The 52,985-nt window shown below is 71.3% G+C and carries 46 protein-coding genes; 31 read left to right on the top strand and 15 right to left on the bottom strand.

The window, feature by feature from the left end; translation table 11 throughout:
• Nucleotides 1-28 precede the first annotated feature (28 nt).
• The gene (locus D7W81_RS05345) at nt 29-1,360 is read right to left on the bottom strand and encodes a bifunctional glycosyltransferase/class I SAM-dependent methyltransferase (protein WP_120554224.1); all 1,332 of its coding nucleotides are present in this window, start codon (nt 1,358-1,360) and stop codon (nt 29-31) included.
• 219 nt (nt 1,361-1,579) lie between these two features.
• Here D7W81_RS05345 and D7W81_RS05340 point away from each other — a divergent pair, with 219 nt between their 5' ends.
• The 5 genes from D7W81_RS05340 to D7W81_RS05320 all read left to right on the top strand — a co-directional run bounded on the left by D7W81_RS05340 (nt 1,580) and on the right by D7W81_RS05320 (nt 8,920).
• Nucleotides 1,580-3,772 carry a GumC family protein gene (locus D7W81_RS05340; RefSeq protein ID WP_120554223.1) on the top strand — a complete coding sequence of 731 codons (2,193 nt, stop codon included), beginning with the start codon at nt 1,580-1,582 and terminating at the stop codon, nt 3,770-3,772.
• On the top strand, nt 3,769-5,013 hold the full coding sequence (locus D7W81_RS05335) for a glycosyltransferase (protein ID WP_120554222.1): 1,245 nt from the start codon (nt 3,769-3,771) through the stop codon (nt 5,011-5,013). The genes D7W81_RS05340 and D7W81_RS05335 overlap by 4 nt, the downstream gene beginning before the upstream one ends.
• Nucleotides 5,014-5,245: 232 nt before the next feature.
• Nucleotides 5,246-6,370 carry a glycosyltransferase family 4 protein gene (locus tag D7W81_RS05330; protein WP_244226977.1) on the top strand — a complete coding sequence of 375 codons (1,125 nt, stop codon included), beginning with the start codon at nt 5,246-5,248 and terminating at the stop codon, nt 6,368-6,370.
• Entirely contained in the window at nt 6,367-7,815 is a 1,449-nt protein-coding gene (locus D7W81_RS05325) for an O-antigen ligase family protein (RefSeq protein ID WP_120554221.1), read from the top strand. Before D7W81_RS05330 ends, D7W81_RS05325 begins: the two co-directional genes overlap by 4 nt.
• 19 nt (nt 7,816-7,834) lie before the next feature.
• Nucleotides 7,835-8,920, top strand: coding sequence for a glycosyltransferase (locus tag D7W81_RS05320; RefSeq protein WP_120554228.1), 1,086 nt, complete (start codon nt 7,835-7,837; stop codon nt 8,918-8,920).
• A gap of 4 nt (nt 8,921-8,924) precedes the next feature.
• Here D7W81_RS05320 and D7W81_RS05315 read toward each other — a convergent pair whose 3' ends face one another.
• From D7W81_RS05315 to D7W81_RS05290, 6 genes are read right to left on the bottom strand one after another with little or no spacing between them, the layout of a single operon-like run.
• Nucleotides 8,925-10,076, bottom strand: a complete 1,152-nt coding sequence (locus D7W81_RS05315; protein ID WP_120554220.1) for a glycosyltransferase family 4 protein — start codon at nt 10,074-10,076, stop codon at nt 8,925-8,927.
• Nucleotides 10,073-11,308, bottom strand: a complete 1,236-nt coding sequence (locus D7W81_RS05310; RefSeq protein WP_120554219.1) for a glycosyltransferase family 4 protein — start codon at nt 11,306-11,308, stop codon at nt 10,073-10,075. The genes D7W81_RS05315 and D7W81_RS05310 overlap by 4 nt, the downstream gene beginning before the upstream one ends.
• A gap of 15 nt (nt 11,309-11,323) precedes the next feature.
• Nucleotides 11,324-12,448 (bottom strand): glycosyltransferase family 4 protein, encoded by a 1,125-nt coding sequence (locus D7W81_RS05305; protein WP_208721176.1) that lies wholly within the window; start codon nt 12,446-12,448, stop codon nt 11,324-11,326.
• 28 nt (nt 12,449-12,476) lie between these two features.
• Nucleotides 12,477-13,043, bottom strand: a complete 567-nt coding sequence (locus D7W81_RS05300; protein ID WP_208721174.1) for a HEAT repeat domain-containing protein — start codon at nt 13,041-13,043, stop codon at nt 12,477-12,479.
• Nucleotides 13,040-14,179: a glycosyltransferase family protein gene (locus D7W81_RS05295; RefSeq protein ID WP_120554217.1), complete on the bottom strand. Its 1,140-nt coding sequence runs from the start codon at nt 14,177-14,179 to the stop codon at nt 13,040-13,042. Before D7W81_RS05295 ends, D7W81_RS05300 begins: the two co-directional genes overlap by 4 nt.
• Nucleotides 14,176-15,696 (bottom strand): oligosaccharide flippase family protein, encoded by a 1,521-nt coding sequence (locus tag D7W81_RS05290; RefSeq protein ID WP_120554216.1) that lies wholly within the window; start codon nt 15,694-15,696, stop codon nt 14,176-14,178. The genes D7W81_RS05295 and D7W81_RS05290 overlap by 4 nt, the downstream gene beginning before the upstream one ends.
• A 241-nt stretch (nt 15,697-15,937) precedes the next feature.
• Between D7W81_RS05290 and D7W81_RS05285 the strand changes: the two genes are divergently transcribed.
• The 7 genes from D7W81_RS05285 to D7W81_RS05255 all read left to right on the top strand — a co-directional run bounded on the left by D7W81_RS05285 (nt 15,938) and on the right by D7W81_RS05255 (nt 24,387).
• Nucleotides 15,938-16,966, top strand: coding sequence for an ROK family protein (locus tag D7W81_RS05285; RefSeq protein ID WP_120554215.1), 1,029 nt, complete (start codon nt 15,938-15,940; stop codon nt 16,964-16,966).
• 16 nt (nt 16,967-16,982) lie between these two features.
• Complete coding sequence (locus D7W81_RS05280) at nt 16,983-18,128, top strand: glycosyltransferase family 4 protein (RefSeq protein WP_120554214.1); 1,146 nt, start codon at nt 16,983-16,985, stop codon at nt 18,126-18,128.
• Between the two features lie 88 nt (nt 18,129-18,216).
• Complete coding sequence (locus D7W81_RS05275) at nt 18,217-19,704, top strand: MraY family glycosyltransferase (protein WP_120554213.1); 1,488 nt, start codon at nt 18,217-18,219, stop codon at nt 19,702-19,704.
• A 4-nt stretch (nt 19,705-19,708) separates the two neighbouring features.
• Nucleotides 19,709-20,785 carry a nucleotidyltransferase domain-containing protein gene (locus D7W81_RS05270; protein ID WP_120554212.1) on the top strand — a complete coding sequence of 359 codons (1,077 nt, stop codon included), beginning with the start codon at nt 19,709-19,711 and terminating at the stop codon, nt 20,783-20,785.
• A gap of 39 nt (nt 20,786-20,824) precedes the next feature.
• Nucleotides 20,825-21,796, top strand: a complete 972-nt coding sequence (locus D7W81_RS05265) for a nucleotidyltransferase domain-containing protein (RefSeq protein WP_120554211.1) — start codon at nt 20,825-20,827, stop codon at nt 21,794-21,796.
• A gap of 104 nt (nt 21,797-21,900) precedes the next feature.
• Nucleotides 21,901-23,199 carry a UDP-glucose dehydrogenase family protein gene (locus tag D7W81_RS05260; RefSeq protein WP_120554210.1) on the top strand — a complete coding sequence of 433 codons (1,299 nt, stop codon included), beginning with the start codon at nt 21,901-21,903 and terminating at the stop codon, nt 23,197-23,199.
• On the top strand, nt 23,200-24,387 hold the full coding sequence (locus tag D7W81_RS05255) for an acyltransferase family protein (RefSeq protein ID WP_120554209.1): 1,188 nt from the start codon (nt 23,200-23,202) through the stop codon (nt 24,385-24,387).
• A gap of 33 nt (nt 24,388-24,420) precedes the next feature.
• Here the strand turns inward: D7W81_RS05255 and D7W81_RS05250 are convergent, their stop codons facing one another.
• Complete coding sequence (locus tag D7W81_RS05250; protein WP_120554208.1) at nt 24,421-24,696, bottom strand: hypothetical protein; 276 nt, start codon at nt 24,694-24,696, stop codon at nt 24,421-24,423.
• Between the two features lie 177 nt (nt 24,697-24,873).
• Here D7W81_RS05250 and D7W81_RS05245 point away from each other — a divergent pair, with 177 nt between their 5' ends.
• The gene (locus tag D7W81_RS05245; protein WP_120554207.1) at nt 24,874-27,474 is read left to right on the top strand and encodes an O-antigen ligase family protein; all 2,601 of its coding nucleotides are present in this window, start codon (nt 24,874-24,876) and stop codon (nt 27,472-27,474) included.
• 5 nt (nt 27,475-27,479) lie between these two features.
• Here the strand turns inward: D7W81_RS05245 and D7W81_RS05240 are convergent, their stop codons facing one another.
• On the bottom strand, nt 27,480-28,013 hold the full coding sequence (locus D7W81_RS05240) for an aminoacyl-tRNA deacylase (protein ID WP_208721172.1): 534 nt from the start codon (nt 28,011-28,013) through the stop codon (nt 27,480-27,482).
• A 132-nt stretch (nt 28,014-28,145) separates the two neighbouring features.
• Nucleotides 28,146-29,468 (bottom strand): N-succinylarginine dihydrolase, encoded by a 1,323-nt coding sequence (astB, locus tag D7W81_RS05235; protein WP_120554206.1) that lies wholly within the window; start codon nt 29,466-29,468, stop codon nt 28,146-28,148.
• A gap of 18 nt (nt 29,469-29,486) precedes the next feature.
• Here astB and D7W81_RS05230 point away from each other — a divergent pair, with 18 nt between their 5' ends.
• From D7W81_RS05230 to D7W81_RS05175, 12 genes are all read left to right on the top strand, one after another.
• On the top strand, nt 29,487-30,440 hold the full coding sequence (locus D7W81_RS05230; RefSeq protein ID WP_120554205.1) for a lysophospholipid acyltransferase family protein: 954 nt from the start codon (nt 29,487-29,489) through the stop codon (nt 30,438-30,440).
• Between the two features lie 13 nt (nt 30,441-30,453).
• Nucleotides 30,454-31,005 carry an LptA/OstA family protein gene (locus D7W81_RS05225; protein WP_120554204.1) on the top strand — a complete coding sequence of 184 codons (552 nt, stop codon included), beginning with the start codon at nt 30,454-30,456 and terminating at the stop codon, nt 31,003-31,005.
• Nucleotides 31,002-31,652: an LptA/OstA family protein gene (locus D7W81_RS05220; RefSeq protein ID WP_120554203.1), complete on the top strand. Its 651-nt coding sequence runs from the start codon at nt 31,002-31,004 to the stop codon at nt 31,650-31,652. The genes D7W81_RS05225 and D7W81_RS05220 overlap by 4 nt, the downstream gene beginning before the upstream one ends.
• On the top strand, nt 31,649-32,389 hold the full coding sequence (gene lptB, locus D7W81_RS05215; RefSeq protein ID WP_120554202.1) for an LPS export ABC transporter ATP-binding protein: 741 nt from the start codon (nt 31,649-31,651) through the stop codon (nt 32,387-32,389). The genes D7W81_RS05220 and lptB overlap by 4 nt, the downstream gene beginning before the upstream one ends.
• A 252-nt stretch (nt 32,390-32,641) precedes the next feature.
• Nucleotides 32,642-34,162, top strand: a complete 1,521-nt coding sequence (gene rpoN, locus D7W81_RS05210) for an RNA polymerase factor sigma-54 (RefSeq protein WP_120554201.1) — start codon at nt 32,642-32,644, stop codon at nt 34,160-34,162.
• Nucleotides 34,163-34,222: 60 nt separating this feature from the next.
• Nucleotides 34,223-34,861, top strand: coding sequence for a GNAT family N-acetyltransferase (locus D7W81_RS05205; RefSeq protein WP_120554200.1), 639 nt, complete (start codon nt 34,223-34,225; stop codon nt 34,859-34,861).
• A gap of 49 nt (nt 34,862-34,910) precedes the next feature.
• Nucleotides 34,911-35,666: a hypothetical protein gene (locus D7W81_RS05200; RefSeq protein ID WP_244226976.1), complete on the top strand. Its 756-nt coding sequence runs from the start codon at nt 34,911-34,913 to the stop codon at nt 35,664-35,666.
• Between the two features lie 107 nt (nt 35,667-35,773).
• Nucleotides 35,774-36,655, top strand: coding sequence for an SDR family oxidoreductase (locus D7W81_RS05195; protein ID WP_120554198.1), 882 nt, complete (start codon nt 35,774-35,776; stop codon nt 36,653-36,655).
• A gap of 226 nt (nt 36,656-36,881) precedes the next feature.
• Nucleotides 36,882-37,544 carry a ribosome hibernation-promoting factor, HPF/YfiA family gene (hpf, locus tag D7W81_RS05190; protein WP_120554197.1) on the top strand — a complete coding sequence of 221 codons (663 nt, stop codon included), beginning with the start codon at nt 36,882-36,884 and terminating at the stop codon, nt 37,542-37,544.
• A gap of 182 nt (nt 37,545-37,726) precedes the next feature.
• Complete coding sequence (locus D7W81_RS05185) at nt 37,727-38,188, top strand: PTS sugar transporter subunit IIA (RefSeq protein WP_120554196.1); 462 nt, start codon at nt 37,727-37,729, stop codon at nt 38,186-38,188.
• Nucleotides 38,189-38,213: 25 nt separating this feature from the next.
• The gene (locus tag D7W81_RS05180) at nt 38,214-39,059 is read left to right on the top strand and encodes a hypothetical protein (RefSeq protein ID WP_120554195.1); all 846 of its coding nucleotides are present in this window, start codon (nt 38,214-38,216) and stop codon (nt 39,057-39,059) included.
• An 80-nt stretch (nt 39,060-39,139) separates the two neighbouring features.
• Nucleotides 39,140-40,207: an alpha/beta hydrolase family protein gene (locus D7W81_RS05175; protein ID WP_244226975.1), complete on the top strand. Its 1,068-nt coding sequence runs from the start codon at nt 39,140-39,142 to the stop codon at nt 40,205-40,207.
• Here D7W81_RS05175 and dtd read toward each other — a convergent pair.
• From dtd to D7W81_RS05155, 4 genes are read right to left on the bottom strand one after another with little or no spacing between them, the layout of a single operon-like run.
• Nucleotides 40,204-40,665: a D-aminoacyl-tRNA deacylase gene (gene dtd, locus D7W81_RS05170; RefSeq protein WP_120554193.1), complete on the bottom strand. Its 462-nt coding sequence runs from the start codon at nt 40,663-40,665 to the stop codon at nt 40,204-40,206. The genes D7W81_RS05175 and dtd overlap by 4 nt on opposite strands.
• A 49-nt stretch (nt 40,666-40,714) precedes the next feature.
• Nucleotides 40,715-41,548: an ABC transporter permease gene (locus tag D7W81_RS05165; RefSeq protein ID WP_120554192.1), complete on the bottom strand. Its 834-nt coding sequence runs from the start codon at nt 41,546-41,548 to the stop codon at nt 40,715-40,717.
• Nucleotides 41,545-42,459 carry an ABC transporter permease gene (locus D7W81_RS05160; RefSeq protein ID WP_208721170.1) on the bottom strand — a complete coding sequence of 305 codons (915 nt, stop codon included), beginning with the start codon at nt 42,457-42,459 and terminating at the stop codon, nt 41,545-41,547. The genes D7W81_RS05165 and D7W81_RS05160 overlap by 4 nt, the downstream gene beginning before the upstream one ends.
• Nucleotides 42,456-44,072 (bottom strand): ABC transporter substrate-binding protein, encoded by a 1,617-nt coding sequence (locus D7W81_RS05155; RefSeq protein ID WP_120554191.1) that lies wholly within the window; start codon nt 44,070-44,072, stop codon nt 42,456-42,458. Before D7W81_RS05155 ends, D7W81_RS05160 begins: the two co-directional genes overlap by 4 nt.
• A gap of 134 nt (nt 44,073-44,206) precedes the next feature.
• Here D7W81_RS05155 and dacB point away from each other — a divergent pair, with 134 nt between their 5' ends.
• Nucleotides 44,207-46,444, top strand: a complete 2,238-nt coding sequence (dacB, locus tag D7W81_RS05150) for a D-alanyl-D-alanine carboxypeptidase/D-alanyl-D-alanine endopeptidase (protein WP_120554190.1) — start codon at nt 44,207-44,209, stop codon at nt 46,442-46,444.
• A 263-nt stretch (nt 46,445-46,707) separates the two neighbouring features.
• Nucleotides 46,708-47,226, top strand: a complete 519-nt coding sequence (locus D7W81_RS05145) for a single-stranded DNA-binding protein (protein WP_120554189.1) — start codon at nt 46,708-46,710, stop codon at nt 47,224-47,226.
• A 113-nt stretch (nt 47,227-47,339) separates the two neighbouring features.
• Here D7W81_RS05145 and D7W81_RS05140 read toward each other — a convergent pair whose 3' ends face one another.
• On the bottom strand, nt 47,340-48,023 hold the full coding sequence (locus D7W81_RS05140; RefSeq protein ID WP_120554188.1) for a succinate dehydrogenase/fumarate reductase transmembrane subunit: 684 nt from the start codon (nt 48,021-48,023) through the stop codon (nt 47,340-47,342).
• A gap of 273 nt (nt 48,024-48,296) precedes the next feature.
• Between D7W81_RS05140 and D7W81_RS05135 the strand changes: the two genes are divergently transcribed.
• The 4 genes from D7W81_RS05135 to D7W81_RS05120 form a co-directional block, all read left to right on the top strand.
• Complete coding sequence (locus D7W81_RS05135) at nt 48,297-49,190, top strand: Hsp33 family molecular chaperone HslO (RefSeq protein ID WP_120554187.1); 894 nt, start codon at nt 48,297-48,299, stop codon at nt 49,188-49,190.
• Between the two features lie 177 nt (nt 49,191-49,367).
• Nucleotides 49,368-50,063, top strand: coding sequence for a phosphoribosyltransferase (locus D7W81_RS05130; RefSeq protein ID WP_120554186.1), 696 nt, complete (start codon nt 49,368-49,370; stop codon nt 50,061-50,063).
• 28 nt (nt 50,064-50,091) lie between these two features.
• Complete coding sequence (selB, locus tag D7W81_RS05125) at nt 50,092-52,020, top strand: selenocysteine-specific translation elongation factor (RefSeq protein WP_120554185.1); 1,929 nt, start codon at nt 50,092-50,094, stop codon at nt 52,018-52,020.
• A partial coding sequence (locus tag D7W81_RS05120) for a PAS domain-containing protein (RefSeq protein WP_120554184.1) occupies nt 52,017-52,985 on the top strand: 969 nt, incomplete at its 3' end. The genes selB and D7W81_RS05120, both read left to right, overlap by 4 nt.

Below are 52,985 nucleotides of genomic sequence, written 5' to 3'. Positions count from 1 at the left end.
GGGGTGGGGCGCGGCGCTCACGCGGGCATCAGACGGCGCGAGCGACGGCGAAGAGGCTCATGCCCACGGGCAGCTTCACCTGACGCTCGGCCTGGGCGATGAGGGGCGCCAGCGTGTCGTAGAGCTTGAGCTGAAGCCTGGGCACTGCGCGGCGGCGCAGGATGCGGCTGTTGACGAACCAGCCTGGCATGCCGACGAGGTTCATCCACTCCAGCGTGTCCACGCGGAAGCCGTTCTCCTGCAGCACCGCTCGCAGGGACTCCGGGGTGTAGCGGCGGTGGTGGCCCACGGCCTCGTCGATGGCGCCGAACAGCTGCGGCAGCGCCGGCACGAGGATGAGCACGCGGCCGTCCGGCTGGAGGATTTGACGGAAGCGGCGCACCGCGGACGCGTCATCCGGGATGTGCTCCAGCACGTTGGACAGCACGATGGTGTCCAGGTCTTCCGCCTTCAGCGCCTCCCAGTCCGCGAGCGCCACGTCGGACAGGTAGGGGCGCACGTGGGGCTTGCCGCGGAAGAGGTTCTTCAAGCGGTCCACGTAGAAGCGCTCCACCTCCAGCGCGACCAGGTGCTCCGCGCCCGCCTCCAGCTCGCGGGTGATGGTGCCGATACCGGCGCCAATCTCCAGCACGCGGCGGCCCATGTGCTCGCGGAAGCGGCGGCCCAGCCACTGGTTGTAGTGGGTGGCGCCGTCCATGCGCTCCAGGGTGGAGTAGCCCTCGTGCTGGTTGTCCGCGTCGTCGCGCACGGTGGCGTAGCGCACCAGCGTGCGCAGGCGGGCCAGGTGCGCGGAGGCCGGGCGGCGCGGCACGGCCTGCAACGGAGGCAGGGACACCTCCGTGAGGCGGAAGAGCTGCGCGGCCAGCTTCACCACCAGCTCCGCGTCCACCGCGTCGTCGTCGCTGGTGAGCTGGATGGAGCGCAGCGCCTCCGTGCGGAAGGCGCGCAGGCCGGTGAGCGGATCCGCCAGGGCCACGTCGGTGACGAAGCGGGTGATGCCGCCCAGCGCGCGCTCGGCCACCAGCTCCGGAGACATGCCGGGACGCCGGCCGAAGACGCCGTCGGCGGTGTCGTCGCGCAGGGGCTGCACCAGGGCGTCGTAGGTGTCCGGCGAATAGGCGGCGTCCGGGTCCTGGAGCACCGTGTGCTTCCCGGTGACGTGGGGCAGCGCGGCGCGGATGGCCGCCCCCTTGCCGCCCTGGGCCGCGAGGACGTGGACGTTGGGCCCGGGCGTGACGTCCACCGGGCCCTCCCCCGCGAGGACGACCTGGGCCTGCCCGGACAGCGCGTTGGCGAACCGGGCGGCGGCCGCCGCGGTCGCGGGGCTGAAGGGCAGGACGACGGAGAGCGCGGGAACCATGGCGCCGCTCCCTATCACAGGGCCTTCCAGGGCGCGCGTTCACGGAGCGGACCGGATGGACGAGGGGCATCCAGGCGGCGTTCGTCGGATGGACAACCTGCCCCGCCCGTTGCACGCTCCGGCCGTTATTCCCCCAGCGCGATGTGGGTGCAGGTCGGGTCCGGAGGCTTTCGGGCCGGTGGAGACCGCCCGCGGCAGCCACTTCCGGAGAGACGCGACGTGGAAGGTACGGTGTTGGACCCGGCCGGTGGGGCTCCCGGCGCGACGTCCGCGAGCGTGATGCACCGGCTGCGAGGCGTGTGGCGCCGGCGGTGGGTGATGCTCGGGGTGGCGTTGGGGATCACCGCGCTCACGGCGGCCTGGACGCTGCGGCAGCCGCGCATCTACGCGGCCAGCACCTCGCTCATCATCGACGTCACCGCGCCGCGCATCCTCGACGGCGAGGTGAAGGAGGTGATGGGGGAGGAGCGCAGCAACTACTGGTTCAACAAGGAGTACTACGCCACGCAGAGCGAGATCATCACCTCGCGCGCGGTGGCCAGCCGCGTGGTGGACCGGCTGGGGCTGGCGAAGGACGCGTCCTTCCTGGGCCTGCCGGCGAACCAGGACCCCGCGGAGCGCGCGAAGGCGCTGGAGGAGGCGGATCCAGTCGGGCTCTTGCGCTCGCGCATCCAGGTGCTGCCCGGCAAGGACTCGCGGGTGATGAACATCGGGGTGGAGGACGTGGACCCCGTGCGCGCGGCGCTGCTCTCCAACGAGGTGGCCGCCGCGTACATGGCGGAGAACCTGGCGCTCAAGCTGCGCACCACCGAGGAGGCGCGCACGTGGCTGGAGGGACGCCTGGGGGAGCTGGGCCGCCAGTCCAAGGCCGGCGAGATGGCCGTCTACGACCTGAAGAAGGACGCGGACATGCTGTCCACGTCGCTGGAGTCGCGGCTGTCCATCGTCAGCGAGCGGATCAACTCCTACAACCTGAAGCTCACCGAGGTGCGCACGCGCATCGCGGCGCAGCAGGCGCGCGTGGATGCCATCCACCGGCTGCGCAAGGCCGCCGGCAACGACGAGACGTGGGCGGAGGCCGTGCCCGGCGCGAAGGACGGCCCCATCCAGGACTTGAAGTCGCGCTACGGCGAGCAGAAGGCCGCGTGCGCGGAGCTGTCCGAGCGCTACCTGCCGGAGCACCCGAAGCTCCTGGAGTGCAACCGCAAGCTGGAGGTCGTGCGCGACGACCTGCTCAAGAGCCTGACCAACGTGGTGCGCTCGGCGGAGACGCAGCTGGCGGAGGCGCAGGGCGAGGAGAAGAACCTCAACAAGCTCTTGGACGATACGAAGGCCGAGGCCTTCCAGGTGAACAAGAAGGCCATCGAGTACGGACGGCTCCAGCGCGAGTCGGACAACAACCAGCGCCTGTACGAGCTGGTGCTCAAGCGGCTGAAGGACATCGAGCTGTCGGGGTTGCTCCGCACGAGCAACGTGCGCGTGCTGGACGCCGCGCAGCCGGTGCTGGTGCCGGTGCGGCCGCACACGCGGCGCAACCTGCTGGTGGGTTGGGTGATGGGGCTGCTGCTGGGGCTGGGCGTGGCGCTGTTCCTGGAGATGCTGGAGAACACCGTCGGCTCCCAGGCGGACGTGGAGGACGTGCTGGGCCTGGCGTTCCTGGGCGTGGTGCCGCGCATGGAGGCGACGAAGGCGCCGGGTGACCGCGACCTGTACGTGCACCGCGCGCCGCGCTCGGCGGTGGCGGAGTGCTGCCGCGCGGTGCGCACCAACCTCCTGTTCATGTCGCCGGACCACCCCTGCAAGACGCTGGTGGTGACGTCCAGCGGCCCGCAGGAGGGCAAGTCCACCACGTGCATCAACCTGGGCGTGGCCATGGCCCAGAGCGGCAACCGCGTGCTCCTGCTGGACACGGACATGCGCCGGCCGCGGCTGCACCGCGCGTTCGGCGTGCCCAACGACCTGGGCATCAGCTCGCTGGTGGTGGGCGAGGGTTCGCTGGACAAGGCGGTGAAGAGCACGGAGGTGCCCAACCTCTTCGTGCTGCCGTGTGGCCCGCTGCCGCCGAACCCCGCGGAGCTGCTGCACACGCGCGCCTTCAAGGAACTGCTGCGGCAGGCGGGTGAGAAGTTCGACCGCATCATCCTGGACAGCCCTCCGCTCAATGCCGTCGTGGACGCGGCGGTGCTGGCCACGCAGGCGGATGGCGTGGTGATGGTGCTCAAGGCGGGCCGGACGGACCGGAGCGCCGCGAAGCGCGCGCTGCGCTCGCTGGCGGACGTGCAGGCGCGGATGTTCGGCGCCATCCTCAACGACGTGGACCTGCGGCAGCCGCGCTACGGCGACACGTACCTGGGCTACCAGGGCTACGGCCCGACGCAGGACGAGCCCAAGGGCGGAGTGGCGCCGTCGTGAAGGGCGCGGGCCTGCGGGTGCTGCACCTGGGGAAGTTCTACCCTCCGGCCTCCGGCGGCATGGAGGCGCACGTGCGCACGCTGGCGCGCGCTCAGGCGTCGCTGGGCGCGCAGGTGGAGGTGCTGTGCGCGAACCATTCCGTGGATGGCACGGGCACGAGCCACGAGTTCCACGGGCGCAGCCCCACCCGTGAGGAGTGGGACGGGCCGGTGCGCGTGGTGCGCCTGGGACGGCTTGCGTCCGTGGCGCGCATGGACGTGATGCCGTCGCTGCCGTTCGTGCTCCGGCGCGCGCTGGCGCGGGGCGTGGACGTGGTGCACCTGCACGTGCCCAACCCGAGCATGGTGCTGGCGCTGGACGCGGTGCCGCGCCTGCCCGCGGTGGTGGTGACGCACCAGAGCGACATCATCCGGCAGAAGGTCGCGGGCGCGCTGTTCCGTCCCTTCGAGTGGATGCTGTACTCGCGCGCGGCGCGGCTCCTGGCCACGAGCGACGCGTACGTGCGCGGTTCGTCGCTGCTGTCGACGTTCAAGTCGAAGGTGCGGGTGCTGCCGCTGGGCATCGAGCTGGAGTCGTACCTGCGGCCTCCTTCCGCGGAAGCGCGCGAGGCCCAGGCGAGGTGGACGGCGGAGGCGGCGGGCGGGCCGCTGTGGCTGATGGTGGGGCGGCTCGTCTACTACAAGGGGCTGTTCACGGCGCTGGAGGCGCTGGTGCACGCGCCGGGGCGGCTGGTCATCGTGGGCGAGGGGCCGCTGGCGGATGAAGGCCGCGCGCGGGCCCGGGCGCTGGGCATCGAGGACCGCGTGACGTGGGCGGGCTACCTGTCGCCGGAGGCGCTCGCGGGGGCGTACCGGGCCGCGACGGCGCTGTGGTTCCCGAGCAACGCGCGCAGCGAGGCGTATGGCCTGTCGCAGGTGGAGGCGCTGGCGAGCGGCCTGCCCGTGCTCAACACCGCCGTGCCGGACTCCGGCGTGGCGTGGGTGAGCCTGCACGAGCGCACCGGGCTCACCGTGCCGGTGGGCGATGCGCGGGCACTGGCGGCGGCGGCGCGGCGGTTGGTGGAGGAGCCGGGCCTGAGGGAGCGGCTGTCGCGTGGGGCGCAGGAGCGTGCGCGGGCGGAGTTCGCCCATGACGTGATGGCGTCGCGCAGCCTGGAGCTGTACGCGGAGGCGCTCGGACGGCAGTCCGTGACGGAGGAGCGGAGCGATGCCTCCGTCCGGCACGTCGCGGGCGGGCGCTGAAGGTCCGCGCATGCACGGGTCGCGCGCGTCCAGGGGCAAGCGTGGTGGTGATGCGGCGGGTGGGAACACCTCCTTGCGCGAACCGCGTGCGTCTGGCGGCGAATTGGACGACGGCGCGAAGATGAGCAGCACGGCCTCGCGCGAACCGCGTGTGTCGGGTGGCGCGCCGGCCGGCGAGACGGATGTTCGCATTCCTGCCTCGCGTGAGCCGCGTGCGTCTGGCGGCGCGCCGTTGCGCTTGCTGCATGTGTCCAGCGGCAACCTGTATGGCGGCGTGGAGACACTGCTGCGCACGCTGGCGCTCGCTCGAACGGAGCAGGACGACGGCGCGGTGCATGCGTTCGCGCTCTGCTTCGAGGGCCGCATCGCGGAGGAGCTTCGCGCGGCGGGCGCACCGTTGACGCTGCTGGGGCCGGCGAAGGTGAGCCGTCCCTGGCTTGTCTGGGAGGCGCGCCGTTCGCTGATGGCGCTGCTCCAGCGGGAGGCGTTCGACGCGGTGGTGTGTCACGCGGCGTGGCCTCAGGCCCTCTTCGGCCCCGTGGTTCGCACGGCTGGCGTTCCTCTGATCTTCTTCCAGCATGACGCGCTCTCGGGCGCGCACTGGGTGGAGCGGTGGGCTCGCGTCACCTTGCCGGACCTGGCGCTGTGCAACAGCCGCTACACCGCGGGCACGCTTTCGAGCGTGTACCCGCGCACGCCGTGGCGCGTGCTCCATCCTCCCGTCCGGGACGGTGGCGCTGGCCTCACCGCTTCCGAGCGGGCTTCGCTCCGAGGCGAGCTGGGCGCGGACGCGGCGGACGTCGTCATCGTCCATGCCAGCCGCATGCAGGAGTGGAAGGGGCAGCGGCTGCTCCTCGAAGCGCTGGGCCGGCTGCGACAGGTGCCGCGCTGGAAGGCGTGGTTCGCTGGCGGCTCGCAGCGCCCGGAGGAAACGGCCTACGAAGAGGGATTGAAGGCCCAGGCCCTCGCCCTGGGACTTGGCGACCGCGTGCGCTTCTTGGGACAGCGCTCGGATGTGCCTCGCCTGCTGCGCGCCGCGGAGGTGCACTGCCAGCCCAACACCGGGCCGGAGCCCTTCGGCCTGGCCTTCGTGGAGGCGCTCTACGCCGGGCTCCCCGTGGTCACCACCGCGCTGGGCGGACCGCTGGAGATCATCGATGCGTCCTGCGGCGTGCTCGTGCCGCCGAAGCCGGAGGCCCTGGCGCTGGCGCTTCGCGGGCTCATCGAGAATGAATCGGCTCGGCGGACGCTGGGCGGCGGCGGTCCCTCCCGCGCGAAGGCGCTGAGCTCGCCGGCCGTGTTCCTGGGGGCGCTGGAGGACGCGGTGCGCTCCGTGGCACGGGAGCCCGCCGCATGAGGGGCGCCAGTCCTCGTCCCCAGCTCCAGGGCCCTGGTGTGCTGCACCAGCGTTACGTGCGGCGCGCGCCACAGCACATGACGGCGCAGACCGTGCCGGGCCCTACGCCCGCGTCCCCGGGACTGCTCGGTTCGGGCCACGTGGTGGTGGCGTTCATCGCGCTGCTCTTCGTCTGCCAGCTGGCGCTGCTGGTGGAGGCGTTGGCGCCTGCGCGCGTGGTGTTCCGCATCTTGTCGTTCGGCACGAGCCTGGCGCTGCTGTTGCTGGTGAAGGGCCCACGTCTCAAGCACCCGGCGATGCCCTTCCTGCTCGCGTCGGCGGGGCTCACCGCGCTGAACTTCTTCCATCCCGGCACCAACACCCCGCTGGCCGCGGCCGCGCAGCTGGGCATCCAGGTGTCCGTGTTCGCGCCCCTCTTCTGGGCGAGCCGCCTGCGCATCGACGCGAAGATGTTCGGGCGCGTCGTCCTGCTGCTCTTCCTGTTCAACGTCGCGAGCGCCTCGCTGGGCATCCTGCAGGTGGTCTTCCCCGGCCGCTTCCAGCCCGCGCTGTCCGCCATGGTCGAAAGCCAGGGCGAGGGCTACGTGCGCAGCCTCCAGTTCGAGACCGCGAGCGGCGCGCGCGTGTTCCGTCCCATGGGGCTGACGGACGTCCCGGGCGGGGCCGCCACCGGCGCCTTCTATTCGGTGCTGCTGGGCGGAGCGTTCCTGCTCAGCCGTCAGGGGATGTCCCGGAAGGTGCTGGGCGCGGCGGGCATCGGCATCGGGCTCATCTGCTTGTACCTGGGACAGGTGCGCGTCGCGGCGGTGACGCTGCTCGTCTGCATGGCGGCCATGGGGTTGGTGCTCACCGTGAGTGGCCGGTGGGTGCGGCTCATCACGCTGGCTTCGGTCGTGGGCGGCTTCGCGGTGGTGGCCTTCGGCTGGGCCGTCGCGGTCGGTGGAGACGCGGTGCTCTCCCGGTGGAGCACGCTCACGGCGTCCGACCCCTCGCAGGTGTATCAGTCCAACCGGGGCCGCTTCCTCGACGAGACCTTCGACGACGTGCTCCCGGAGTTCCCCCTGGGCGCGGGCCTGGGCCGCTACGGCATGGCCAACGCCTACTTCGGCGACAACCTCGATCGCGAGAGCCCGCCCCTCTGGGCCGAAATCCAGTGGACGGCCTGGGCCTACGACGGCGGCTGGCTGGGGCTGGTCTGCTATCCGCTCGCGCTGCTGGTGACGCTGTGGTGGGGCTTCCAGGTGGCGCGGCGCCGCGATGACGCGAAGGGCGAGTTCTGGCTCTGGGGCAGCCTCCTCTTCGCATATGACCTGGGCGCGCTGGCGCAGACCTTCAGCTATCAGTTCTTCATGAGCCAGATGGGCATGGAGTTCTGGCTGCTCAACGCGGCCTTCTTCAGCGCGTATTGGAACCGGAATGCGGCCGTACACCCTCATCGCCGGTGACTTCGTCTCCACCGGGGGCATGGACCGCGCGAACCTCGCGCTGGCGGACTGGCTCGCGCGCCAGGGTGGGCCCGTGCGGTTGGTGGCGTACCGCGTGGAGGACTCGCTCTTGCGCTACCCCAACGTGCGCTTCATCCGCGTGCCCAAGCCCGCGAATGCGTACCTGCTGGGCGAGCCGTTGCTCGATGCGGTGGGGCGCTTCTGGGCCGCGCGCACGCTGGCGCAAGGCGGACAGGTGGTGGCCAACGGCGGCAACTGCGAGGTGTCCGCCGCCAACTGGGTCCACTACGTCCATGCCGCGCATGCGCCCGAGCCCGTTGGAAGTCCGCTGCGACGGCTCAAGGGCGCAGTGAGCCACCGCGTGTACCTGCGCCGTGAGCAGCGCGCACTGCGCCGGGCGAGCATCATCCTGGCGAACTCGGAGCGCACGCGGCAGGACGTGCTGGCCGCCACGGGCGTGGAGGAATCCCGCGTCCACGTCGTGTACCTGGGCGGTGACCCGACGCGCTTTCCCTCCACGTCTCCCTCGCTCCGGCACGAAGCCCGGGCGTCCCTGGGCTGGCCGCAAGAACGGCGGGTGGCGCTGTTCGTGGGCGCGCTGGGCGACCGGCGCAAGGGCTTCGACACGCTCTTCCACGCGTGGGTGCAGCTGTGCGCGCGGCGCGAATGGGACGTGGACCTGGGCGTGGTGGGGACGGGCGCGGAGCGGGAGACCTGGGAGCGCGCGGCGCGTGAGCAGGGATTGGGCGAGCGGATCCGCTTCCTGGGCTTCCGCGACGACGTGCCCCGCCTGATGGCCGCCGCGGACCTGCTGGTGTCCCCCACGCGCTACGAGTCCTATGGCCTGGGCGTGCACGAAGCGCTGTGCGTGGGCATCCCCGCGCTGGTGAGCCGCTCGGCGGGCGTGGCGGAGCGCTACCCGTCCTCACTCCAGGGGCTGCTGCTGGATGACCCCGAGGACTCGGGCGAGCTGGTGCGGCGTCTGGAAGAGTGGCGGTCGCGGGGCGGGGACTGGATGCCCGCCGTGGCCGCGCTGTCCTCGGAGCTGCGGGCCTGGACGTGGGACGCGATGGCGGCGGCGGTGGTGGCGCGGCTGGAGGCCTGAGTCTTCAGGCGCCGCGTTCGAGCACCTGCTCGAAGAAGTCCAGGTGCGCCTTCGCGACCACCGGCCAGGCGAAGCGGGACATGGCCCGCTCACGGCCTCGCGCGGCCAGGTCCTGACGTTGCGCGGGACTCTCCAGCAGCTCCTCGAGCGCGGTGGTCCAGGCCGGAGAAAAGCCTTCCCGCAGGATGCGCCCGGCATCGCCCACGGTGTGCGGAATCTCTCCGGAGTCACTGGCGAACACGGGCACGCCGCACGCGAAGGCCTCCACGAGCATGCGGCCGAACTGCTCCTTCCACGCGGGCGTCGTCTCGCTGGGCGCGCAGAGCACGTCCATGGCGTTGAGCGCGTGAGGCACCTGCGCGTGCTTCACGCCGGTGACGACGCGCACGCGGTCTCCGTGGTGCTCCGCCCAGGCGCGCAGGTCGACCTCCAAAGGGCCTCCTCCGACGAAGAGGGCGCGCCAGGGTGTGCGCAGTCTGGGGAGCGCATCCATGAGGAGCCGCAGGCCCTTCTCCGGCACGAAGCGGCCCAGGAAGCCCACCACGGGGGGCCCTTCGGCCTTCCAGCCCAGGCGCTCGCGGAAGGCGCGGCCCGCCTCCAAATCCGGGCGGAAGTGCTCCACGTCCACACCCACGGGGATGAAGCGCGAGGGGCGCTGCTCATAGCCGGGCCGGGCGAGGAGGTTGTCATGCACCGTCTGGCCCCAGGCGATCCACCCCGCGGCCCGGCGCACGACGAAGCGCTCGGCCTGCGCGAAGGGCGGGGGATAGCGCTTGGCCAGGTTCTGGAACGTGGAGAAGACGAGCGGCACGTGGGGGGGCGTCATCAGTGCCACCTCCAGGCCGGAGAGCACGTAGGGCTCCTCCCACAGGTGCACCAGGTCCACGCCGCGCGACAGGTGCGCGTGCACCTCCGGCCCGTACACGAAGCCGTGCAGCGAGCGGCTGAAGAAGGCGGGAACGGCCTCCAGGTTCACGGCCTCGTTGGGGTCGCGCTGGAGCTTCAGCGGACCCAGGTCTCCGTGGAAGGTGCTCGGGGCCACGGCGGTGACGTCCCAGCGGCCCGCGCCCACGCGGGCCATCTCGTTGGCCAGGCGGCGGTTGAGCGTGACGACGTACGAGTGCGAGACGGTGACGAGCTTCCGGGGACGCATCATGAATGCCCTCGTGCGGGGACGAGGCTCCGGTACACGGCGAGGATGTCCCGGGCGTAACGCTCACGGGAGAAGCGGCGCACGGCGGTGTCGCGGGCCGCGCGGGCCAGGGTGTCTCGCAAGGCTTCATCCCCCAGGAGCCGGCGCAGGGCCGTCGCGAGCGTGTTCGCGTTGCCAGGGTCGATGGCCAGGACATCCTCGCCATCCCGCAGCGCTTCGGCCGCGCCGCTCGACTTCGAGATGACAGCGGCCCGGCCGCAGGCGAGCGCCTCCGCGATGGTGAGGCCGAAGGGCTCGCGGCGGGTGCTCGCGTGCACGAAGACGTCCAGGGCGCGGTAGACGCGGGCGGGTTCGGGCTGGAAGGGCACGAAGCCCACGCGGCCCGTGAGGCCGTGGCGCTCCACCTGTCCGCGCAGCTCCGCGTCGGTGAACTGCGAGCCAGCCGTGCGGTAGAGCGGCGCGCCCACGAGGTAGAAGCGCACGGGCAGGGCCGGTGCCTGACGCGTCAGCAGGGCCGCGGCCTCCAGGAAGACGTCGTGTCCCTTCCAGCGTGCGTACGTGGCCACGAGCCCCACGCGCAGCGTGCCCGCGGGCGCGGGAGGCAGTCCGGCCAGCGCATCCAGGTGCGCGCCGTCACCCGCGGCTGGGGAGAAGCGCTCCACGTCCACGCCGTTGGGCACGACGTGCACGGGCACCTTCCCGAGCACCGTGCGCGCGTCGTCGCCCACGGCCTGCGAGTTCGCGATGGCGGCCGAGGCCAGCGGATGCAGACCGGAGAGCGCGCGACGCACGAGCGGACGCTCGCCGAGGAAGTCATGCACGTGCCACACGCGCGGCACCGGAAGCCCGGCGGTGGCCGCGCTCAGCAGGTGGGTCTTGATGCCATTGGAGTGCAGCAGGTCCGGCGCCGCGTCGCGCACCGCGCGCCTCAGGTCCAGGCCGTAGCGGGCCAGCAGCAAGGGCGTAGGGGCGACTTCACGTGTGAAGCGCCAGAGACCGGCGCGGCCCTGTTCGCGCAGGCCGCTGTCCCCGAGCGCGGAGAGGCGGTCAGGCAGGGCGAGCACCCGGGCCTCCACACCGAGGCCTCGGGCCGTCTCCACGAGGGGCCCGTCCGTGCCCGCGATGAGGTGCAGCGACAGGCCAGGCTCCAGCGTGCGCAGGCACGCGAGGAGATCCACGAGTGCGCGCTCGGCACCGCCCAGGATTCCCACGGGGTTGAGGAACAGGATGCGCACGCGGGAGCGACCGAATCAGACCCGCCTGGAGCGGTCAAGACGATGCAGGTACGCGTTCAGCACCGTGCGCGCGTGGGCACTCCAGGTGAAGCGCGCGGCCCGGGTGCGCCGCGTCTCCGGTGATGGCGCGGGCACGCGGCCGGTGAGCAGCGCGTCCACGGCTTCCGCCCATGCGGCCACGTCACCCACCGGGCAGTACGTGCAGGCGTCGGCGCCCACTTCGCGCAGCACCGGGAGGTCGCTGGCCACCACGGGGACACCACACGCCAGCGCTTCGATGACGGGCAGGCCGAAGCCCTCCGCGTCACTGGGTACCAGCACCGCGCGAGCTCGCCGGTACAGGCCCGCGAGCGTGGCCCGTTCCTGACGGGGCGGTTGCAGCAGCGCGTCCTTCAATCCGAGCCGCGCCACTTGGGCCTGCAGGACCGCGTCCAGCTCTCCGCCCTGCTGCACCAGCATGAGGTCCGGGTGCCGGGCTCGCAGCGCCGCGAAGGTGTCGAAGAGCACGTCCAGGCGCTTGCGGCGGATGGCGCTGCCCACGTGGAGCAGGTACGGCTGGCCCTTCAGCGGCGCGAGCACCGCGTCGCTGGCGTCTCCGGGAACAGGTTCGAGCTGGTACTCCGGCGAGACACCGTAGGGCGCCCACACCAGCCGCTCGGGAGGCACCACGCTGTGCATGAGCAGCTCGTCGCGCACCTGCTGCGTGCTGTGGAAGACGAGGGCCGCGCGCTCCAGCCCCTTGAGCGTGGCGCGCGCCATCAGGCGGAACCACGTGGGGCGCGGTTCGCGGTGGGGCTCCAGCACGGAGCGGAAGGCATCCAGGTCATGACAGAAGACGCCGGTGCGCTCCGCGGGCAGCGCATGGACGAGCTGCGCGTAGGTGTGGTCCACGACGTGGAACGCATCGGGGCCGGTGCGCTCACGCAGCAGTCGCGCGGGGTAGAGGCCGAAGCGGGTGAGCAGCCGGTCCGCGTTGAAGGCGGCCTTGCGGTTGCCCACGCGGGGCAGGGCGCGCACGGCGTGGGGAATGGATGGCCGCACGCGGGTGACGGCGGCCTCGGAGGGAAATGCCGCAAGTCCCTCCACGAGCGCTTCGCCCACCAGGTCCATGCTGGGCCAGCCCTCCTCGCGCGGATCCATCAGGACCTTCAACCGCAAGGGGCTCACCTCAGGATCCATTCTTGAGGCGGTTCTCGTGCATGCGCTCGAGCCATTCCATCGACTCCGAGGCCTGGGAACTCACGGTGCCCGCCCATCCCGGAACCGGGGTCGGGTCCTGGCGCATCTCCTGGAGTACCGGCAGCAACGGTGGATGCCCCGTATTGCCGAGGGCGTGGACCGCGCAGTAGCGCACCTCGGGCGAAGGGTCCTTCAGCGCTTCGAGCAGGGCGTCGACCGCGACCTTGAACTCCGTGGAGTCCGTCCTCACGCCCAGGAAGTTGTACGCCAGGTACTCCGCGGCCTGGCCACGGACCAGGGGCGCCTCCTGGACGTTCTTGAGGATGCCGACCATGAGGTCCCACTGCGCGAGATGGCCGTGCCAGGTCAGCGCGTAGAGGAGGGCGTGCCGCGTCTCGACGCGCGTCTCCGCTTCAAGGAACCGGAGCAGCGTGGACGTGGTCGACTTGTCGTAACACAGCAGCTTCGACGCCTTGACCATCGCGATCGGATCGCCGGCCAGGATGTCCTTCAGCGCGGCGTCGCGCTCTTCTGGCGTCGGCTGTGTGTCACTCATGAAGGGGTCCCCGTACGACTCAGCAGGTGCGCCACCGTGTGCTCCAACGCGAAGTGCTCACGGTACACGCGCGCCGCGCGCTCACCCAGGGCCTGGCGCTCATCGCCGTGCTCCAACAGGTGCTCCGCGAGCGCCAGCAGCGCGGTGGGTGACGCCTCGTCCGCGAGCGCTACCGGCCGCAGCTCGCGCCACAGCGGTTCGCTCAGGTGTCCGGTGTGGGTGACGATGGGGAGGCCCAGGCCCAGTCCGCCCATCGCGCTGCTTCGCCGGGCGCTGACGCCATCGGGGTACGGCTGCAACAGCAGCTCCGCGGCGCGCAGGTGCGCGGCCACGGCCTCCGGTGCCAGCCCGTCCCTCGCATGGAGCCTGCGGGCCAGCGCGGGATGCTTCCGTCCGAGCGATTCGCTCCAGGCCTGGCTGCCCCGGCCCAGGAGCAGTGCCTGCCGTTGTTCATCCCGCTGCAACAACGGCACGAGCACGGCCTCCAGCGGACCCGCGATGGACGCGCCATACGTGCCGAAGTGCGCCACCGTGGGGCCACCACCCAGCGCTTCACGCACCGCACGCACGGCGTGCTCCGGCACGTGGAGGGGCAGGGGACTGGGGATGGGACACCACCGGGCCTGACTCCGCAGCGGTTCGGGAAGATGCTCCGCCCAGGTGGGAATGGACACGTATGCGCGCCCCACTCCGAGCGCCAGCGTGCGCAGCATCAGCCGTGTGACTCCCGCGAGCACCTGATGCTTCCACTGCGCGCCGGGGCTCCACGGGTACACCGCCTCATGGAGGAACAGCTCGCGTTCATCCTGCCGCCTCGCGGCGAACCAGGCGCAGAACGGCACGTTCATCGCCTTCAAGCCGAACGCGTGGGGCACGTACTGGAGCAGCAGCCTCCGGGGGCCGGGCGTCGCATCCAGCTCGCGGGTCAGGCGCACCAGTCCCGGCGGTGTGAAGAGGCCGGGCCAACGGTGCACCGTCACGCCCTGATCCTCCGTGACGCCCTCCGCGCCGGGGGTCCAGACATGCACCGTCTCCCCCGCCTTCAACAGCGCGTGGGCGATGCTCCGGGTGTGGTCGGAGACGCCGCCGGGCGCCGGCGGATACTCCCCCGTCAACAGGTGCCACGGGCGGCTCACGGAGGCGCCCGCCTCGCGCGCAGCTGCTGGACCAGGGCGCGCAGCTCTCCCAGCAACGACAGTCCACGCCGCGAGGCCTCACGCGCGAGCACCAGCGCGGTGAGTACGCCCGCCGCCACCAGTGCCTGCACGAGCAGCCCGCCCTGTCCCATCGCGAGCCGCGAGAGGCCCAGCGCCAGCGCGAGCAGCGCGCCCACGGTGAGGAACGGTTCCATGACCTCGAACTCGAGCCGCGACAGCCGCGGGTTCCGGCGCGATACCAGCCTCGCGGTGACCCACAGCTCGGTCAGCGTGACGGCCGTCGCGCTCACGCCGACGCCGACGATTCCCCAGTGCATCACCGCCAGGGCGCCCAGACCGAAGCGCAGGACGCTCGCGGTGATGGCCACGTACATCCGTTCCTTCGCGTGGCCGCTCGCGTGCTGCTGGGAGTGCAGCAGGCCCTGTACCGCCTGCATCGACGCCTCGATGGTGAACCACTGCACCAGCGCGGACGCGAGGCTCCAGCGCTCACCGAAGACCACTGGGATGAAGGGCGGCAGTGCGATGACGCCGAACGGGATGGCCAGACACAGGAGCGCGCTCACGCGCCGGATGGACGTGCGCAGGTACTCCGACAACGCCTCCGTGTCCTGCTGCATGCGGCTGTAGGCCGGATACGCGACGCGGGTGAGGACGCTGCTCAGCGCGAGCGGCACTGAGGCCAGGGCGCTCGCCCAGTTCACCAGGCCCACCGCGTCCTTGCCCTCCATGCGTCCCACCACCAGCGGAATCCAACCCTGGAGCGCGGCCGGGATGATGCCCGTGAGCTGGAACCAGATGCCGAAGGACAGCAGCCGCTTGACGATGTCCCACCGGAACGCGCCCCGGGGCCGCCAGCCCGCCGCCGCCCAGAACATCACCATGCCCAGCCCGCCCCGTACGAGTCCGCCGCCGATGAGCGACCACGCTCCACAATGCATCCAGGCCAGGAAGATGGTGGTCGCCGTCTGCGCGATGCCTTCGATGAGTTCGATGCGCGCGAGCGCCGGGAAGCGCAGCTGGCGCTCCAGCACCATGATGGGGATGACGCGCAGCGAGTGGAAGAACAGCCCCAGCGCCATCACGCTCACCATGGCCGCGCCCGAAGGGCCCAGCTCGTAGGAGCGCGACAGCCACGGCGCGAGCAGCAGGATGACGCCCACGATGAGGACCGTGAACGCCTGGTGGCTCCAGAAGGCGGTGCTGATCTCGTCCTGCGTGGGTTCGTGCTGCTGGCGCACCAGCGACGCACTGAGGCCCAGGTCGCCCAGGAACGCGCCCATCGCGGCGGTGAAGGCCACGATGGCGAACGCGCCGTAGTCCCCCGGGAACAGCAGGTGCGACAGGGCGAGCGAGCTCACCACTCGCAGCCCCAGCGAGCCGAGGGTGCGCAGGCCCAGGGCGATGATGGAGCGCTGCGCGCGGTCCTTCACGTCCGACGTGCCCAGCGGAGGGGCGTCGGCGGCGTCCGGCGCGGAAGGGGAACGGCTGCTCATGGGGGAAACGGGGTGCTCCACGAAAGGAACTCCGACGGAGCCTATATGCGCGCCTGCTTCCGGCGAACAGGGACCGGAGGAGGAGGGCGCGCCCTGGCTCGCGGAAGGAGGGCCCGCATGCAGCCCCGTGGAGCGGACGGGCGGGCACGGGGGCGTCTGGCGTGGCGGCTCCAGACGGAAAAGCGCTGCGCAGATTATGCCGCGTGCGGCCGCAGGATGCCGCGAACCACGGAGTCGAGACATGGCCGAGGCTTCAGCGAAGAACGGGCACGGTGCGGGGAACGGGACGCCGACCGACAAGGCCCGCATCTGGGGAGGCATCGACCTGGGGGGCACCAAGATTGAAGCCGTCGTCGTGGACGCGCGCGGCGAGGTGCTGGGCCGGGCCCGCCACCCGACGCCCGCGGCCGGCGGTCCGGGCGAGGTGGTGAAGGAGCTCTACGGCACGCTGGGCGAGGCGGCGCAGGCCGCGGGCGTCGAGCCCGCGAAGCTCGCGGGCGTGGGCGTGGGCGCGCCGGGGTCGGTGGACGCGAACAGCGGCACGCTCGCGCACACGAGCAACGTCGCGGGCGGCTGGGACGCGCCGTATCCCCTGGCGTCGGACCTGCGTGACCTGGTGGGCGGCGGCAAGGTGGCGCTGGGCAACGACGTCCAGGTGGCGGTCGCGGCCGAGTACAAGCTGGGCGCGGGCCGCAACTACCGCTCGGTGCTGGGCGTGTGGTGGGGCACCGGCGTGGGCGGCGGCCTGGTGCTCAACGGCGTGCCATGGCGCGGGCAGGGCTCCGCCGGAGAGATTGGCCACATGGTGGTGAAGCCCGACGGTGCGCGCTGTGGCTGCGGCCGGCGCGGCTGCCTGGAGGCCTACGCCGGGCGCGCGTGCATGGAGCGCAAGGCGCGCGCGGAGGCGAAGCGGGGGGAGAAGACCCTCCTCTTCGACATCATGCGAGAGAAGAAGCGCACGCGCCTGTCCAGCAGCGTCTGGGCGCGGGCGTTGAAGGAGAAGGATCCGCTGGCGACATGGCTCATTGAACGGGCCATCGGGATGATGGGCGTGGCCATCGCCTCCGTCATCAACCTGCTGGACGTGGAGGCCGTCGTCATCGGGGGCGGGCTGGGATCGCGGCTGGCGCCCATGTACCTGGGCGCCATCGAGGACGCCATGCGCCCACACCTGTTCACGACGGAGCGCAAACCCGCCATGCACATCGCGGAGCTGGGCGACCTGTCCGGCGCCATCGGGGCGGCGCTGCTCGCGGGCCCGCCGATGTGAGCTATGAAGCGCGCGCATGCGCGTGCTCCTGGCCATCCATCACCCGCTGTCCCAGGACCTGGGCGCGCCCGGCGTGACGCTCGCGCTGGGCCGAGCGCTCCAGGCCCGGGGCTGCACCGTGGACTACTACGGCTACGGCGAGGCCTTTCCCGGCGAGCAGCACCACTCCGCGCTGCACAACCTGCGCTTTCCGTGGATCCTCTCCGCGCACCTGGCCCGAGTGGCGCGTCGCTACGACGTGCTGGACGTCACCACGGGCGACGCGTGGCCCTGGGCCCAGGCGGGCCGTCCCGGCGCTGCCCGCCGTCACGCGCTGGTGACGCGCAGCCACGGGCTGGAACACACCGTGTCCGAACAGCTCCGCGCCGACGCGCGCGAGGGCAAGGCGCACCTGAGCTGGAAGTACCCGCTGTATCACGGCGGCTTCCGTCTCTGGGAGGTGGCGAGGACGCTGCACCTGGCGGATTGCTCCGTGCTCCTCAACGACGCGGATGTCGCCTACGCGCGCGAACGGCTGCGCGTCCCCGCGTCGAAGCTGCGGCTCGTACCGCATGGGCTTTCGGAGGCCTTCCACGGCCTGCCGCCGCCCGCGCCGCCCGTGGACGGTCCGCTGCGGCTCGCGACCGTGGGCACCTTCATCCAGCGCAAGGGCCGCGAGGACGTCATCGCCGCCGTGGGCCGGCTGCATGCCCGGGGACTCGCCTTCACGCTGACCCTGTACGGCACCGGTACCCCCGAGCCCGAGGTCCGCGCCGCCTTCCCCGCGTCCGTCCAACCGCATCTGCGCGTGGTGCCGCACTACGCCCACGCGACCCTCCCAGCGCTGCTCGCGCACGAAGAGGTGCTCCTGTTCCCCAGTCACGCGGAGGGCTACGGCATGGCGCTGGTGGAGGCCATGGCCTCCGGGCTCGCGCCCGTCTCCACTCCCGTGGGCGTGGCCCCCTCCGTCGTGCACCCCGGCCGCACGGGCCTGCTCGTCCCCATTGGGGACGTGGACGCGCTGGTGGCGGCGGTGCTCGAGCTGGCGGCGGATCCCTCCCGGCGGCACGCCCTGCGCCGCGCGGCCCAGGCGGAGGTCCAGGGACTCACCTGGCCCGACATCGCCGCCCGCACCCAGGCGCTTTACGAAGAAGTCCTACGTATCCGGGCTGACAGCAGGTAGGCAGGCGGGTCGTTTCACGACTGCGACGCCTGGACGTTGACGCACTGCTTCGGTGGCCGTCACGATGCGGGGTGGACGCTCTTCCCGCATGGTCACCTTCTTCGTCGCCTTCCTCGTTTCGCTCCTCGTCGCGCTGGTGCTCACCTGGCGCGTGCGTGAGCGTGCGCTGGCGTGGGGCTGGGTGGATCAGGCCAACTCCAGCCGCAAGGTGCACGTGCGGCCCATCCCGCGGCTGGGCGGCATTGGCATCGTGGGGGGCTTCTTCGCGCCGCTGTGCGCGCTGTTCATCGTGGACTCGGGCGTGGGGAATCAGTTCCTCGCGCAGACGGAGCTCATCGTCGGCCTCTTCGTGGGCGGCGCCATCATCGCGGCGCTGGGCTTCTACGACGACCTCAAGGGCGCGGACGCGAAGCTGAAGTTCTCCGTGCAGTTCGCGGTGGCGCTGGGCCTGTACGCCATCGGCTTCCGCATCGAGGTGCTGGCCAACCCCTTCGGCCCGGAGCTGACGCTGGGGCTGCTCAGCCTGCCCCTGACGGTGCTGTGGGTGGTGGGCGTCATCAACGCGCTCAACCTCATTGACGGGTTGGATGGGCTGGCGGGCGGCGTCGCGTTCTTCGGCGTGGGCACCCACCTGCTGCTCGCGCTGATGCGCGGGGACGTGCTGCTGTGCCTGCTGATGGTGGCGCTCGCGGGCGCCATCCTCGGGTTCCTGGTGTTCAACTTCAACCCGGCCTCCATCTTCATGGGGGACACGGGCAGCATGTTCCTGGGCTTCGTGCTCGCGGCGGTGTCCATCAAGACGTCGTCGAAGAGCGGCACCGCGGTGGCGCTGCTCGTGCCGGTGATGGCGCTGGGCCTGCCCATCATGGACACGCTGCTCGCCATGGTGCGCCGCTCGCTGTTGGGCAGACCCATGTTCAGCGCGGACAAGGAACACATCCACCACCGGCTGATGAGCCGCCTGCTCCTGTCCCACCGCACCACCGTGCTGGTGCTCTACGCGCTGTGCACGCTGTTCATGGTCACGGCGCTGGGGCTGCACTTCGCCAACAGCATGCAGAGCGCGCTGCTGCTCTGCGGCGTGGGCGTGGTCATCATGGTGCTGATGCGCAAGCTGGGCTACCTGGACATGCGCCACATGGGCGCGGTCCAGCAGACGCGCCAGCGCAACCAGGAGCTGCGCTCGCTGGTGCGCTCCGTCACCGCCGCGGTGCGCGCGGCCGGTTCGTTCCAGGCGGTGTGGAACGCCGTCCGTCCGCTGTCCTCCGGCTTGAGCCTGTCCGTGCTGGAGCTGCGCCTGCGCCGCCCGCATGAGGACGTGAACGGCGGCGTCGTCTTCGAATCCCAGCACCCGGACGCCGGCGCCGCGACCGCGCTGGAGGTGCGCCTGGACGTGAAGGAGGCGGAAAGCCTGCTCGGCGCGCTGCGCCTGGTCTGGCGCGACGGCCGGGCCGCCATCGACCGGGACGAGGAGCTGGCGCTGGAGGTGGTCGCGGACGCGGTGGCGGAGCGCGTGGGGCAGCTCGTGGCGCTGGAGGCCGCGGAGCCCGAGCGCATCATCGCGCTCCGGCGGTGAGCCCATGACGTCCGCCCCGGCCCTGCTGACGCTGCTCCAGGCCTGGCCGGAAGCGCCGTCCGCTCCCGCGCCGTCGGAGGCGGGTGACTGCGACGCGCTGGTGAAGGCCGCCGTGCGCCACGGGCTTGCGGGCTTCGTCGAACATGCGCTCGCGAAGGCGGGCTGGACGCTGACCCCGGACGCCGGTGCGCTGCTCTCCCGCGAGGCCCGGATGAGCGCGGCGCGGGGCATGCGCGTGCGGTCGCTGCTGTCGCGAAGCCTGGCGGCACTCGGGGCCATGGGCGTGACGCCGGTGCTGCTCAAGGGCTACGGACTGGCGCGCAGGCTCTACCCGGAGCCGCTCCAGCGCGCGACGAACGACGTGGACCTGCTGGTGCCGCGCGCCCGGGTGCTGTGCGCCGTGCACGCGCTGGAGGGGATGGGGCTCACCCCCCAGGCCGGCGGCGTGGACCGGGATGACGCGCACCACGTGGAGCTCACCGGTCCGGACGGGATGGTGGAGCTGCACTACCGCGCGCTCGCGGGCTACGGCCAGGCGCTGGAGGGCGACGCGCTGGTGGCGCGGGCCGAGGACGCGACGCTGGACGGCCACCCCGTGCGCTACCTGTGCGCGGAGGACGAGGCCGTGTACCTGTCCCTGCACGCGAGCAACCACCTGCTGCAACGGCTGGCGTGGCTGTTCGACTTGAAGCTGCTGGCGCGGGCGCACCCGAAGCTCGACTGGGACCGGGTGGTGACGCGCGCCCGGCTCACGGGGCTGCCGCACCTGGTCTGGTACGCGTGGGACGCGGCGCACCGGCTGCTGGATGCGCCGGTGCCGGCGTGGGTGCTCAAGGCGCTGGCCCCGCCCCGGTGGCAGCGCGCGCTGGCGACGCGGCTGTTCTCCGGGCCCCGGCTGGTGGGGGCGGACCTGGCGCGCAGCAAGCCGGCCTGGGTCGCCGCGAAGCTGGCCCTGGCCCCCCGCGCCGGGCCCATGGTGCGGTACGGGCTGCGGCGGCTGCGCGGGCTCAGGCCGCCTGTCGTGACGGGGACGGAGCCAGGGGCGCCAAGGCCTGTCCGCTCGCCCGCCGGAAGACGGTGATTGCGGCGGGCGGGTCCGGCCCATTAAAGGTGCCGCACCATGGCGCCCAGCCTCCTCGAAACCTTCCGGGTCCTGTCCTCCTTCGAGCCTCCGCGCGGCAAGCTCCGGGGTGCGCCCTGGGAGGCCTACGTCGACTGGGCCATCTCGCAGGGGCTGGCGCCGCTGGCGGCGTACAACCTGGAGTACCGGATGGGTGGGAGCGAGGCGCCGGAGTGGGCCCGCGACCGGCTGATGTCCATCTACACCGGCTCCGTGAACGACAACGTCATGAAGCTGGTCCACTTCAAGCGCATCGTGGATCAGCTGGAGGGCCGCAAGCTGCTCTTGCTGGGCGGCGCGGCCTTCGCGGAGGCGCTCTATCCGCACGTGGGCTTCCGGCCCGTGCTGGACATCCAGGTGCTGGTGCGCCGCATGGACGTGGACGGCTTCGCCGGCTACCTGTCCAACCACGAGTTCGTCCCGGAGCCGGACACGGGCAACACGGGCGCCGCGCGCATCGTGTCCGACGGCCGCACCCCCATCCACATCTACGCGGACGTGCTGGGCGCGAACCGACGTGAGCAGTTGGCCGGCATCTTCGAGCGCGCCCGACCCATGAAGGTCTACGGCCAGTCCGTCTTCCGCCCGGAGCTGGAGGACGTGCTCCTGCTCACCGCGCTGGACCAGGCCCACCACGGGTATGACGTGCCGTGGCTGTCGTTCGTGGACCTGCGCGAGCTCATCACCGGCGCCACCTGGATGGGCGGCGTGTACTCGCGTCCGCTGGACGTGCCGGCGCTCCTGTCGCGCGCGGAGGCGTTCGGGCTGGAGCGCGCGCTCTACACGTCGCTGGCCATCGTGGCGCGGCTGTTCCCGGAGGCGGAAGGACAGGCCACCGCCGCCTTCCCTCCGCTGCGCCGCGCGACCCGTGAGCTGTTGGACAGGGGGGTGGTGGGTCCGGTGAGCACCCCCGGACGTTCGTCCGCCCTGCGGGGCGTGGACAGACTGCGACGCCTCCTCACAGGGCAATAAGCCTGTCTGGTCGCTCTGCGTCCTGCGCGCCCGGGCTTTCTTTCGGTGCGCGGGTCGGCGTATGAGTTCATGACGCCACCTGTCGAAACCAGGACACTCAAAGAATGCGCATTGCCATTATCGGATCGGGCTACGTCGGACTCGTCGCGGGCACCTGCTTCGCGGACTCGGGCAACGACGTCGCGTGCGTGGACATCGACGAGCGGAAGATCCGCATGCTCCAGGAGGGACAGGTTCCCATCTACGAGCCGGGTCTTGAGGAGCTCATCCGCAAGAACGTGAAGGAGAAGCGCCTCACGTTCACGACGAACCTGGCGGAGGGGGTGGCGAACGCCCAGGCCGTGTTCATCGCCGTGGGCACGCCGGAGGGTGAGAGCGGCGAGGCGGATCTCCAGTACGTGCTCGCGGCGGCGCAGGCGGTGGGCCGCGCGATGAAGCAGTACACGGTGGTCGTGGACAAGAGCACCGTGCCGGTGGGCACCGCGGACAAGGTTCGCGAAGCCATCGCCAAGGTGACCGACGTGGAGTTCGACGTCGTCTCCAACCCGGAGTTCCTCAAGGAAGGCGCCGCGCTGGACGACTTCTTCAAGCCGGACCGCGTCGTCATTGGCGCGGACACCGAGCGCGCCCGGACCCTCATGGGGGAGCTGTACGCGCCGTTCGTGCGCACGGAGAACCCCATCCTGTTCATGGACACGCGCTCCGCGGAGCTGACGAAGTACGCGGCCAACGCGATGCTCGCGACGCGCATCTCCTTCATGAACGACGTCTCCGCGCTCTGCGAGAAGGTGGGCGCGGACGTGGACTTCGTGCGCAAGGGCCTGGGCGCGGACAAGCGCATCGGCTACCCGTTCCTCTTCCCCGGCGTGGGCTACGGCGGCTCCTGCTTCCCCAAGGACGTGAAGGCGCTGGTCACCACGGCGCGCGAGTACGGCCTGGAGCTGGACCTGCTGCGCGCGGTGGAGCGCACCAACGAGCGGCAGAAGAAGCTGCTCGTGAACAAGGCCGTGAAGCACTACGGGTCGCTGGAGGGCAAGAAGTTCGGCGTCTGGGGCCTGGCGTTCAAGCCGAAGACGGACGACATGCGCGAGGCGCCGTCCATCGAGGTCATCGAGGGGCTCATCGGCAAGGGCGCGCAGGTGATTGCCCATGACCCGGTGGCCGCGCACGCCGCGAAGCGCGTCTTCGGCGACCGCATCCGCTACGCGGAGGTGCCGTACGACGCGCTGGAGGGCGTGGACGGCCTGTTCGTGGTGACGGAGTGGAACGAGTTCCGCCACCCGGACTTCGCGCGCATGAAGTCGCTGATGAAGTCGCCGGTGATCTTCGACGGCCGCAACATCTTCCAGCCCGCGCGCATGCGTGAGCAGGGCTTCACCTACTTCGGCATCGGTCGCAAGTAGATGAAGCAGCAGTCCGGCGGTTCGCTGGATGCACTGACAGGGCTGCGCTTCCTGGCGGCCCTGCACGTCGTCTTGTTCCACTTCGGCACCCCGTGTCTCAAGGGCGTGGCGCCGGAGTGGATGGTGCAGGTGGTGGCCTCCGGCTATGCGTCCGTGGGGGTCTTCTTCCTCCTGTCCGGCTTCGTGCTCGCGTACAACTACGTGGACACGGCCGGAAGGATGCAGACCCCGCCCCGGGCCTTCTGGAGCGCGCGTGTGGCGCGCGTCTACCCGGTGTTCCTGTTGATGTTCCTCCTGTCGGCGGTGCCCACGATGCAGGGCTCGCTGGCGGTGAACTCCCTGCCCGTGGCCGCGGCGAAGCTGGGCACGGCGGGGCTCACCACGCTGATGCTGCTCCAGTCCTGGGTGCCGAAGCTGGCGCTGTACTGGAACCCGCCGTCGTGGTCCGTGTCGGTGGAGGCGTTCTTCTACGCCGTGTTCCCCTCGCTGGCCGGACGGCTGGAGCGCTTCCGGGGCGCGCGCATGACGGCGGCCCTGGTGGGCGTGTGGATGCTGGGGCTGCTGCCGCCAGTGCTCTACCTGGTGCTGCGGCCGGACGGGCCGGGCCCGCTGAGCGTGACGACCGGCGGCACCTGGATGTCGGTGTTGAAGTTCAACCCGCTGGTGCGCCTGCCGGAGTTCCTGCTGGGCGTGCTGCTGGGGCTCGTCTTCGTGCGGGAGCGGGCGGCGGTGGCGCCCCGGCGCTCGGGCGCGGTGATGGCGCTGGCGGGCGCGGCGCTGCTGGTCGCGGGCTTCTCGCAGGGCGCGTGGATTCCGTATCCGCTGATGCACAACGCGCTGCTGGCACCCGCGTCGGCGCTGCTGGTGTACGGGCTGGCGCGCGGCGGCGGCCCCTTGGGGCAGGTGCTGGCGCGGCCGTGGCTGGTGCACCTGGGCGGAGCCAGCTACGCGCTGTATCTGCTCCAGTTCCCCGTCAGCGAAGGGGTGCACTGGCTGGAGAAGTTCGTGGACCTGTCGTCGCCCACGCGCTTCCTGACCGTGCTGCTGGTGTTGCTGGTGCCCGCGTCGGTGGCGGTGCACCGGTGGGTGGAGACGCCGTGGCGCTCGCGGGTGCGGCGCGGGCTTCAGCCGTGGGTGGATGGCACGCCCGCGCGGCCGGCTCCGGCTCCCGTGGTGCCAGGCGCGTAGTCCTCGCGGGCGCCGTCCTTCAGCGGACGGCGCTCAGCGGGCGAGGCCGCAGGCCTTCTTGCCTTCCTCGGTCTCGATGGTGCGGCAGTCGCAGCCCTCGAGCCTCGCCTCACACGCGATCTCATCCTCGGCGGTGGGCTCCACGCGGCCTTCCTCGTCGGCGGCGCGCTGCTGGCAGGCCTGCTTCTCCACCGAATTCAGGGCGCACTCACAGAGCTTCTCGGACAGCTCGCGGCACGTGCTCTTGCACGCGGTGAGTCCGGAGAGGGAGGCGCAGAGGACGGCGGCGGTGAGCAGGAAGCGACGCATGGGGTCGGGCGAAGATGCCAGATGGGTCCCCGGATGCAAGCGGTGTCCCGGGGGCCACGTTCATTCGACGCCCCGGGAACGCGGTGCCCGGGGAGGAGGCGTCCAGGCGACGCGTCCGCTGGCCGGGGGACGGAGCCCGGAAGCCCGCGAGGAGCGTGACATACTCCCGCGCCGCGCATGGCTCCTGGCTCCCACCGCGTCTCCCGGTACACCGTCTACGCGGAAGCGGCGCTCGCGGCGCTGATGGTGCTGGGCCCGGTAGCGCTGGGCGGCGCGGCGCGCTGGGTGTCCTGGCCGCTGGGCGTGCTGTCCGGGGCCGCGGCGGTGCTGGCGTTCGTGGGGGCGCGGCGGCAGGGAGAGACGCCGCGCGTGCCGCTGCTGGCCGCGCCACTGGTGGGGGGCGTGGTGCTGTGCGCGTTGCAGCTCGTGCCGCTGCCACCGGGACTGCTCGCTTGGGTGAGTCCGGAGGCCGCGTCGCTGCGCGAGGACGTGCTCGTGCCGTTGGGGCTCACGGGCTGGCGGCCGGTGTCGCTGGAGCCTTCCGCCACCTGGCGTGAGCTGGCGAAGCACGTCGCCTACCTGCTGACGTTCGTCGCGGCGGTGCAGGTGTGCCGTGCGCGCGCGTCGCGGCAGCGGCTGCTCTCCGTGCTGGCGTTCACGGGCGCGGCGGTGGCCGCGGTGGGGCTGGGGCACGCGCTGTTTGGCGTGGAGGCGCTGTTCGGCCTGCGCGCGTACGTGCATGCACGGCCTCCGCTGGTGACGCCGTTTGGAAACCCCAACCACCTCGCGGGCTTCCTGGGGCTGTGCGCGGCGGTGGCGGTGGGACTGGCGCTGTCGAGTCAGCCGCGTGCGCGCGCGTGGCCCTTCGCAATGGCGGCGGTCGTCTCCGGCGCGGGCGTGCTGCTGTCGCTGTCGCGCGCGGGCATCGTGTTCTTCGTCTTCGGGCAGGTGCTGCTCGCCGCGTGGCTGATGAAGCAGCGGCGCGAGGCGCGCACTCCCGCGAGGCCCGCGTGGGGACGGGGCGCGGCGGTGCTGCTCGGGCTGCTGGCGACGCTGTCCGTGGGCGCCTACCTGGCGGCGGATCAGCTGTGGGCGGAGGCGCGCACCGTGGACGGTGTGGAGTCCCTGCGCCGGGGCAAGATGGAGCCCTGGCCGATGATGGCCCGCGCGGCCCGCGCCTTCCCGGTGCTGGGCATGGGGCGCGGCGCGTTCGAGGCCGCCTTCCCCCGCTACCAGACCGAGCCCAACCCCAACACCTTCACGCACCCGGAGAACGCGGTGTTGCAGGTGGCGGCGGAGTGGGGCGTGCCGGGGTTGCTGCTGCTCGGGCTGGGCATCTGGGCCTTCGTGAAGCGCGTACGGCGCGAGGACCACGGGCCGGTGGAGCTGGCGGTGCTGTCCGGCGTGGCGGCGCTGGCGCTGCACAACCTCTTCGACTTCAGCCTGGAGCTGCCCGCGTGCGCGGTCGCGGTCGCGGTGGTGATGGGCGCGGTGGCCCGGCCCCGCGAAGCCGAGCGCATGGCCGCGCGGCGCACGAAGGTGGGCACGCTGCCCGCCGTCCCCGCGCTGGCGCTGGCGGCGGGGCTCATGGTGGTGATGCTCGTCGCGCTCGTGCCGGGACGGCGGAGGATGGTGGACGCGGAAGGCCTGCTGGCGGAGCGCGTGTCGGCCCGGGCACCGGGCACGGAGGTGCGCGCGCTGGGGCTCCAGCTCATCGACGTGCATCCGGCGGACTACCTGCTGTACCGGCTGATGGCGATGGCCTCCGTGTCGAACGGCGCGGCGGGCGCGAAGGACGCGTTGGCCTTCGTCAATCACACGCTCTACCTGCGGCCCCTGGATGCGTCCGCGCACCGCGTGGCCGCGCGGGCCCTGCTGCACCTGGGCCGGCGCGAGCAGGCCTTCCTGGAGTACCGGCTCGCGCACGAGGCCGGGGACACGCGCGTGTTGATCAGCGAGGCGATGCCCCGCGCCCGCACCGTCGAGGAGCTGAAGACCCTCACGTCCGAAACGCCCGGGCAGGTGGTGGAGCTGGCGGAGGCGCTGCTCGCCGGGCCCTCGCGTCGCTCGCTGGGACTCGAATGGCTCGCCTGGGCGCATGAGCACTTCGAGGGCCGGCCTGAAGCCACCGCATTGTGGATGCAGGAGGCGCGCGGACGGCTGGCGCAGCGAGAACTTCCCGAGGCGGAGGCGGCCTGCGCGGAGGTGGAGCGGCGCGCCCCGGACGCACTGGCCACGCACCTGCTGCGCGCGGACGTGTGGCGTGCACAGGGAAAGAGCGCGGAGGCACTCCAGTCCCTGGAGACGCTCGTGAAGCGCTTCCCCCATGACGTGGAGCTGGCCTTCACGCTGTCCACGCGGCAGCAGGAGGCCGGACTCACGCGAAGATCCCGGGACACGCTGGCCGCGGTGGCTCCCTACCTGACCGACCTGCGGCAGCGCGCGCGCCTGCTGTCACTGGAGGCAGACAGCTTTGAACGGGAAGGCTTGCTGGCCCGCGCCCTGGAGCAGCGCCGCTCGGTCGTGGGGCTTCTGCCCGGTCCGGAGAGCCACTTCGAGGTGGCCCGGCTGCAGGAGCTGCTGTCGCGTTACGACGCGGCGGCACGCTCGGTCCACGAGGGCTTGAGGCTCATGCCGCTCGGTGACGCACGGCGCGCGGAGGGCGAGGCCTGGGCGGCGCGGCTGGAGGCCCGCGAGCGTGCGCTGCAAGACGCACACAAGGGAACCCTGGTGGACCCGCTCGGGTCACCGGCGGTCAGCGACGCTCCTACGCCTTGAAGGCTTCAAGCCGAAGCGCCGGAGTCTTCCATGGGCGCTCCGTACGTTGCCTTTCCTTCCTCCTTCTCCCGCGGAAGCGGCTGGATGAAGGACGCGACCAACGGCCACTCCAGGCGCGCGAAGTCCTGAAAGCGCATCTCCAGTGCCTCTTCGTGCGAACCGGCGCGGAACAGCAGCCGCTCGTTGACGCTCAGGGATTCATCCATCGCGACGGGCAGGCCATACAGCTCGCCGAAGGGTGGCTCGGCCCCCGTCTCGCAGTCAGGGAAGTGGTCGACGAACTCGGACTCGGCGGCGAGCCGTGCGGTGCGGACTCCCAGGGTGTGGCGAATCTGCCGCAGGTCCACGGTCGTCATCGCGGGCACGACGACAATCCACGGCTGCCGGTCGGCCAGCACGATGACGGACTTGGCCACGCGCCTGACAGGCACGTTGAGGGCGTCCACGAGCTCCATCGCGCTCACGGCGCGGGGGTGGGCATACCGCTCGAAGGGAACGCGGTGGCGTCGCAGGTAGCTTTGAATGGCGTTCGGGATCATGGGGGACATCACCTCCTTCGGGTACAAGGTGTGTCCGGATGACGTGGGCGGCCATTCGCCACTTGAGTGGGGCGGCCGGGGCTGCCTGCCCTTGTCCGTCGCGACGGAGGGCAGGCAGGCAGCCACGTCATGTCACTGCTGGAAGTCGTACACGCTGCCCAGCTTGAGCAGGCGCGTCAGCTCGTCGAGCGCGGTCATCGTCTCGCGCGCCAGCTGCGGGTCCCGCACGTCCTCCGGCTTGAGCACGTCGCGGTAGTGCTTCCGCACCCAACCTGCGAGCGATTCATGCAGCGCCGGGGAGTAGAAGACGTCCGCGGTGATGGCGGCGCGCTCCGCGTCCGTGAGCGAGATGCGCTGACGCAGACACGCCGGGCCGCCGCCGTTGTTCATGGACTGGCGGACGTCCAGGTAGTGCACCGCCTTCACCGGGTTGTCCCCGGCGACGACGCGCTCCAGGAACGCGCGGGCGGTGGGCGTCTCGCGGCTCTCGATGGGCGCGATGATGGCCATGGTGCCATCCGGCAGCGACAGCACCTGCGAGTTGAACGGGTACGCGCGCACCGCGTCCTTCACCGGCAGCTCCGCATCCGTCGCGACCTCGAAGCGGAAGGCGTCCCCCAGCTTCTCGCGCAGCGTCTGGAGGAGCTTCGGGTGCTCCACGAACGCCAGCGCGTGCAGCATCAGGAAGCGCTCGTTGCCCACCGCGAGCACGTCCGTGTGGAACGCGCCCGCGTCAATGCCGTCCGGGTGCTGCTGCGGCAGGACGACCTGCTCCGGCGCCAGCTGGTGCAGCCGCGCCAGGGCCTGGCTGGACTCCAGCGTCTGACGCGCGGGGAAGCGCTGCGGCCCCTTCACGTCCTGCCACGCGCTGCGCCCCCAGGCGAGCACGTGCACGGCCTTGTGCCCCGGCGTGAAGAGGCGCGTGTGGTTGGCCGCGCCCTCGTCCGCGAAGTGCGAGGCGCCCGGCAGCGGGGCGTGCACCTGGAAGTGCTTCGCGTCCGCGAAGATGGCGCGCAGCACCGCGTGCGTGGTGTCCGCCTCGATGGCGCGGTGGAACATCTGCGTGAGGTTCGCGGGCGTCAGGTGCACCCGGCCGTCCGCCGTGTCCGCCGATGGCGCCACCGTGGCCGCGTTCGCCGTCCACATGGCGGAGGCGCTGGAGGTGAGCCGCAAGAGGTGCTCCGCGTCGCGCGCGGCGCGGGTGATGACCTCCTCGTCGGAGCCCGTGAAGCCCAGGGACCGCAGCGTGCGCAGGGAAGGGCGCGGCTGGGGCGGCAGCACCGCCTGGCCCACGCCCAGCTCCGACACGAAGCGCATCTTCTCCAGCCCCTGGAGCGCCGCCTCCCGGGGTTGGCTGGGCTGGCCGCCGTGGTGCTGTGACGCCAGGTTGCCCGGCGAGAGGCCGGCGTAATTGTGGGTCGGGCCAATGAGGCCGTCGAAGTTGTATTCGCGCATGGGATATGGAGACGCGTCGTGGAGCGTCCCCCTTTAACAAAGCGCCTCAAGCGTTACCTGCGCTACCTGCTCATCGCCGGGATGTTGCGCCTGCTCCAGTTCCTGCCGCTGGGCGCGGCCCGCACCCTGGGCATGACCCTGGGCGGCTGGGCCTACGCGCTCGCGGGCGGGGAGCGGAGGAAGGCGCTCAAGTCGCTGGCCCGCGCCTTCCCGGAGAGGACCGGCGCGGAGCGTGACGCGCTCGCCCGTGACGCCTTCCGCCACCTGGCCGCCGCCGCCCTGGAGGTCGCCTCCGCGCGGGCGCTGGAGGCCGGGCTGGAGTCCCTGGTGTCCTGGCCGGACGCGGACCGCCAGGTGCTGGAGGCCGCGCTGGCGAAGGGGAAGGGCGTCGTCTTCGTATCCGGCCACGTGGGCAACTGGGAGCTGCTCGCCCGGCGCGTGGCGAGGGCGGGCTACCCCAGCCAGAGCATCGCGAAGGAGACCAGCGACCCGCGCCTCACCGCGCTGGTGGAGGACTTCCGGGCGAAGGGCGGGGTGCGCAGCATCTGGCGCGGCCAGGAGGGCGCGGCCCGGGCCATGCTCCGAGCGCTCCGGAGCGGCGAAATCCTGGGCATCCTCATCGACCAGGACACCAAGGTGCAGTCCGTGTTCGTGCCCTTCTTCGGAGAGCTGGCGGCCACCCCGCGCGCCGCGGCGGACCTGGCGCTGCGCACCGGCGCGGCGGTGGTGGTGGGCTTCTGCCAGCGCGACGGCGCGGGCTACCGGCTCACCATGGAGGAGGTGCCGCACCCGGACGCGGCGGAGCGTGAAGCGGCCGTGCAGGCCCTCACCGCCGCCCTGTCGCAGCGCATCGAGGCGGCCATCCGCCGGGCGCCCGAACAGTGGGTGTGGATGCATCAGCGCTGGAAGACGCGTCCTCCCGAGGACGTTCCCCCCGCCCTTGCTGGCGCACCGTCCGCCCCGGCACGGTGATAAGGAAGGCCCTGTGCCGCGCCTGCTTGCCTTGAGCTTCCTGGGACTCCTCGCCACCGCCTGCGCGCCGCGCCGTCCGGCCCCGGGCGCCGCGAACGAGCCGCGCCCGGACGTGGTGCTGGAGGGCGCGCACCTGCGCTCCTACGAGGGCGACACGCTCCAGGTCTCCGGCACCGCTTCCCGCGTCCGCTACCGGCGCGCGGGCGGCGAGGTGCAGGCCTCCGAGGTCGTCGTGCGCCTGCCCCCCGGGAAGGGTGCGGAGGGCTCGCCCGCCTCCTCTCAGGGGGGCACTGTCATCACCGCGCCGAATATGGACGGCAGCCTCGCGTCCAAGACGTGGGTGGGCACGGGCGGCGTCGTCGTGCAGACGGGGGAGGGGCTGGTGGCCAACACCCCCCGCCTTACCTACAACGCGGACGCGCGGCGGGCCCACGGCGAGGACGGCGTGACGATGAAGGGCCCGGACTACCAGATGCGGGCGGACCGCTTCACGCTGTCCTCCGCGGACCAGACGTTCACCTTCGAAGGCGCGGTCGAAGCCGTGCTGGGTGGAGCGACGGAGTGATTGAGTTCCTCGTGATGGCGCTGTTCCTGGCGCAGCCCGCGTCCTCCCAGGCCGCCGCGTCCCCCGGTGCCCCGGCCGTCGCCCAGACGACCCCCGGCGCGAAGCCCGGTGCCGCGCCCGCCGCGAAGCCCGGTGCCCCCACGGCCCCGCCCGCCGCAGGCGCTCCGGCTGCCCCGCTGCCCGCGCCGGGCGCGTCGCTGGCGCCCACGGGCCTGCGCAACCCGGTGGACCTGTCCGCGGACCACGTCACCGGCGACCGCAACCAGGCGGTGCTCACCGGCAACGTGGTGGTGAAGCACCAGACCATGGACATCCGCTGCGACAAGATGACCGGCTACTACAACACCACCCGTCAGGTGACGCGCGTGGTGTGCGCCGGCAACGTGCGCGCCGTGGACGGCGACCGGCAGGCCCGGGGCGAGCGCGCGGACTACGACGTGCCCTCGGGCGTGCTGGTGGTGACGGGCTCCCCGGAGGCCCGCCAGGGCAACACCTACCTCACCGGCACCAAGGTGCGCCTCATCCTGGGCAACGAGCGCCTGGAGGTGGAGAACGCCCGCATCCTCGTGGACTCCCCGTCCACCACCGCCGTCCCCGGCACCCGCAAGAAGGCCCCCGCGCCGAAGCCGGCGGGCACGACGCCATGAGCGGCGCGAAGCTGTTCGCCGAGGGGCTCCAGAAGTCCTTCCGCAAGCGCCAGGTGGTGCGCGACGTGTCCTTCAACGTCGCCCCGGGTGAAGTCGTGGGCCTCCTGGGCCCCAACGGCGCCGGCAAGACGACCAGCTTCAACATGGTGGTGGGGCTGGTGACGCCGGACGCGGGCCGGGTGCGCGTGGGCGACGAGGACCTCACCCACCTGCCCATGCACCGCCGCGCGCGCCGCGGCGTGGGCTACCTGCCGCAGGAGGCCTCCGTCTTCCGCAAGCTCACGGTGCGCGAGAACTTCCTCGCCGTGCTGGAGCTCCAGAAGGGGCTCACCGCCCAGGACCGCAAGCAGCGCGCGGACACCCTCCTGGAGGAGTTCGGCCTCTCCCACGTCGCCGATTCCTGGGGCGAGACGCTCTCCGGCGGCGAGCGGCGGCGCGCCGAAATCGCCCGCAGCCTCATCCCCGCACCCCGCTTCATCCTCTTCGACGAGCCCTTCGCCGGCGTGGACCCCATCAACGTGGGCGACCTCCAGCGTCAGATCCACCTCCTGCGGGAGCGGGGCCTGGGCATCCTCATCACCGACCACAACGTCCAGGACACCCTGGGCATCTGTGACCGGGCCTACATCATCGCACAGGGTCAGATCCTCGAAGAGGGCACCCCCGCGCAGATCGCCGGCTCCGCCCGGGCGAGGGCCGTCTACCTGGGAGACCGGTTCCGTCTCCAGGCTCCTTGAAAAGCCGTCCTCCCCGTATGTCTCCAGATGCTCCGGGTGAAGCTGGCCCCACTTTTGCGTCGACGTTTGAACATCAGCCGAGCAGGCGGGGGTTACGGCAACCTGTCGGATTTCCAGCGGATTTTTAGACACTGCAAATCAGAAACCACGTGAGGGGCACTGGACGTGGCCGGGGGGCCTTGTTAGGTTGGCACGGTCCTTGATTGGAATCTCCAATCAAGTGGTCCGCATGCCTTCCGGAGACGCCCCCACATGGCGATGGAACTCAAACAGAGCCTGAAGCTCGCGCAGCAGCTGGTGATGACGCCCCAGCTGCAGCAGGCCATCAAGCTCCTCCAGCTCTCGCGAATGGAGCTCCTGGACCAGGTCCGCGAGGAGATGGAGCAGAACCCCCTCTTGGAGCAGCCCGAAGAGGGCATGCCCGGGGAGGTGAGCGAGAAGGAGCCTGGCGAGGCCTCGCTCGAGGCGGACAACGCGGAAGTCGCGCGGGACGTGGATCTGCCGTCCGCGACGCCGGAGAACGCCCAGGAGTTCAAGGCGGACGGCGAGGGCCCCCCGGAGATTGACTGGGAGTCCTACCTCAACAGCTACCAGTTCAACGAGCCCACCACCGCCTCCAACAAGGGCAACGTGGCCACGGACGACCTTCCGTCGTTCGAAGCCAACATGGTGAAGAAGGAGGACCTGGTCGACCACCTCCAGGAGCAGCTGGGCACGCTGCGGCTCAACGAGGCCGAGCGCCGCGTGGCGGTGCTGATCCTGGGGAACCTGGACGACGACGGCTACCTCAAGCTGCCCGACATTGAAGGCGACCCGCTCATCCGCCTGTCCAACGAGGCGGACGTGCCCATGCACGTGGCCGAGCGCACCCTGCGCCGCATCCAGAACCTGGAGCCCCGGGGCTGCGGCGCGCGCGACCTGCAGGAGTGCCTGCTCATCCAGCTGCAGGCGATGAAGGACCCGAACGCGGCGCTCTTGGGCCTCATCATCAAGCGCCACATGAAATATCTGGAGAGCAAGAACCTCCCGGCCATCGCCAAGGACCTCAAGGTCACCCTGGACGAAGTGGTCGCGGCGGCGAAGCTGCTCCCGAAGCTGGACCCGCGTCCGGGCCGCAACTTCAGCGGGGATGACGCGCAGTACATCACCCCCGACGTCTTCGTCTACAAGCTGGGGGACGAGGACTACACCGTGGTCCTCAACGACGACGGCCTGTCCAAGCTGCGCATCTCCGGCATGTACCGGAACGCGCTCAAGAACGGCGCGGTGAGCCCCGGGCAGACGAAGGAGTTCATCCAGGACAAGCTGCGCAGCGCGATGTGGCTCATCCGCTCCATCCACCAGCGGCAGCGGACCATCTACAAGGTCACCGAGAGCATCGTGAAGTTCCAGCGGGACTTCCTGGACAAGGGCATCGCGCACCTGAAGCCCCTCATCCTGCGCGACGTGGCGGAGGACATCGGCATGCACGAGTCCACCGTCAGCCGCGTCACCACGAGCAAGTACGTGCACACGCCGCAGGGCATCTTCGAGCTGAAGTACTTCTTCAACTCGTCCATCGCGCGCGTGTCCGGCGAGGACACGGCCAGCGAGGCCGTGAAGCACCACATCAAGCAGCTCGTGTCGCAGGAAGACGCGCGCAACCCGTACTCGGACCAGAAGATCGTGGAGCTGCTGCGCTCGCAGGGCACTGAAATCGCCCGCCGCACGGTGGCCAAGTACCGCGAGGTGCTGGGCATCCTCCCCAGCAGCAAGCGCAAGAAGTACTTCTAAAGCCGTCCGCGCCTTCCGGCCCTGCACGCCAGGGCCGGAAATGGGGCATGAAGCGGTCCCATGGACCCCGTGCTCCCCCATGATGTCGGTGTTCCCCACCGCGACCCTGTTCCGCTCGTCGTCCCGCCCGTCACCCTGGAGGGGAGGGCGGCGTGGCTGGAGCCCCTGGGCCTGGAGCACGTGCCCGCGCTCGCGGCGCTCTGCGAGCCCGAAATCTTCGCCCACTTCTCGCGCGTGCTCGCCACGGAAGGCGACGTGGAGAGCTACGTCGCCGCCGCGCTGAAGGCGGCCGCCGCGGGCACCGAGCGGCCCTTCGTCATCCGTGAGCGGGCAGGCGGCGCGGTGGTGGGCACCACGCGCTACCTGGACATCTCGCGCGAGTACCGCACGCTGGAGATCGGCTCCACGTGGCTGGGCCGCCGGGCGTGGCGCACGCGGGTGAACACGGAGTGCAAGTACCTGCTGCTCACGCACGCCTTCGAGTCCCTGGGCGTGATGCGCGTGCAGCTGAAGACGGACCGGCGCAACGTGCGCTCGCGGGCGGCCATCGAGCGGCTGGGCGCTTCCTTCGAGGGCATCCTGCGCAACCACATGCTGGTGCGCGGCGGCGTGGTGCGGGACAGCGCTTACTACGCGTTCATCGACACCGAGTGGCCAGGCGTGAAGGCGCGGCTCGAAGGACTGCTGGCGCGGGAGTGATAGGGTGCCGGCCGCCATGACCTTCCCCGCTCCGAGCCCGCGCCGAACCGTGTCCCGTCTCACCGCCCTGGGAGCGCTCGTGGCGCTCACCGGCTGTGGCGGAGGCGAGACGCGGGTGATGTCGCTGGCGGAGCTCGCGGACCGCTCGCTCACGTTCGGGCTGGCGGACGTGGATGACGCGGAGACGCCGGACGCGCAGGGCGCGCACCGCTTCACGGTCAGCTACTCGGTGGCGGCGGACGGTCCTTGCTCGCGCTTCGCGGACGACGTGACGGCCACCTTCAACGGCCAGCCCATGACGCTGGTGCCGGGCGGCGCGTCGGACGTGGGCGGGCGCGCGGAGGCATGCGAGAACAGCCGCGTCTACTTCAACTTCGACCCGGCCGCCTGGGGCCGCGAGCCGGTGGAGGACATCACCGTGCAGCTCCAGGACGCCACCAGCACCGTGCGCCTGGTGGTCCTCAAGGCCAAGGCCAAGCGCAAGTTCACGTTCCAAGGCGAGGGCACCCCGGACAAGCTGCGCGTGGGCCAGTCGTATGACTTCCTCTGGGAGCCGGCCACGGAGGTCCCCGGACCCGTGGAGGCGCTGCTCCTGCGCGAAGGGGGCCGGGCGCCCGGCGTGCTCTCCGTCACGCAGGACGGCAACAAGGTCGCCCTCCACATCCCCGCGGCCACCCCGCAGGCGAACCACACCCTGACCCTGGGCGCGGACCTGGTGGGCACCGTGGGCGAGTGCACGGGCGTGGCGTCGTGCTCGGGCGCCATCTACCACTCCCAGGACTTCGTGCTGTCCGTGGTGCCCTGAGGCTGGCGGGCCATCAGGGGGACCGGGCAGGCGGCCTGCGTCTGATTGCCGCCCTGCGCCAGCGCCTCCACCGTGTGGGAACGCCTTCTTCCCCACGGAGTGATGACATGGCCCGCAGCCCCGACCCTCGTGAAGCTGGACCCAAGCCGCCCTTCCCGGAGCAGACGCAGTCCGCGCCCGGCCACGAGGGCGCCATGTCCCCGGAGCCTGACTACGGCGAGCAGTCGTACAAGGGCTTTGGCCGGCTGAAGGACCGCGTCGCGCTGGTGACGGGCGGCGACAGCGGCATTGGCCGCGCGGTGTGCCTGGCCTTCGCGCGCGAGGGCGCGGACGTGTCGTTCGCGTACCTCAACGAGGGCGACGACGCGAGCCACACCCGCCGCGTGGTGGAGGCCTCCGGACGGCAGGCGCTGGCGCTCGCGGGTGACATGGCGCTGGAGGCCACCTGCAAGCGAATCGTCGAGGACACGGTGAAGCGCTTCGGGCGCATCGACGTGCTCGTGAACAACGCGGCCTACCAGGGCAAGGCAGTGGCGAAGTTCGAGGAGCTGGACGCGGAGCGCGTGGAGCGCACCTTCCGGGTCAACATCCTCGCGATGTTCCACATGGTGAAGTACGCGCTGCCGCACATGAAGCCGGGCGCGACCATCATCAACACGGCGTCCATCCAGGCGTATCAGCCCTCGGCTGAAATCCTCGACTACGCGACCACGAAGGGCGCCATCGTCGCCTTCACCAAGGGCCTGTCACAGGAGCTCATCAGCCGGGGCATCCGGGTGAACGCCGTGGCGCCCGGCCCCGTGTGGACGCCCCTCATCCCGCAGTCCTTCGACGGGGAGAAGGTGAAGGAGTTCGGCAAGAGCTCCCCCGTGGGCAGGCCCGCGCAGCCCGCGGAGCTGGCGCCCTCCTACGTGTTCCTCGCGTGCGACGAGTCCCGCTTCGTCACCGGGGACATCCTGGGCGTCACCGGAGGCATGTTGCTGGCGTGAGGGCCACGCACGCGGTGTGGGGGAGACCTGACCGGAAAATGGGGCCCGGGTCGGAATCCCCACCGCGTGCCCAGCAGCGGACACAACACGTGTCCTCTGGCGGTCGCTTGCGCGAGCGCGAGCAGTGAACGGGAAGTTCCAACCTGGGGGGCCGGGTTGCTTTCGGCGTGGGCTCCGTTTCTGATCTGTCACGGAGCTTACCTCTCTCCCTAGGAGGCGGCCACGCATGCAGCTCAACATCACCTTCCGTCAGTTCGGATCGTCGGATTCCCTGAAGGAGTACACCCGTGAAAAGGTCGAGCGGGTGAACCGACTGCTGGACCGGGCTGGTGAGGCCCACGTGGTGCTGTCGTTGGAGCGGCACCTGCACCACGCGGACATCACCATCCACTCCGGCGCCTGGGTCCTCCGGGGGCGTGAGAAGAGCGATGACATGTACGCGTCCATCGACCTGGCGATGGACAAGATCGAACGCCAGCTGCGCCGCTACCGCGACAAGCTCAAGTCGCACCACGGCAAGGAGAAGGTCCACCACCGCCAGGACCTGGTGAACAACCTCAAGGTCCGCCACGACGTCTTCGAGGTCCACGAGCCCGAGGAGACCGCGGAGTCCGCGTCGCCCGCCATCCAGGCCGCCCCTGCCTCCGAGCCCCAGCAGCCGGGGGCCGAGGCGGGCGTCGCCCGGCTGGTGCGCACCACGCATCTGGCCATCCAGTCGCTGTCGGTGGACGACGCCGTGATGCAGATGAACCTGATGAACAACGACTTCTACGTGTTCCAGAACCAGCAGTCCCAGGCGCTGTCCATCGTCTACCGCCGCAAGGAGGGTGGGTTCGGCCTCATTGAACCGCACCTGCCCGAAGCGCCGGTGGCCGCCACCGGCACCTGACGGCCCGGGTAGGAACCGGGACCGGGTCCGGGGCGTGGGTGCCCCGGCCCGGGGCCCGGGCTGACGCGCAGTGAGCGAAGCGCCTGCCACCGCCCAGGCGACCCTTGCGCGAATCCAGTGTGAGGAGTAATTGCCGGCCGAGGAATCATTGCCGGCCCGGAGCGCCAAGTGCGGGAGCGCCATTGAGAATCGCCGATTTCCTCAGCCCCCAGGCCGTCGTCGCGGACATGCAGTCCCGGACGAAACCGGAGGTGCTGCGCGAGCTGAGTGCCACGTTGGCCCGGGCGCACCCGACGCTGCGCGAGGACCGGCTGGTGGCGGTGCTCCAGGAACGCGAGAAGCTGGGCAGCACGGGCATTGGCGAGGGCGTGGCCATTCCGCACGGCAAGCTGGCGGGCATGGACAGCCTCCAGGCGGCCTTCTGCGTGTCGCGGGCGGGCGTGGACTTCGAGTCCATCGACGGCAAGCCCACGCACCTGTTCTTCGCGCTGGTGGCGCCGGAGAACAGCGCGGGGGTGCACCTGAAGGCGCTGGCGCGCATCTCGCGCCTCTTCAAGAACCCGCGCTTCCGGGCGGCCATCCTCGAAGCGCCCACGGCCGCGGACATCCACGCCCTCATCGTCCAGGAAGACGCGCGGCCCTGAGGGGCTGACAGGAAGGACGCCCCGCATGGACGTCGTCCTGCGCCCCATCAACGACCGCTTCTTCCACGAGCAGGTCCTGCCCTTCTTCACGCGCGCCATGGGGGATGCCTCCGGCGCGCTGGAGGCCCTCTCCAACCACCTGGGGGACGCGCAGGCCTTCACCCTCTGCCAGCGGCTGGCCTCGTCGGCGTTGCCGGGGGGCGTGGGGTCGGTGGACTCGGACGGGTGGATGGACCTGGTGGACCGGCTGGTGTTCCAGCCCTGGCGCGAGGCGCCCGGCGGCTGGGAGGTGGGCGGGTCCCCCGGCGGCTACGCGGACGAATGGGACGAAGCGCTGAACCTGGCGCTGATGGTGGAGGACCCGGCCTATCCCTACTGGGACACGAAGGCGGCGCGCGTGGTGCGCGACAACTTCCGCCGGAGGCCTCCGGGTGAGCAGGGGCTGGCGTCGCTGCTGGCCGGGCAGTGGGACCCCTTCCCGGAGTTCCCGCCGGACCGCGTCTTCGTCACGCAGGGCCGGGGCGAGTACGCCGTGCGGGAGCGCTTCGCCTTCGCGGACTGGGCCTGGCGTCCGGCGAAGACGGTGGTGCACTGGCAGGTGAACCTGCCGCGCAAGCTGGAGCGGCTGCTGGTGCGCGAGCAGGAGCGCATGAAGCTGCCGGTGCTGCCGGAGCGCGACGAGGTGCTGGGCTACTGGACGGGCCGGCTCAACCAGCCGCCGCCCCTGTCCGTGCTGTTCTCCGGCCTGGGGCCGAACGCGGCCACGTGGATCCGCGAGCTGGGCGCGCTCACGCTGCACCTGCGCACCGCCGCGCAGACGAAGCAGGGCCTGGCCGCGCTGGTGACGCGCGGGACCACCGTGCGGCTGTAGGCCGCTGAGACCCTTTCCCTGCATCGCCGTTCGCGGTCATGCTCCGAGGCATGCGCCGCCTCCGCTCTCCGATAGGTCCCGTGCTCCTCGTCTCCGTCGCGGTGCTGACGGGAGGCTGTTCTTCGTCGAAGAAGGCGGAGGCACCGCGCACGGACCACGCGTCGCTCTACGGGGCGGACGCGGCCTACGCGGTGGGTGTCACGCAGTCGCTGACGTACGAGGACGCGGCCCGCCGCCGCACGCTGAATCCGCTGGTCTGGTACCCGGTGGCGCCCGGCACGCCGATGGACAACCGCGCGCCGTCGGACGTGTTCAAGCCCTTCTACGGTGCGAAGGATGCCCCGCTGTCGGACGCGCGGGAGCGCTGGCCGGTGGTGCTGCTATCGCATGGGAGCGGCGGCTCGTTGATGGACCTGTCGTGGTTCGGCTCGAACCTGGCGGCCCATGGCTTCGTCGTCGTGGCGGTGAACCACCCGGGCAACACCTACGGCGACACGAGCCCGGAGGGCTTCGCCCGTGCCTACGAGCGCCCGCGGGACTTCACGGTCGTCCTGAACCACCTGCTGAAGGATCCGAAATGGGGCCCACTCGTGGATCCGGAGCGCATCGGCGCGTCAGGGCACTCCATGGGCGGCTACACGGCGCTGGCGCTGGTGGGGCTGAACCTGAACCTGGAGTGGATTGAGAAGCGCTGCAAGACGCCGGGCACCCGCGAGGAGATTGGCTGCGAGGGCCTGCGCGACGTGGACTACAGCCGCATCGACATGAAGCAGTCGCGAGCGTCGTACCTGGATCCGCGCGTGAAGGCCGCGTTCGCGATGGCGCCTGGGATGGCCGCTTCATTCGAGGCGCGGGACACCGCCGACATCCAGAAGCCCGTGGCGCTGGTGCTCGCGAAGGGCGACGAGTTGATGCCGCACGAAGGCCACGGCATGCACCTGGCCGGGCTGCTGCCGCCCGCGACCACGACGACGGTGGTCCTGGACGACGCGGGCCACTTCTCCTTCCTGCCCGAGTGCTACCCGAAGGGCTTCAAGGTCATCGCGATGCTGTGCCGCGACCCGGTGCCGGGGACGCGCCCGGCCTCGCACGCGCGCACGAACGCGGAAGGCGTGGCGTTCTTCCGCCGCACGCTGGACGTGCGTTAGGCCGGAGCCGCGGCCTTCGGAGGGCTCTCCAGGAGGATGGTGACCGGCCCGTCGTTGACGAGCGCGACCTTCATGTCCGCGGCGAAGATGCCGGTGCCCACGGTGAGGCCGCGCTGGCGCAGCGCTTCGCAGGCGCGCTCGTAGAGGGCCTTGGCCGCGACGGGCTCCATCGCGTCGATGAAGCTGGGCCGTCGGCCCTTGCGCGCGTCGCCGTAGAGGGTGAACTGGCTGACGACGATGAGGTGCTTGGAGGTGTCCTCCAGCGACAGGTTCATCTTCCCGTCGGCGTCCTCGAAGATGCGCAGCGTGGCCAGCTTCTCCACCATCCACGTGAGGTCCGCGTCGGTGTCGCCCTTGCCCACGCCCAGGAGCACGAGCAGGCCCGGCCCCATCTCGCTCACGCGCTGGCCATCCACCGTCACCGACGCTTCCATGACCCGCTGCACCACGGCCTTCATGCGTTACCTCCGTCCCTGCTTCCTGCCAGGGCCGCCCCGGGCCTTCAAGTCATCGTCCCTCGTGGCGGGGATCCATCGCGTCGCGCAGGGCATCGCCCAGCAGGTTGAACCCCAGCACGGTGAGCGCCAGCGCGATGCCGGGGAAGAGGGCCACGTGCGGCGCCACCAGCAGGTACTGCGTCCCCTGGTCCACCAGCGCGCCCCACGACGGCGTGCCCGGTGGGACGCCCAGCCCCAGGAAGCTCAGGGACGCCTCCGCGACGATGGCACCCGGCAGCGCGAACGTCGCCTGCACGAGGAGCGGCCCCGCCGCGTTGGGCAACAGGTGCCGCACGAGGATGCGGCCCGGCCCGCTGCCCAGGGCCCGAGCGGCCTGCACGTAGTCTCGCTCGCGAAGGGTGAGCACCTGTCCACGCGTCAGCCGCGCGTAGCCCGTCCACCCGGTGAAGGAGAGCGCGAACACGACGTTGGCGAGGCTGGGGCCCAGCACGGCGGTGATGAACAACGCCAGCAGGATGCCGGGGAACGCGAGCAACACGTCCACCAGCCGCATCAGCGCTTCGTCCACGAGCCCGCCCGCGTAGCCCGCGATGCCGCCCAGCGTGATGCCCAGCGCGGCGGAAAGCACCACCGCGAAGAAGGACACCTCCAGCGACACGCGCGCGCCGTACAGCACATGCGTGAGCACGTCGATGCCGTTCTCCCCCGTGCCCAGCAGGTGGCCAGAGGTCGGCGGCGACAGCTCGCGCGTGAGGTCGATGGCGTCCGGCGAGTGGGGACTGAGCCACGGCGCGAACAGCGCGGTGAACACCCAGACGCACGCCACGGCGAGCCCGAACCGGGCGCCCCAGGAGTGCAGCCGGAAGCGGTGGACCGCGCTCATGAGCGCCTCCGCACGCGAGGGTCGACCCACGCATAGGCGAAGTCCGTGAGCGTGTTGACCCCGACGTAGCAGAAGGTGAAGAGGAGCACCGTGGCGCGCACCGTGTTGTAGTCGCGCTTCTCGATGGCGGTGAGCAGCAGCGTGCCCATGCCCGGCCACGCGAACACCTTCTCCGTCACGATGGCACCGCCCAGCAGCGCGCCGAACTCCAGCCCCAGCACGGTCACCAGGGGCAGCAGCGCGTTGCGGAAGGCGTGCTTCCACAGCACCACACGGGGGGACAGTCCCTTGGCCCGGGCCACGGTGACGTAGTCCTCACGTAGCGCCTCCAGCATCGTGGCGCGCGTCATCCGGGCGAGGAACGCGGCCAGCGCGATGCCCAGCGTGAACGCGGGCAGCACCAGGTGCCGCCACGACTCCGCGCCCGACACGGGCAGCCAGTCCAGCTTCAAGGCGAACAGGATGATGAGCACCGGCCCCAGCCAGAAGCGGGGCAGGGCGACACCCGCCACGGACACACCCATCGCCGCCGCGTCCACGGGAGTTCCTCGCCGCGCCGCCGCCATCACGCCCAGAGGCAGCGCCAGCACCAGGGACACGGCCATGGCCGCCACCGTGAGCAGCAGCGTGTACGGCAGCGCCGCGCCCAGGGCCGGTAGCACCTTGCGCTGGAACGGAGGCAGCGACGTGCGCAGCTCCCCGGTGGCCAGGTCCCGAGCGAACGTCCAGAGCTGCGCGTACCACGGCAGGTCCAACCCCACGGCCCGCCGCAGCGCCGCGCGGTCCACCTGCGTCGCCTGTTCCCCCAGCATCACGTCCACCGGGTCACCCGGCACGAGGTGCAGGAACAGCGACACGAGCAGCAACGCACCCACCATCGCGATGACCGCGGACACCAACCTCCGGCTCACGGGGTGCCCCCATCCTCGGGTGTCACTTCCCGCGCCTTCGCCAGCGGCAGCAGCAGTCCGTGCGCGCTGGGCTCGAAGTCCGCGAGCCTGGAGGACACCACCGCGACGCTCGCCTCGTGCCACAGCGGAATGACGGGCATGTCCGCGTCCAGCTCCCGCTGCGCCTCCGCATAGAGCGTCCGCCGCTCCTCCCGTGACGCCTGCGTCGCCGCGTCCAGCACGCGGTCCAGCGCCGGGTCCTTCAGCGCGCCCCGGTTGAACCCGCCCCAGTGGTTCTCCGGGCCGGGAACGTTCGCGGAATGGAACGCGCCCCGGAGCAGGTCCGGCTCCATCACGGCGGCCCACTTCAACGTGAACAGCTCGAAGCGCCCCCGGCGCACGTCCTCGAAGAACGTCCCGAACTCCAGCGCCCGCACCTCCACCGCGATCCCGCCCTTCGCCAGCTGCTCCTTCATCACCAGCGCCACCGCGCGCCGGAAGCGGTCCGTGCTCGTCTTGAACGTGAAGGACAACCGGGGCTTTCCTCCAGGCCCATCCGGATCCGGATACCCCGCCGCGTCCAACAGCCGGGCCGCCTCCTCCGGCGCGTAGCCGCACCCCGGCGTGGCCGTGAAGGCCCAGTGCTCGCGGGGCAGCATGCTGGACGCGGGCTCCGCCAGCCCGTGCAGCTTGTGCTCCACCAGCGGGCGCACGTCGATGAGGTGGCACAGCGCCTGGCGCACGCGCACGTCCGCGAGCGGTCCCTCGCGCAGGTTGATGCCCAGGTACGTGAAGCCCGTGCCCGGCTTCGTCACCACGCGCAGGTGGGACGCCTTCCGCAGCGCGGGCAGCACCGCCGGGGACACGCCGTTCACCACCAGGTCCGCGCGCCCCTTGAGCAGCTCCAGCACCCGCGTCGTCTCGTCCCGCACCACGCGGAACGTCAGCCTCGACACGGCGGGCTTTCCTCCGTGCCAGCCCTCGAAGGGCACCAGCGTCAGGTGCTCCTCGTCCGGCCATGACTCGAACCGGAACGGGCCCGCGCCCACCGGGTGCGTGCCTTGCGCCTCGATGCCTCCCGGCCCCGCGCGCTCCGAGGGCAGGATGGCCGCGGACAGCTCCGCGAGCAGCGGCGCATAGGGCCGCTTCAGGTGGAAGCGCACCGTGCGGGCATCCACCACCTCCACCCGGTCCACCGGCTCGTAGCGCTCGCGCTTGGGGCTGCCCAGCTTCGGATCCCGCAGGCTGTCGAAGGTGGCCTTCACGTCCTCCGCGGTGAGGGCGCTGCCGTCATGGAAGGTGAGCCCCGGGCGGAGGATGAACTCCACCACCGTCGCGGAAACGTCACGGAAGGACTCCGCCAGCTGGGGCACCGGCCGGCTGGCGTCATCGAAGGTGAGGAGCCCCGGGCTGATGAGCTGCGCCAGCCGCTGTCCATGGGCCGTGAGGGCGAAGCGGTCATCCAGGCTGTCCGGTGGGGCCTCCAACAACACCGTGACGCCCGCCGCAGGCGTGGGCGCGCGGCAGCCGGCGTCAAGCACCAGCGCCAGCGCGAGGACGAACACCCGGGCGGCACGGGAGGGCAGGGGAGGCATGGCGTCTGTCACGGGGTGGATGTCAGGCAGGACGTCCATGCTGCGACAGCCTCCTTCTTGTTTCCAGGAAGCAGGCAGGCGGGCAGGGTGATAGCGGCCGAGCATCCACCCCCCACCCTTGCCGCCCCTTTCATCCCTTCTTCATAATGGATCGCGACTTCCCCGGAGCGTGCGTGCAGGTTTTTCGAACCAGACCCTTCTGGGCAGCGACCGCCATTGCCTTGTGGCTGCCTTCCGCCACCCTGGCCGCGTCGCCGTCCGCCGACAAAAAGGCTGAACGCGAGGCGTTGAAGAACGCGCTCGTGCAGGTCATGCAGCGCACCGCGCTCAAGAGCAGCCGCGTCGGCGTGCACATGCAGAGCCTGGATGACGGCTCCGTGGTGTTCAGCCACAACGCGGACGAGCTGCTCAACCCCGCCTCCAACGTGAAGCTCGTCACGTCCTCGGCGGCGCTCGTCGCCCTGGGGTCGGAGTATCGCTACGAGACGGAGTTCCTCGTCGAGCCGGAGCTGCCCGCCGACGGCAAGGTCAAGACGCTCTACGTGCGCGGCAAGGGTGACCCCACCATCACCACCGAGCGCCTCTACAGCATCACCTCCGAGCTGCTCCACGCGGGCCTCAAGGAGGTGCAGGACATCGTCGTGGACGACTCCTGGTTCGACCCCGAGCGCACCCCGCCCGGCTATGACCAGGAGGACTCCGACCGCGCGTACATGGCGCCCACCGGCGCGGTGAGCCTCAACTGGAACGCGGTCGCCGTCTACGTGCGCTCCGCGCCCGGCGGCAAGGCCGTGGTGGACATGGAGCCGCCCAGCGACTTCTTCGTCGTGGACAGCACCGTCACCAGCGGCCCCGGCCGCGCGCGGCGCGTGTCCGTGAAGTCGGACGCCTACGGCGACCGGCAGAAGATCATCGTCAAGGGGCAGGTCCCCGACGAGCGCGGCGCCGTGAGCGTCTGGAAGAAGATCGACAGTCCGCCCATGTACTTCGGCGGCTCGCTCAAGCAGTTGCTCGTGTCGCGCGGCGTGAAGGTGAAGGGCAAGGTGAAGCAAGGCCTGACGCCGTCGCGCGCGAAGGTCGTGCACGTGTCCCAGTCCGACACGTTCGACATCGTCCTCAAGCGCCTCAACAAGCTGTCCAGCAACTTCGTCGCGGAGACGCTGCTCAAGACGATGGGCGCGGAGCTGCGCGGCGCGCCGGGCTCGTTCGCCAAGGGCATCGACGTGGTGGAGGAGTTCCTGGCCCGCGACGTAGGCATCCCGCGCGGCACCTACGTGATGAAGAACGGCAGCGGTCTCAACGACGCCAACCGCTTCTCCACCGCGCAGGTGGACCGGCTGCTGCGCCACATGTACGAGCGCTTCCCGCTGGCCCCGGAGTACCTGTCCTCGCTGGGCATCGCCGGCAAGGACGGCACGCTCAAGTACCGCTTCGACGGCACGGACGCCGTGGGCCGGCTGCGCGCCAAGACGGGCACCCTGGAGGGCGTCTCCGCGCTCAGCGGCTACGTGCAGTCCGCGGGCGGGGAGAAGTTCTCCTTCTCCATCATGGTCAACGACTACGCGGGCCGCGCCGGCCCCGTCGTCGCGGGCATGGACGCGCTGGGCGCCGCCGTGGCCGCCACCGGCTCCACGCTGGGGCCGGGCAACGCGCTGGCCTCCCTCAATGAGGGCCAGAAGCCCCAGTCCGGCCTGCCGGACATCGCCAACCGCGTGAAGACCTACCTGGAGCTGGGCAAGCAGCGCGATCAACGCAACATCGGCTTCCTGCGCACCGCGTGGCGCAGCGAGCGCGACCCCGCCGTGCGCGCCGTGCTGGCGGAGAGCCTCTACCAGTCCAACCCGCACGACTACCTGGGCACCCGCACGCTCCTGGACAGCTACTCCGCCGCGGACGACGTCTACGGCCGCCTGCGCCAGGTGGCCCACGCCCTGTCGGTGGGCGTGCCCGGCGTGAGCAGCATGGTGGAGCTGGCGTCCGGTGGAAACACGGAGGCCATGGCCCGCGTGATGGAGCTGTGCCGCGCGGCCGGCGTCGCCCAGGACGCCCTGGCGCAGGAGGAGCTGGTGGACGGCCTGGGCGAAGTGGCCCGCACGGCCCCGGAGGAGCTGGTCACCGCCCTGCGCGCCGCCAGCCCCGCTGAACGCGACGCGACCGTGCCGCTGCTGGCCCAGGGCCTGGTGAAGGCCGGTGACGCCACCCACCCGTTCTGGAAGTCCCTGCGCAAGCTGGGCTCCGGCGGGGCGGATCCGCAGCTCGTCGCCTTCGCCAAGGGGCTGGACTCCACGCTCACCACGAAGACGGCCGAGGCCCGCACCTCCCAGCGCGCCCAGCCTGTCCAGGTGGTCGCGCCCGCGTCCGCCACGCCCAACGTCGTCCCTGCCTCCGGCATCCTCCGCCCGGGCGGGTAGTCCGCTTTCGCATCGCCTTCCGCCCGGACGCCCGCCGTCCGGGCGGGATGCCTCCCGAGCCGACCCCCGGCACCCTCCCAACACCCCGGAATCGTTGATGCTCCTCGTCCGTGGAGCAGGCAGGCGTGCGTCCTGACTGTCCCTGGCCGGTTTCTGGCCCGGGGAATGTCAGTGGTGGATGCTATGGGCTGAAGGACCTGTCGGGGCGTGTGGCCCCGGAGGTTTGTTCCTGGCCCTTGAGGGGTCAGGTATCGGGAGGAAACATGGCTGGAGGCGTGAACAAGGTCATTCTCATCGGCAACCTCGGGGCGGACCCCGAAGTGCGCTTCACCCCGGGCGGTCAGGCCGTGGCGAACTTCCGCATCGCGACGAGCGAGAGCTGGAACGACAAGAACGGCCAGAAGCAGGAGCGCACCGAGTGGCACCGCATCGTCGTCTGGGGAAAGCTCGCGGAGCTGTGCGGCGAGTACCTCAAGAAGGGACGGCAGTGCTTCGTCGAAGGCCGTCTGCAGACGCGCGAGTGGATGGATAAGGAGAACAAGAAGAACTACACCACCGAGGTCGTCGCCACCTCCGTCACCTTCCTCGGCGGCCGTGACGCCGGTGAGGGCTACAGCGGCGGCGCGAGCAATGGCGGTGGGCGCCGGCAGCCGCAGCAGGGCAGCGGCGGCTACTCCCAGGGGCGTGACGACTACGGCCAGCCGCCTCCCATGGGCATGGACGACGGTGGCGGCATGAGCAACGGCCACGGCGGCGCGCAGGACGAAGACATCCCGTTCTGACGCCTGGAGCCTGACTCTCTGAAAAGCGAACCGGCCGCTCCTGGATGTCAGGGGCGGCCGGTCGTGTTTTCAGGGGGCGCTCCTGTTGAAGCGCCCCGGCCTCACGGCCTGCTTCAGCCGACGTCCATGCCCGCCGGGCCGTACGCCGCGCCCGCCGTGTAGAGGGCGTAGATGGCGCCCCAGGACATGGCCAGCAGGATGAGGAAGATGAGGATGGAGACGGGCTCGAAGCGGCGCATGGAGCGGTCGCTCGCGAAGATGCCCCAGCCCATGGCGAAGGTCTGCAGGCCGTTGGCCAGGTGGTACGCGGTGCCCAGCGTGCCCAGCAGGTAGACCATCAGCGTGGGGCCGTGGAAGTGCATCTCCCGCGCGATATCCATGAAGGGCTCCGCGTGGCCTTCCATCAGGCGCGGCTGCAGGAACGCCAGCCAGATGTGGGCGCCCAGGAACGCGAGCACGCCCAGGCCGGCCACGCGCTGCACCAGGTACTTGAGGTTGCCGTAGTTGTTGTAGGCGAGGTTGTTGGGCTTCATGGTGAAGATGCGCACCAGCCCCCACGCCGTGTGGATGAGCAGCGGCAGCATGACGATGATGAACGTGAACGCCTGGGCGAACGGGTTCGCGTACTCCGTCACCGACTTCTCCCAGGCCGTCGCGCCGTAGAAGGCGGACAGGTTGTCCCACAGATGGTTGATGACCCAGAAGCTCAGGGGCACCACGGCGAGGAACGAACCCAGCCGCGACTTCAACAGGGGATTCCGGTCGGTGAGGGCTTCGGCGGTGGCTTGGGTGCTCATCGAGTCTCCAGCGGGGCGCGCGGATGGGTGGGGTGGAAGACCCCCGCGAGCCCAAGTCAGGGCCTGGGTGATACGGCCAACAGGCGGTTTATAGCCGTTCCGTCACGCGGGCTGGATTTCTTCCGCATCCGTCCATGCCAGCCGCAAGACACCGACTCATAAGCCCGGGCGATGCCATCCCCCCGCCCTGGCTGCTGGCCGCCAGGCGGGCGGCCCGTCCCAGCCCCTCTTCCGTTGGCGGGCGCGAGCGGCTGGGGCACGCTAACCAGCCCTATGCCTGATGAGCTTGTCAGTGGATTGTTGAAGGCGTCGGACCTGCGCCTCGTCCTCGCCACCACCGGGGACCTGTCCCGCCAGGCCCGCGCCACGCACCAGAGCATGCCGGCCTCCGCCGCCCTGCTGTCCCAGGGCCTCACCGCCGCGGCCCTCATGGGGTCGCTCCGCAAGGGCACGGACTCCCGGATCAACGTGCAACTGGAGTGCGATGGCCCCCTGCGCGGCCTCTTCGTGGACGGCGACGCGAACGGCGTCGTGCGCGGCTACGTGAAGAACACCCTGGTGGAGTACGTGGGGACGGAGGGGAAGTACCACTGGCGTCCGGTGCTGGGGAACAAGGGCTTCCTGTCCGTGCTGCGCGACCAGGGCGGCGGCGAGTACTACCGCTCGTCCGTGGAGCTGGAGCACTTCGACCTGGTGGCGGACCTGGAGCGCTACTTCCACCAGTCGGATCAGGTGCCCTCGCACCTGTTGATGGCGCAGCTGCCCGGCCCCGTGGACGGCCAGGAGGACGCGCTCGGCACCGTGGTGGGTCTGCTCGTCCAGCCCCTGCCTGACGGGGACCGGGAGGCCTTCAAGGCGCTGGGCACCCGGCTCCGGGCGCAGTTCCAGACGGCGGTGCAGGCGCACGCGCAGGACGGGGCGCTCACGCTGCTGCGCTCGCTGGTGCCGGAGGCGGACCTGGAGATCATGTCCCGCTACCCCCTGCGCTTCACCTGTTCCTGCAGCCGCGACCGCGTGAAGCTCGCGCTGCTCGCCATGGGGCGCGAGGAGCTGGCGGACCTGCTGGCGAAGGAAGGCCAGGCGGAGGCCACCTGCCAGTTCTGCACGACGCGCTATGTCATCCCCGGCGCGGAGATCCAGCGGATGCTCGTGGAGGGCACCGCCTGAAGCGGCCCCGTGGGGCCAGCCCCACGGGCCCACTGCTTTGAAGACAGACATCCCCTGCCGCGCCGGCGGGAGGTTTCAGCGCTTCACATCGTTCAGGGAAGCAGGCGCGGCCGTTGTGGCGGGGTCGCGGGGCTCGGGATATGACAGGGTCGCCGCACCTCACCCGGAGCTTTCGCCGTGGCCATCAAGCGGGCAGCGCCGCCGAAGTCCCAGGACCAGCGCAACCCTTCCCCGAAGTCCGCCGTGCCCTCCGCTGCCCAGAAGGACGGGGCGGAGAAGCTCGTCTCCATTCCCAATGACATGGTGCTGGCGCCCCAGGTGGAGGCCCCGCGCCAACCCACCGGCCGCGACCAGTCCCGGCAGAAGTCCACCGGCGTGGTGGAGCTGTCGTGGGCGGAGTTCGACCGGAAGGTGCAGAAGCTGGCGCGCACCATCCGGCAGGCCTGGGAGCCGCAGGCCGTGGTGGGCGTGGCCCACGGCGGCGTGTTCGTGGGCGGGGCGCTCGCGGGCGCGCTCGGCTGCGAGTTCTTCCCCGTGCGCATCAGCCGCCGCAGCCGCGACAAGGCCGAGCGCACCCAGGAGCGCAACCGGCCCCAGGTGAGCGAGGAGATGCCCCCGGAAATCAAGGGGCGCCGCGTGCTCATCGTGGACGACATCGCGTCCAGCGGGGACACACTGGAGCTGGCCACGGCGCTCGCGAAGAAGGTGGGCGCGAAGGAGATCCGCACCGCGTGCCTCATCGCGCGGCCGGAGGGCTTCACGCCGGACCACGTGGGGCTGTCCACGGACTCGCTCTTCGTCTTCCCGTGGGACTACGAGCCCGTGATGGGCGACGCGCACTTCGACGACGACCCCGACAAGGCCGGGGCGTAGGGCCCGCGTCAAGGGCGCTGACGCGGCGATGATCATCGGGACGGCGGGGCACATCGACCACGGCAAGACGTCCCTCGTGAAGGCGCTGACGGGCACCGACACCGACCGGCTCCCGGAGGAGAAGCGCCGCGGCATCACCCTGGAGCTGGGCTTCGCCCACCTGCCCCTGGACGGCGGACAGGTGGCGGGCGTGGTGGACGTGCCCGGCCACGAGCGCTTCGTGAAGGCCATGGCCGCGGGCGCGGGCGGCGTGGACCTGGCGGTGCTGGTGGTGGCCGCCGACGAGGGCGTCATGCCCCAGACGCGCGAGCACCTGGACATCTGCCGCCTGCTCGGCGTGAAGGCGGGCGTCGTCGCGCTCACCAAGGCGGACCTGCTGGACACCCTGGGAGACGACTGGCGCGCGCTGGTGGAGGCGGACCTCGCCGCGCTCACCGCCGGGACCTTCCTGGAGACCGCGCCCGTGGTGCCGGTGTCGTCGCGCACGGGCGCGGGGCTGCTGGAATTGAAGGCCGCGCTCGCCCACGCGGGCGCCGCGCTGCCACGGCGGCCCGCCGAAGGCCCGGTGTTCCTCCCCGTGGACCGGGCCTTCACCATCAAGGGCTTCGGCACGGTGGTGACGGGGACGCTCCTGTCCGGCGCGCTGTCGGTGGACGACACGGTGTCGCTGCTTCCCCCGGCGGCGGGCGCGCGTCCGGGGCCGTTCCGTGTCCGGGGCGTGCAGGTGCACGGGCAGCCGGTGACGCGCGTGGAGGCGGGGCAGCGCGCGGCGGTGAACGTGACGGACGTGCAGACGGAGGACGTGCACCGGGGCATGGTGCTCACGCGCACGGGCGAGCTGCCGGAGACGTCCATGCTGGACGTGGAGCTGACGCTGCTGCCCGCCGCGGAAGCGCCGCTGCCCAAGCGCCGCAAGCTGCTCTTGCACCTGGGCACCGCGCAGGTGGAGGCCACGGTGGCGCTGCTGGACCTGGACTCGCTCGCGCCGGGGGAGACGGGGCTCGCGCAGCTGCGGCTGGAGTCGCCGGTGGGGGCGCTCGTCGGTCAGCGCTTCATCCTGCGAGGCTCGCGCGCGCTGCCGGGACGGGGCGCCACGGTGGCCGGAGGGCGCGTGCTCTCCATCACGCCGCCAAGAAGGCGCCGGGGGGCGTCCTCGGTGGTGCGGCCGCTCCTGGAGGCGGACGCGGCGGGGCAGGTGGCGTGGCTCCTCAGGCAGGCGGGCTACGCGGGGCTCACGCAGACGGAGCTGTTCGGCCGCTCGGGGCTGTCGCCGAAGGTGCTCGCCCGCACGCTGGAGCTGCTGGGAGCGAAGGGGCAGGTGCTGCTGGTGGACCGCGACAGGCGGCTCTACGTGGCGCAGGACGTGTTCGAGGGCCTGCGTCAGCGCTCGCTCGCGCTGCTCGCCGCATTCCATGAACGCGAGCCCATGCGCGAGGGCCTGTCTCGCGAGGAGCTCCGTCAGCGGCTCTCCGCCCAACTGGACGCGCGCTTGTTCCAGCGCGTGGTGCAGGCCCTGGTGGACGCCGGCGGGGTGGAGGCGGAGAAGGACCTGGTGCGCCTGCGGGGCCGGGGCCGTACGCTCACGCTGGGTGACGAGGCCGCGCGCACGCGCCTGTCCGCGGAGCTGTCCGCGGCGGGGCTCGCGCCGCCCACGGTCACGGAGCTTTCGCAGAAGCTCCAGCTGACGCCCGCGAAGCTGCAGGAGCTGTTGAAGGTGCTGGTGGCTTCAGGAACAGGGGTTCGGGTGAGCGAGGAGCTGTGCTTCGACGCGGGCGCGCTGGAGGACCTGCGCGGACGGCTGGTGGCGTACCTGAAGGACCAGAAGGAGATTTCCACGCAGGGCTTCAAGGAACTGGTGGGCCAGAGCCGCAAGTTCACCATTCCCCTGTCGGAGTACTTCGACCGGGAGAAGGTGACGCTGAGGGTGGGGGACAAACGGGTGCTGCGTCGCGGATGAGTCCCAAGGTCTACAGCGAGCGGGAGTTGCGTGCCCTGGTGGATGCCTTCACCCAGCCCGTGCTGGTGCTGGAGGCGGAGGGGCGCGTCCTGGTGGCCAATGCCGGGTATGCGCGGCTGCTGGGCCTGCCCGTGGAACAGGTGGAGGGCCGCTCCTTCCTGGACTTCGTGCAGCCGGAGGAGCGCAGCCGGATGGGGGACCGCTTCCACCGGGTGGCCACGGGCACGCCGCTGGACGGCCGACCCCAGCTCTACAAGATATTCAGCGTCCAGGGCGCGACAGGTGAAATCTACGTCCAGGCCAACCCCCTGCGGCTGGAGGACGGGCGCTTCGCGCTGCTGCTCAGCTGCATGGTGATGTCGGACCGCCCCCGGGAGCTGGTGGTGGCGGAGCGGCTGGTGGACACCTCCGCGGGGCTGGTGTCCGCGCGCTCGGAAGAGGGCGTGCGGCGCGTGGCGCTGGCGGGCCTGGAGGCCGCGGGCTTCCGGGCGCGCATCCTGCGCTGGGACGGCACGCGGCTGGTGGTGCGCGACGGGGTGTCCCTGCCGGCGGATTCGCACCTGGCACTGGAGGCGCTGTCGGACGGGCGGCCGGTGTTCGGCGGCGCGGACCAGGCGCAGCCCACGCACGCGTACCTGCCGGTGGGCGGGCCGCAGTCGGAGGTGCTGTGGGTGGCGGGCCCGTGGGTGGCGCCCCGGCACGGCTCGGTGCTGACGCTGTTCGCGAAGGTGGTGGGCGCGGCGCTCGCGGACGCGAACCTCCAGGCGGATGGCGCGCGCAGCCGCTGGGAGGTGGAGTCGGTGGCGGAGATGGCGCGCTTCGTGGCCCAGCCCGTGCCCCCGCCGCCAGCGACGTTCCTCGCGCGCGTGGCGGAGCTGCTCCAGGCCCGGGCGGTGGCGCTGCACGTCACCTCCGAACCGGGCCAGACGCCCCGGCTCGCCGCCCACGTGGGGCTGGAGGAGGGG

Source organism: Corallococcus aberystwythensis, from assembly GCF_003612165.1.
GTDB lineage: Bacteria > Myxococcota > Myxococcia > Myxococcales > Myxococcaceae > Corallococcus > Corallococcus aberystwythensis.
This window is presented reverse-complemented; position numbering and strand designations above follow the sequence as displayed.

Excerpts from the sequence above, each read along its gene's own strand:
- D7W81_RS05345 (WP_120554224.1), bottom strand. The coding sequence starts at position 1,360 with ATGGTTCCCGCGCTCTCCGTCGTCCTGCCCTTCAGCCCCGCGACCGCG.
- D7W81_RS05325 (WP_120554221.1), top strand. The coding sequence starts at position 6,367 with ATGAGGGGCGCCAGTCCTCGTCCCCAGCTCCAGGGCCCTGGTGTGCTG.
- D7W81_RS05320 (WP_120554228.1), top strand. The coding sequence starts at position 7,835 with ATGGACCGCGCGAACCTCGCGCTGGCGGACTGGCTCGCGCGCCAGGGT.
- D7W81_RS05315 (WP_120554220.1), bottom strand. The coding sequence starts at position 10,076 with ATGATGCGTCCCCGGAAGCTCGTCACCGTCTCGCACTCGTACGTCGTC.
- D7W81_RS05305 (WP_208721176.1), bottom strand. The coding sequence starts at position 12,448 with ATGGATCCGCGCGAGGAGGGCTGGCCCAGCATGGACCTGGTGGGCGAA.
- D7W81_RS05300 (WP_208721174.1), bottom strand. The coding sequence starts at position 13,043 with ATGAGTGACACACAGCCGACGCCAGAAGAGCGCGACGCCGCGCTGAAG.
- D7W81_RS05290 (WP_120554216.1), bottom strand. The coding sequence starts at position 15,696 with ATGAGCAGCCGTTCCCCTTCCGCGCCGGACGCCGCCGACGCCCCTCCG.
- D7W81_RS05285 (WP_120554215.1), top strand. The coding sequence starts at position 15,938 with ATGGCCGAGGCTTCAGCGAAGAACGGGCACGGTGCGGGGAACGGGACG.
- D7W81_RS05280 (WP_120554214.1), top strand. The coding sequence starts at position 16,983 with ATGCGCGTGCTCCTGGCCATCCATCACCCGCTGTCCCAGGACCTGGGC.
- D7W81_RS05275 (WP_120554213.1), top strand. The coding sequence starts at position 18,217 with ATGGTCACCTTCTTCGTCGCCTTCCTCGTTTCGCTCCTCGTCGCGCTG.
- D7W81_RS05270 (WP_120554212.1), top strand. The coding sequence starts at position 19,709 with ATGACGTCCGCCCCGGCCCTGCTGACGCTGCTCCAGGCCTGGCCGGAA.
- D7W81_RS05265 (WP_120554211.1), top strand. The coding sequence starts at position 20,825 with ATGGCGCCCAGCCTCCTCGAAACCTTCCGGGTCCTGTCCTCCTTCGAG.
- D7W81_RS05260 (WP_120554210.1), top strand. The coding sequence starts at position 21,901 with ATGCGCATTGCCATTATCGGATCGGGCTACGTCGGACTCGTCGCGGGC.
- D7W81_RS05255 (WP_120554209.1), top strand. The coding sequence starts at position 23,200 with ATGAAGCAGCAGTCCGGCGGTTCGCTGGATGCACTGACAGGGCTGCGC.
- D7W81_RS05250 (WP_120554208.1), bottom strand. The coding sequence starts at position 24,696 with ATGCGTCGCTTCCTGCTCACCGCCGCCGTCCTCTGCGCCTCCCTCTCC.
- D7W81_RS05245 (WP_120554207.1), top strand. The coding sequence starts at position 24,874 with ATGGCTCCTGGCTCCCACCGCGTCTCCCGGTACACCGTCTACGCGGAA.
- D7W81_RS05240 (WP_208721172.1), bottom strand. The coding sequence starts at position 28,013 with ATGATCCCGAACGCCATTCAAAGCTACCTGCGACGCCACCGCGTTCCC.
- astB (WP_120554206.1), bottom strand. The coding sequence starts at position 29,468 with ATGCGCGAATACAACTTCGACGGCCTCATTGGCCCGACCCACAATTAC.
- lptB (WP_120554202.1), top strand. The coding sequence starts at position 31,649 with ATGAGCGGCGCGAAGCTGTTCGCCGAGGGGCTCCAGAAGTCCTTCCGC.
- rpoN (WP_120554201.1), top strand. The coding sequence starts at position 32,642 with ATGGCGATGGAACTCAAACAGAGCCTGAAGCTCGCGCAGCAGCTGGTG.
- D7W81_RS05205 (WP_120554200.1), top strand. The coding sequence starts at position 34,223 with ATGGACCCCGTGCTCCCCCATGATGTCGGTGTTCCCCACCGCGACCCT.
- D7W81_RS05195 (WP_120554198.1), top strand. The coding sequence starts at position 35,774 with ATGGCCCGCAGCCCCGACCCTCGTGAAGCTGGACCCAAGCCGCCCTTC.
- hpf (WP_120554197.1), top strand. The coding sequence starts at position 36,882 with ATGCAGCTCAACATCACCTTCCGTCAGTTCGGATCGTCGGATTCCCTG.
- D7W81_RS05180 (WP_120554195.1), top strand. The coding sequence starts at position 38,214 with ATGGACGTCGTCCTGCGCCCCATCAACGACCGCTTCTTCCACGAGCAG.
- dtd (WP_120554193.1), bottom strand. The coding sequence starts at position 40,665 with ATGAAGGCCGTGGTGCAGCGGGTCATGGAAGCGTCGGTGACGGTGGAT.
- D7W81_RS05165 (WP_120554192.1), bottom strand. The coding sequence starts at position 41,548 with ATGAGCGCGGTCCACCGCTTCCGGCTGCACTCCTGGGGCGCCCGGTTC.
- D7W81_RS05155 (WP_120554191.1), bottom strand. The coding sequence starts at position 44,072 with ATGGACGTCCTGCCTGACATCCACCCCGTGACAGACGCCATGCCTCCC.
- D7W81_RS05145 (WP_120554189.1), top strand. The coding sequence starts at position 46,708 with ATGGCTGGAGGCGTGAACAAGGTCATTCTCATCGGCAACCTCGGGGCG.
- D7W81_RS05140 (WP_120554188.1), bottom strand. The coding sequence starts at position 48,023 with ATGAGCACCCAAGCCACCGCCGAAGCCCTCACCGACCGGAATCCCCTG.
- D7W81_RS05135 (WP_120554187.1), top strand. The coding sequence starts at position 48,297 with ATGCCTGATGAGCTTGTCAGTGGATTGTTGAAGGCGTCGGACCTGCGC.
- selB (WP_120554185.1), top strand. The coding sequence starts at position 50,092 with ATGATCATCGGGACGGCGGGGCACATCGACCACGGCAAGACGTCCCTC.